The organism is Streptomyces sp. NPDC003016 (assembly GCF_053591455.1).
The window spans coordinates 168,109-225,779 of record NZ_JBSFTV010000003.1; the positions used below are offsets into that span (position 1 = coordinate 168,109).

Genomic DNA, 57,671 nt, shown 5'->3' on the forward strand with positions numbered 1-57,671 from the left:
ATCTCCAGCCGGATCATCGCGTCCTGGCCGCGCCGCGTGCGCGACCTCGGGCCGCGCTGCGACGCCGTGCCGAAGAACGCGTCCATGATGTCCGAGAAGTTCCCGAAGCCGCCCTGGCCGAAGCCGCCGGCTCCGCCGCCCGCCTGCGAGAGGGGGTCGCCGCCGAGGTCGTAGACCTGCTTCTTCTGCGGGTCCGACAACACCTCGTACGCGGCGTTGATCTCCTTGAAGCGCTCCTGCGTCTTGGGATCGGGATTCACGTCCGGGTGGAGCTCGCGCGCCAGCCGCCGGAATGCCTTCTTGATCTCGTCCTGGGACGCGTCGCGGCGTACGCCGAGTACGGCGTAGTAGTCGGTGGCCACTTACGACTCCGCCAGGATCTGTCCGACGTAACGTGCCACTGCGCGTACCGCTCCCATCGTTCCGGGGTAGTCCATGCGGGTCGGTCCGACCACGCCGAGTTTGGCGACTGCTTCGTCGCCCGAACCGTAGCCGACCGCGACGACGGACGTGGAGCTGAGCCCCTCATGGGCGTTCTCGTGCCCGATTCGTACGGTCATGCCCGAGTCCGTTGCCTCACCCAGCAGCTTGAGGAGCACGACCTGCTCCTCCAGCGCCTCCAGCACGGGCCGGATGGTGAGGGGGAAATCATGCCCGAAGCGGGTCAGATTGGCGGTGCCGCCGATCATCAGCCGCTCCTCGGTCTCCTCGACCAGGGTCTCCAGGAGAGAGGACAGGACCGTCGAAACGGTTCCCCGGTCCTCCTTGTCGAAGGATTCGGGAAGGTCCTGCACCAGCTGCGGTACGTCCGCGAAGCGGCGTCCCACGACCCGGCTGTTGAGCCGGGCCCGCAGGTCCGCCAGGGACGTCTCGCCGAAGGGGGCGGGGCAGTCGATCATGCGCTGCTCGACCCGTCCGGTGTCCGTGATGAGCACGAGCATCAGACGGGCCGGGGCCAGCGAGAGGAGTTCCACGTGCCGCACCGTCGAGCGGGTCAGCGACGGGTACTGCACGACGGCGACCTGCCGGGTCAGCTGCGCGAGCAGCCGGACCGTACGGGCCACCACGTCGTCGAGGTCGACCGCCCCGTCCATGAAGTTCTGGATGGCGCGGCGCTCGGGCGACGACAGGGGCTTGACGCCCGCGAGCTTGTCGACGAAGAGCCGGTAGCCCTTGTCCGTCGGGATGCGCCCGGCGCTCGTGTGCGGCTGGGCGATGAAGCCCTCGTCCTCCAGGACGGCCATGTCGTTGCGGACCGTGGCCGGGGAGACGCCGAGCTTGTGCCGCTCGGTGAGCGCCTTGGAGCCGACGGGCTCCTCGGTGCCCACGTAGTCCTGGACGATGGCGCGCAGCACCTCGAGTCTGCGTTCGCTGAGCATCGCGCACACCTCCAGCTGTCGGTCGTTGGCGTCTGTCTGGCACTCGCTGCGGGGGAGTGCCAGCGATCCCCCGGGCCAGTGTACGGCGGCGGGGTACACACCTAGCAAGGGCGGCCGGTCACGTTGTCCCGCGACAGCCCTGTTCAGCGGGCAGGAACCCCGGGGATGGGACTAGCGTCACGGTATGGACGTCAGTTGGGAAGAGGCAGGCTGGGAACGGCTCGCACCGGGGGTGGGACGGCGGCGCATGCCGGTCTGGGACGCGACGGTGGGCCTGGTGACCGGGGGCGACGAGGGCGGCGGCTCCGCGCTGCTGGTCGACACGGGGTCGACGCTGCGCGAGGGCGCGGAGCTCCGTGCCCAGGCGCAGCGGCTTCTGGGCCCCGGCCGGAGAGTGACGCACATCGCTCTCACCCACCCCCACTTCGACCACGTCCTGGGCACGGCGGCGTTCGCGGGAGCCGAGGTGTACGGGGCGGTCGGCGTCGACGACCTCCTGCGGCGGGACCGGGAGGCGGTGCGGGACGACGCCGTGCGGCACGGGGTCGAGCGGAGCGCGGCGGCGGAGGCGGCGGACGTCCTGGTCGCGCCGCACCACCCGGTCTGCGGCGAGTGGACGCTGGACCTGGGCGGCGGCCGCCAGGTGCTGCTGGCGAACGTCGGCCCCGGACACAGCGGTCACGATCTGGCGGTACTGGTGCCGGGCAGCCCCGAGGTCGTCTTCTGCGGCGACCTGGTGGAGGAGTCGGGCGTCCCCCAGGCCGGCCCGGACGCCCACCCGTCGCACTGGCCGGCGGCCCTGGACCGGCTGCTCGCGCTGGGCGGCGAGGGCGCGGCGTACGTGCCGGGGCACGGGGCGGTGGTGGACGCGGCGTACGTCCGCGCGCAGCGCGACGCGCTGGCGACCCGTTTCGCCGTGTCGTGACGCGGGCCGCGGCCGCCCGGCTGTCGCTATCGTCGGCTGAATGCGCAGCCGACAGTACGGGCCCGATCTCACCCCGCCGTGGAAGAAGACCGCCCCCGTCCCCGAAGTCCCCGCCGAGGCCGATCTTGTCGTGGAGGAGGTCACCACCGGTTTCTGCGGTGCGGTGATCCGGTGCGAGAAGACGGCGCAGGGGCCGGTCGTGACCCTGGAGGACCGCTTCGGGAAACACCGGGTGTTCCCGATGCAGCCGCGCGGCTTCCTCCTGGAGGGCCGCGTCGTCACCCTGGTGCGCCCCTCCTCCGCCTCCACCGCCCCGCCCCGGCCCGCCCGCACGGCGTCGGGTTCGGTGGCCGTGCCGGGGGCGCGGGCACGGGTGGCGCGGGCCGGACGGATCTACGTCGAGGGGCGCCACGACGCGGAGCTGGTCGAGCGGGTCTGGGGCGACGACCTGCGCATCGAGGGCGTGGTCGTCGAGTACCTGGAGGGCATCGACGACCTCCCGGCGATCGTCGCGGACTTCGCCCCGGCCCCGGACGCGCGGCTCGGTGTCCTGGTCGACCACCTGGTGCCGGGCTCGAAGGAGTCCCGTATCGCGGCGCAGGTCACGGACGCGGACGTGCTGGTCGTCGGTCACCCGTACATCGACGTGTGGGAGGCGGTGAAACCGTCCGCGGTGGGCATCGGGGCCTGGCCGGTGGTCCCCCGGGGCCAGGACTGGAAGACAGGTGTGTGCCGGGCGCTGGGCTGGCCGGAGAACACGGGGGCGGCGTGGCAGCGGATCCTGGCGTCGGTCCGTTCGTACCGGGATCTGGAGCCGGCCCTGCTGGGGCGGGTGGAGGAGCTGATCGACTTCGTCACGGCGCCGCCCGGCGCGTGACGGGGGTGCGGGGACGGGGGCGGGTCGCCTGCGACGCTGTTCCCCTGTCCGCCTCTTTCCGAACCGGGGGCGGGCCCTCGGTTCGGAAAGAGGCGGACAGGGGAAAGTCCCGCGCAGCGGTGCCCCCGCGTCCCGGGGTCAGTCCACCAGGTCCCGGACCACCGCGTCCGCCAGCAGCCGCCCCCGCAACGTCAGAACCGCCCGCCCCGCGGCGAACGGCCCGTCCGCCAGCAGCCCGTCCGCGAGCGCCCGCTCCGCCGCCGCCAGTCCCGCCGGGGCCAGCAGGGACAGCGGGCAGCCGTCCGCGAGCCGCAGTTCCAGCAGGATGCGCTCCACACGCCGGTCCTCCGCCGGGAGCACCTCGCGCCCGGCTCCGGGCGAGCGACCGTCCCCCAGCGCCTGCGCGTACGCGCCCGGGTGCTTGACGTTCCACCACCGCACCCCGCCCACGTGGCTGTGGGCGCCCGGACCCGCGCCCCACCAGTCCGCCCCGCGCCAGTACAGCTCGTTGTGCAGGCACCGCGCCGCGTCCGAAGTGGCCCAGTTCGAGACCTCGTACCACGCGAAGCCCGCCGCCGACAGCGCGGACTCCGTCATCAGGTACCGGTCGGCGTGCACGTCGTCGTCGGTCATCGGCACCTCGCCCCGCCGGATCCGCCGCGCGAGCTGCGTCCCCTCCTCCACGATCAGGGCGTACGCGCTCACGTGGTCGGGGCCGGCGCCGATCGCCGCGTCCAGCGACGCCTGCCAGTCCGCGTCGGACTCCCCCGGCGTGCCGTAGATCAGGTCGAGGTTCACATGCGCGAAGCCCGCCGCCCGCGCCTCCGCGACGCACGCCTCCGGCCGCCCGGGCGTGTGCGTACGGTCCAGGATCCTCAGCACGTGCTGCTTCGCGCTCTGCATCCCGAACGAGATCCGGTTGAAGCCGCCCTCCCGCAGCTCCGCCAGATACCGCGGATTCACCGACTCCGGATTCGCCTCCGTCGTGATCTCCGCGTCGTCCGCGAGCCCGAACTCGTCCCGGATCGCTCCCAGCATCCGTACGAGGTCCCCGGCCGCCAGCAGCGTCGGCGTACCCCCGCCCACGAAGACGGTCCGTACCGGCCGGGGGTCGTCGCCGAGGACCTTGCGGGCCAGGCGCACCTCCTCCACCAGGGTGTCCGCGTAGTTGTCGCGCGAGGCCAGGGCACCGCCCGAGCCGCGCAGCTCGGTCGCCGTGTAGGTGTTGAAGTCGCAGTAGCCGCAGCGGGTCGCGCAGTACGGAACGTGCAGGTAGAAGCCGAGCGGCCGCTCGGCCGCGCCGGCCAGGGCGTGCGGCGGCAGCGCCCCGTCTTCGGGCATGGGCTCACCGTCGGGCAGTACAGAAGGCATGCCCCCATTGTCACAGCTCCGGTCACATCGCCTGGAGGACGAGCAGCGCCAGGTCGTCGTCGGGTGGCGTCGGCGAGAAGTCGTGCACCTCGCGCATGATCCTTTCTGCGACCCCCTGCGCGTTCAGCCCCACGCACCGCCCCAGCGCCGCCGCCAGTCCGTCCGCGTCGTCGAACATGCGCCGCCCGGAGCGCCGCTCGGTCACTCCGTCCGTGACGCAGAGCAGGGTGTCGCCCGCTTCCAGGACGAAGGTCTCGCTCTCGTACGTGACGCCGTCGACGACCCCGAGCAGCATCTGGGAGGCGGCGGCGGGCCGTACGCTCCCGTCGGGCCGCAGGAGGAGCGGCAGCGGGTGTCCCGCGCAGGCGAGCGTGCAGCGCGCCCCGCCGCCGTCCTCGGCCGCGAACGGCACCAGCTCGCCGTACAGGAGCGAGAGGAAGCGCGGCTGCGGCGCTTCCCACAGCCCGGCCGCCGCCCCGGCACCGACCGCTCCCGCGATCCCGGCCCCGGCTGCCACGGGAGCCCCGGCGGCGGCCGCTGCCGCCGCCAGTCTGGCGGTGGCCTCCGCCGTCTCGACCGCGTCGTCGAGCAGCAGCCCGTTGAGCCGGCCGAGGACCTCGCCGACCGCCCGGCCCTCGCGTGCGAGCAGCCGCAGCCAGGGCCTGACGAGGCCGGTGACGACCGCCGCCTCGGGCCCGTTGCCCTGGACGTCTCCGAGCGAGAAGGACCAGCTGCCGCTCGCGCCGGGGAAGACGTCGTAGAAGTCGCCGCCCGCGACGCCCTGTCCGCGCGGCTCGTACACGAGGGCCTTCGTGACACCCGGGATGTCGGCCATCTGCCCCGGCAGCAGGGCCCGTTGCAGGACGCGGCTGATGGTGGCCTGCCGGGTGTACTGGCGGGCGGCGGCGACGGCGAGGGCGACCCGGCGTACGAAGTCCTCGATGAGGCCGGTCACCTCGTCCGGCATCCGGGCCACCCCCGCCCGCCCCAGCACCAGCGTCCCGAGCCCGCGTCCGCCCGCGATCAGCCGGTACGCGACCGCGGCACCGTCGCCGCCGTCGCCGCCGTCCAGGGCGGGCCACGGCACGGGCACCGGTCCGCCGCGCGCGGAGCCGGGCGCCTGGGGCGGCTCCTTCTCGACGCGCCTGCGCAGTTCCTCGATGCTGCACTCGCGCTGATGCCAGACGCGGGCGAGCCGCGGCGCGGCGCCCTCCTCCTCCAGCCACACCGCGCACCAGTCCGCGAGCCTCGGCACGAGGAGCTGCGCGGCGAGCGCCGCGATCATGTCCTCGTCGAACTGGCCCGTCAGCAGGTCGGACGCCTCGGCGAGGAAGGAGAGCGCGCCCCGGTTGATCCAGTCGCTGTCGTACTCGCGCGCCGTCCGCCCCGGTACGGGCGCCAGGATCTCGGCGGCGCGCAGCCCGCGCTGCAGCGCCTGGTCGGCGCCGTCCGCCGGACCGGACGGCAGGGCCGGGTGCACGCCCTCGACGGCGAGCCGGGCCCAGACGGTCTTGAGGCCGGTGCGGTAGGTGACGCCCCAGCACACGGAGAGGGCGGCGACGAGGTGCAGGCCGCGCCCGAACTCCTGGCCACCCGGCCCGGACGGTCCGGGCCGGGCCGCGGGGTCGTTGTGCACGACGCGGGCGGGGTGGTGGTCGGAGACCTCGACGACCAGCGCGGCGGGATCGTCGTCCGTCGCCTCCTCCAGGTGGCACACCAGCTCGACGTTGGTGCCCGCGTGGACGACCGCGTTGGTCACCAGTTCGTTGACGAGGACCACCGCGTCGTCGGCGACCCGGTCGGTGAAGCCGTCGGCGGCCGGCAGCCCGAGTCCGGTCCACTCGGCGAGCGCGGCCCGGACGAACCGCCGGGCGGCGGCCGGCGCGAGCGGGTTCCCGGGCAGGCTCGTCCAGGCGACCGAGCGCGCGTCGGGCAGGCTGCCCGGAAGGTGCGTCGAGCGGTAGGTGGTCTCCCGCTGTCTCGGAATGGACCCCACAGTGCGGCTCCCCGTCGGTTCTGTGATGACGCCCCCGGCGCCATGGAACAGAGTGACAGACCGATGCCGCCCATAAGCGCGGAGTCACCGAAGTGGCCGTACGAAAGGGCGCGCGGGCGGTGCCGTGACCGGCTCCGCCCGCGCGCCCCGCTGCCGTACCGCTGTCGGCTATGCCTCGCGCGACCCCGCGTACATCTCTTCGATCAGGTCCTTGTACTCGCGCTCCACGACCGGCCTCTTGAGCTTGAGACTCGGCGTCAGCTCGCCGTGCTCGATGTCCAGGTCGCGCGGCAGCAGACGGAACTTCTTGATCGTCTGCCAGCGCTGCAGCCCGTCGTTGAGCCGCTTCACATAGCCCTCGATCAGTTCCTCGGTCTTCCGGGAGGCGACGACTTCGGCGTACGACTTGCCCTCCATGCCGTTCTCCCCGGCCCAGCCGAGGATCGTCGGCTCGTCGAGCGCGATCAGCGCGGTGCAGAAGTTCCGGTCCGCGCCGTGCACCAGGATGTTGGAGACGAACGGGCACACCGCCTTGAACCGGCCCTCGACCTCGGCCGGCGCGATGTACTTGCCGCCCGACGTCTTGATCAGGTCCTTCTTGCGGTCCGTGATGCGCAGGTAGCCGTCCACCGAGAGCTCGCCGATGTCGCCGGTGTGGAACCAGCCGTCCGACTCCAGCACCTCGGCGGTCTTCTCCGGCAGCCCGTGGTAGCCCTGCATGATGCCGGGGCCGCGCAGCAGGATCTCGCCGTCGTCCGCGATGCGCACCTCGGTGCCGGGGAGCGGCTTGCCGACGGTGCCGGTGCGGTACGCCTCGCCCGGGTTCACGAAGGAGGCGGCGCTGGACTCGGTGAGCCCGTAGCCCTCCAGGATGTGGATCCCGGCGCCGGAGAAGAAGAAGCCGATGTCGGGCGCGAGCGCCGCCGAGCCCGAGACGCAGGCCCGCAGCCGGCCGCCGAAGGCCTCGCGGATCTTGGAGTAGACGAGCGCGTCGGCGACCTTGTGCTTGGCGGACAGGGCGAAGGGCGCGGAGGCCGTTCCCGTGCGCCGGAAGTTGTCCTGGGTGACCTTGGCGTACTCGCGGGCGACCTCCGCCGCCCACTGGAAGATCTTGTACTTCGCGCCGCCGCCGGCCCGCGCCTTGGCCGCGACGCCGTTGTAGACCTTCTCGAAGATCCGGGGCACGGCGGCCATGTACGTCGGCTGGACCACCGGCAGATTCTCGATGATCTTGTCGACCCGGCCGTCCACGGCGGTGACGTGCCCGACCGCGATCTGTCCGGAGGTCAGCACCTTGCCGAAGACGTGCGCGAGCGGCAGCCAGAGGTACTGCACGTCCGCCTGGCTGATCAGGCCGGTCGCCGGAATGGCCTTCGCCATGTACGACCAGCAGTCGTGCGGCAGCCGTACGCCCTTGGGCCGGCCCGTGGTGCCCGAGGTGTAGATCAGCGTCGCGAGCTGGTCGGCGGTGATGGCCTCGACCCGCTCGGTGACGGCCTGCGGGTGCTTCTCCAGGTGGGCCACCCCGCGCGCCTCCAGGTCGGCCAGCGTGAGCACCCATCCCTCGGGATCGTCCTCGGCCGGCTCGACGTCCTTGGCGTCGACGACGACGACGTGGGCGAGGTTCGGCAGGTCGGCCCGGCGTTCCCGCGCCTTGGCGAGCTGCGACGCGTCCTCCGCGATGAGCACCCGGCTCTCGGAGTCGGCCAGGATGTAGGCGGACTCCTCGGCGTTGGTGGACGGGTAGACCGTGGTCGTCGCGGCGCCGGCGCACATCACGCCGAGGTCGGCGAGGATCCACTCGACCCGGGTGTTGGAGGCGAGCGCGACCCGTTCCTCCGGCTGCACGCCGAGGTCGATCAGACCTGCGGCGACGGCGTACACGCGCCCGGCCGCCTGTCCCCAGCTCAGCGACTTCCAGGAGTCGGCCCCCTGCCCCGGCGCGGCCGGTACGGGGTAGCGGTAGGCCTCGGCATCGGGCGTGGCTGTTACGCGCTCAACGAAGAGGGCCGCCACCGACGGCGGCCGGTTCTCGATCAAGGTCTGTGTGTCGCTCACGACGTCCTCCGGGCCTGCGGCATGCTGCACGACTGGCTGGTGTTTAACTGGCGAGTAACCTTCGAGTGGTGATCAGAGTAAAGCGCACGGGCCCGGGGCGTAAGAGGATGCGGCGCGCGGCTTCATAACGGAACGGACCGGCCGCGCCGCCGCCGTCCACCACGCGCGAAAGCGCCCCTCCGGGGTGCGGAGGGGCGCTTTCGCGTACTGCCGGCGTGCTGGCCGCCGCTGGTGCCGCGGCTGCCGCTACTTCTTCTTGCCGCCGGAGTCGTCGCTGGACAGCACCGCGATGAAGGCCTCCTGCGGGACCTCCACGCTGCCGACCATCTTCATCCGCTTCTTGCCTTCCTTCTGCTTCTCCAGCAGCTTGCGCTTACGGGAGATGTCACCGCCGTAGCACTTGGCGAGGACGTCCTTGCGGATGGCGCGGATGGTCTCGCGGGCGATCACCCGGGAGCCGATGGCGGCCTGGATGGGGATCTCGAAGGCCTGGCGCGGGATGAGCTCGCGCAGCTTGGCGACGAGCCGCACCCCGTACGCGTACGCCGCGTCCTTGTGCGTGACGGCGGAGAAGGCGTCGACCCGGTCGCCGTGCAGCAGGATGTCGACCTTGACGAGGGACGCGGCCTGCTCGCCGGTGGGCTCGTAGTCCAGGGAGGCGTAACCGCGCGTCTTGGACTTCAGCTGGTCGAAGAAGTCGAAGACGATCTCCGCGAGCGGCAGGGTGTAACGGATCTCGACGCGGTCCTCGGAGAGGTAGTCCATGCCGAGCAGCGTGCCGCGGCGGGTCTGGCACAGCTCCATGATGGCGCCGATGAACTCGCTGGGGGCGAGGATCGTGGCCCGTACGACCGGCTCGTACACGTCCGAGATCTTGCCCTCGGGGAACTCGCTCGGGTTGGTGACCGTGTGCTCGCTGCGGTCCTCCATCACGACGCGGTAGACCACGTTGGGCGCGGTGGCGATCAGGTCGAGCCCGAACTCGCGCTCCAGGCGCTCGCGGATCACGTCGAGGTGCAGGAGGCCGAGGAAGCCGACGCGGAAGCCGAAGCCGAGCGCCGCGGAGGTCTCCGGCTCGTACACCAGGGCGGCGTCGTTGAGCTGGAGCTTGTCGAGCGCCTCGCGCAGGTCGGGGTATTCGGAGCCGTCCAGCGGATACAGGCCCGAGAAGACCATCGGCTTCGGGTCCTTGTAGCCGCCGAGGGCCTCGGTGGCGCCCTTGTGCAGGGAGGTGATCGTGTCACCGACCTTGGACTGACGGACGTCCTTCACACCGGTGATGATGTAGCCGACCTCGCCGACGCCGATGCCGTCGGACGGCGTCATCTCGGGAGAGGAGACACCGATCTCCAGCAGCTCGTGGGTCGCGTTGGTGGACATCATCCGGATGCGCTCGCGCTTGTTGAGCCCGCCGTCGATGACACGTACGTAGGTGACGACGCCGCGGTACGAGTCGTACACCGAGTCGAAGATCATCGCGCGGGCGGGCGCGTCCGCGTCGCCGACCGGGGCCGGGATGTCGCGGACGACGCGGTCCAGCAGCGCGTCCACGCCGAGGCCGGTCTTCGCGGAGACCTTCAGCACGTCCTCGGGCTGGCAGCCGATGAGGTTCGCCAGCTCCTCGGAGAACTTCTCCGGCTGGGCGGCCGGCAGGTCGATCTTGTTGAGCACCGGGACGATGGTGAGGTTGTTCTCCATCGCCAGGTAGAGGTTGGCGAGGGTCTGCGCCTCGATGCCCTGGGCGGCGTCGACGAGGAGCACCGTGCCCTCGCACGCGGCGAGCGAGCGCGAGACCTCGTACGTGAAGTCCACGTGGCCCGGGGTGTCGATCATGTTCAGGATGTGGGTCGTGCCCACGTCCGGACCCTCGTTGGGCGCCCAGGGCAGCCGGACCGCCTGGGACTTGATCGTGATGCCGCGCTCGCGCTCGATGTCCATCCGGTCGAGATACTGAGCACGCATCTGCCGCTGGTCGACCACACCGGTCAGCTGGAGCATCCGGTCGGCGAGCGTGGACTTGCCGTGGTCGATGTGCGCGATGATGCAGAAGTTGCGGATCAGCGCCGGGTCGGTACGGCTCGGCTCGGGCACGTGGGTAGGAGTCGCGGGCACGCAGGGTCTCGTCTCGGGGCGATGTTGGATCGATACGTAGCTTCCATGGTCCCACGGACGGCGGGCGGGGCTCGGTTTGGGCCGCCCGGCGGGCCGCTGGTACGCTGAGCAGCTGTGTCTCACAAGCCTCGGAGTAGCTCTCCGGTCGGCGGGGCACTCATCGAAGATCCAACGAACCTGTAGAGGCTCTTTCGTGGCGAACATCAAGTCCCAGATCAAGCGGAACAAGACGAACGAGAAGGCGCGCCTGCGCAACAAGGCCGTCAAGTCTGCGCTCAAGACGTCGATCCGCAAGGCCCGCGAGGCTGTCACCGCCGGTGACCTCGAGAAGGCCACCGTGGCCGTCCGCGAGGCTTCCCGCAAGCTCGACAAGGCAGTCTCCAAGGGAGTCATCCACAAGAACGCCGCCGCCAACAAGAAGTCGGCGCTGGCGCACAAGGTTGCCTCCCTGCAGGGCTGAGCATTCGCTTGTACGACCCTTGTATGACCCGCACGACCGCCGGTAGGGACTCAGCGGGCCCTCTCTTCCGCTCCTGATCCGGCAACCTCGCGCCGCACGCGGCCTGCGTTCGCCACGCGGGTGCGGCGCATCAAAGCTTTGACAGGCTTCAGGGCTTCTCGCGTCGGCCCCGGCCGCCCGTCCTTCCCAGGACGGGCGGCCGGGGCCTTCGTGCTGCTGTTCACGCCTTACGCCGCTGCTGTTCACGCCTTACGCCGCTGCTGTCACGCCGCTTACGCCGCTGCTGTCGCGCCGCTACCTGTGGCGGGCGGCGCGGGCGACGGTGACGACCGCCTTCTCCAGCGCGTACTCCGGATCGTCGCCGCCGCCCTTGACGCCGGCGTCGGCCTCGGCGACGGCCCGCAGCGCGAGGGCCACGCCGTCCGGCGTCCAGCCGCGCATCTGCTGCCGTACCCGGTCGATCTTCCACGGCGGCATGCCCAGCTCGCGGGCGAGGTCGGCGGGGCGGCCGCCGCGGGCGGAGGACAGCTTGCCGATGGCCCGTACGCCCTGGGCGAGGGCGCTGGTGATCAGGACGGGGGCGACTCCGGTGGACAGCGACCAGCGCAGAGCCTCCAGGGCCTCGGCCGCCCGGCCCTCCACGGCGCGGTCGGCGACCGTGAAGCTGGAGGCCTCGGCGCGGCCCGTGTAGTACCGCCCGACCACGGCCTCGTCGATGGTCCCCTCGACGTCCGCGCACAGCTGGGCGACGGCACTGGCCAGCTCGCGCAGGTCGCTGCCGATGGAGTCGACCAGGGCCTGGCCCGCCTCGGGGGTCGCGGAGCGGCCCAGCGCGCGGAATTCGGACCGTACGAACGACAGGCGCTCGGCGGCCTTGGTGGTCTTGGGGCAGGCGACCTCGCGGGCCCCTGCCTTGCGGGCGGCCTCGAGCAGCCCCTTGCCCTTGGCTCCGCCCGCGTGGAGCAGTACGAGCGTGATCTCCTCGGCGGGGGCTTCGAGGTAGGACTTCACGTCCTTGACCGTGTCGGCGGAGAGGTCCTGCGCGCCGCGCACGACGACGACCTTGCGCTCGGCGAAGAGCGAGGGGCTCGTCAGCTCGGCGAGGGTGCCGGGCTGGAGCTGGTCGGGCGTGAGGTCGCGTACGTCGGTGTCGGCGTCGGCGGCGCGGGCGGCCGCCACCACCTGCTGCACGGCGCGGTCGAGCAGCAGGTCCTCCTGCCCCACGGCGAGGGTGACGGGGGCGAGCGGGTCGTCGGTCGAATTCTTCCTGGTGGCCATCGTGGTCCAGCATCCCATGCCCCACTGACAGCCCTGCCCGTGTTGGAGAATGGGCAGGTGAGCGATGTGAGACACGTACTGGTGCTGCCCGACCGCGATGCCGCGGAGGAGGTGGCCGTGGAGGTCTGCGAGCGCTTCGGAGCCGTTGAGGAACCGCAGCTCGTACGGGACGCGCTGGCCGGCGAGGACGATGCCGAGGACGCGCAGTGGCTGGTCGTGGTGGAGGACCCGAACGGCAGGCTCGACACCGGGGGGCTGCACGCGCTGGCCGGCGAGTACGAAGGATGGCTGGAGCGCCCCTAGCCCTGCTTTCCGCTCCCCGCTCCCCGCTCTTCCCTCCCGGACTCCTTGGCGCGGTCGCCGTCAGACGCCCGGGGCGCTGTCGCTCGTTCCGCTCGGCCGGGGGACGCGGTCGAGGGTGATGCCGAAGTGGTCGCGGTAGGCGGCGAGGGCCTCGGCCTCGGTGGCGAGGGGCAGTTCGGTGCGCTCGCCGTCCACGGTCGTCACGAGCCGGTCGCCGTCTCTGCCGCCGCTGATGGTGATCCGGCCCCGGCCGTCGGCGGTGAGGCGGGAGCAGACGAGGGAGCGCGCGAAGGGGGATGCGGGCGAGGTGCGGTGCCACCAGGCGCCGGCCTCGAAGTCGGCCAGGACGCGCGGGCGCCGGTCGAGGCGGTACTGCGGCTTGCCGTCCCGCAGTACGTCGAGGTCGCCTTCGGGCGCCTCGGTGATCCGGAACGTACCGCCGGGGTCCCGCTGGTCACCGCGTCCGTCGAGTGCCAGGGGGTGGTGGCTGTGGTCGCCGAAGCCGACGTCGGCGAGCCAGGGCCCGGTGGCGTCGTCGGTCTCGACGCGCAGGGCGAGATGGTCGTACGGGATGCCGAGGACACCGTCGGCGCCGAAGACGCGGGCCTGGAGCAGGGTCACGCGGAAGCCGAGGGCGCGCAGCAGCTCGGCGAAGGCACCGTTCAGCTCGTAACAGAAACCGCCGCGGCGGGCCGTCACGACCTTGGCGAGCAGCGGCTCGGCCCGGAGCACGATGTCCTCGCGGAGGTGGACGGACAGGTTCTCGAAAGGGACGGTCCGCAGGTGCCGGACGTGAAGGTCGCGCAGGGCCCCGGCGTCGGGGCGCGCGGGGCGGGCGGCTCCGATACGGCGGAGGTAGGCGTCGGTGTCCGGGGGGTTCGTGTCCGTGCCCGTGCCCGTGTCCGTGTCCGTGTCCGTGTCCGTGACAGGCGTGGTGTGCATGGTTGAAGTCTCGCCCGGGGCGTTCCCGTACGTCATGGGCCACTGGTCCTAGGTCCGTCGGCCGAGGCGGGCGGGAGCGGGCCGTCGATAGCGTACGGAGATGACGATCACGGAACCGGCGCGCCGCCGGGAGCAGCGCAAGCAGGACGTACTGGACCGGCTGTCGCAGGACGACGATATGTGGGTGGCCACGGCGTCGGCCGGCGGTGAGCCCTGCCTCGTCCCGCTGTCCTTCGTCTGGGATCGCGGCACGCTGCTGATGTGCACCCGTCGGACGAACCCCACGGCGCGCAACCTGACCCCCGCCGGGGAGGTACGGGTCACCCTCGGGCACACCAGGGACGTGGTCCACATCGAGGGCGCTGCCGAACCGGTGGAGGGGACGGAGCTGGCGCCGGAGTCGGCCGACGCCTTCGCCGCGAAGCTGAACGGCTGGGACCCGCGCAACCGCAAGCCCTGGGTCTACTTCCGCATCACACCACGTACCGTGAAGGCATGGCGCGAGGAGAACGAGCTGGCCGAGCGCGAACTGATGCGTGAGGGCCGCTGGCTCGTCTGACGCGTGCCCTATACGGCGTCCGGGCCTGTCGGCACCGCACGCAGGCCGGGGCCCGAGCCGGTCACCGCGATCGACCCGTCGGTGTCGGTGCGCAGCACCGCGGCACCGCCGGTGCGGAGCGCGGTGAGCGTACGGGGCGAAGGGTGGCCGTACGGGTTGTCGCGACCGCAGGACACCAGGGCGAGCCGGGGGCGGACACGGGCGAGCAGGGCGGGGTCCTGGTAGGCCGAGCCGTGGTGGGCGACTTTCAGGACGTCCACCGGCGGGAGCGTCGGATGGGCCCTCAGCAGACCTTGCTGGGCAGGGGGTTCGAGGTCGCCCAGGAGGAGCAGGGTGAGGTCGCCGGAGCGGGCGAGAAGCGTGACGCTGGCGTCGTTCGGCTCTTCGGGGGCAAGGGCGGCCGGGAAGGGCTGCGGCCACAGCGTCCGCCAGGACAGCGGTCCGACCCGGCGCCGCTCTCCCGGGCCGGTGAGGAGGAGCGGCACCCCTGCGGCGGCGGCCGTCCTGCGGACGAACGCGCTCTGTTCCCGGGGCTCCTGGAGCGACGTCGTCCGGATCTCGCCCACCGACCGGCCGCGCAGCACGCCCGGCAGCCCCGCCACGTGGTCCGCGTGGAAGTGGGTGAGCAGGACGAGCGGGACGCGGGTGACACCGAGGGCGCGCAGGCAGCGGTCGACGCGCCGCGGGTCCGGTCCCGCGTCCACGACCACGGCCGTCCCTTCGCCCGCCGCCAGGACGGAGGCGTCTCCCTGTCCGATGTCGCACATCGCGAACTTCCAGCCCGGCGGCGGCCAGCCGGTGACGATTCTGGTGAGTGGCGCGGGCCGCAGGATCGCGAGCACCAGGAGCAGCGCGAGGCCCGCGCTCAGCCACGGGTGGCGCAGGACCCTGCGGGCGGCGAACACGACGACGGCGGTCACGACCGCCAGCAGCAGCCCGCCGCGCCAGCCGTCCGGCCAGTCGGCCTCCGCGCCCGGAAGCGCGGCCCCGGTGCGGGCGACGGAGGCGATCCACCCGGCCGGCCACGCGGCGCAGCGGGCCAGCAGCTCGGCCGCGGGCATCGCCACCGGAGCCACCGCCAGGGCCGCGAAGCCGAGCACCGTCGCAGGGGCCACCGCGAACTCGGCGAGCAGGTTGCAGGGGATCGCCACCAGGCTCACCCTGGCCGCCATCATCGCGACGACGGGTGCGCACACCGCCTGGGCCGCCGCGGCCGCGGCCAGCACCTCCGCGAGCCTGGGGGGCACGCCGCGCCGTTGCAACGCGGCGCTCCAGCGCGGGCCGATGGTGAGGAGCGCGCCCGTGGCCAGTACGGAGAGCAGGAATCCGTAACTGCGGGCCAGCCACGGGTCATACAGGACGAGCAGCAGGACGGCGGCTGCGAGAGCGGGGATCAGCTGCCTGCGGCGCCCCGTGCCGATGGCGAGCAGTGTGATGAGCCCGCAGGCCGCGGCCCGCAGCACGCTCGGCTCGGGCCTGCACACCACGACGAAGGCGAGCGTGAGCGCCCCGCCGAGCAGCGCGGTCGTCCGCAGGGAGATGCCGAGGCGCGGGGCGAGCCCTCCCCGTTCGGCGCGCAGGGCCTTGCCGGGCGGGCCGATCAGCAGGATCAGAACGATCGTGAGGTTGCTTCCGGACACGGCGAGGAGGTGCGTGAGGTCGGTGGCCTCGAAGGCCCCGTGCAGCTCGGGCCCCACCCTGGAGGTGTCGCCGACGACCAGCCCCGGCAGGAGCGCCCGCGCGTCCGGGGCGAGCCCTTCGGTCGCCTCGCGCAACCCGGCCCTGAGTCCACCGGCGGTGCGCTGCACGGCAGTCGGCGGGCGTACGGTCTGCGGTGACCTGCCGTCCGGCACGCGCAGCACCGCGGCGATGCGGTCACCGCCGCCCGTCGGGGGCGCGAGCCGCGCCGTGAGCCGCAGCCCGGTGGACGGCAGCAGCCGTTGCCACCGGGACGCCGGGTCCCGGGCCGGTGCGACCACCAGGACCGGCGTACGCACGGAGGCCGTCGCCCGGCCCGGGCCGGCGGCGCGGGTGACGGGGGTGACGCGGGTGATGTCGGCGTTGAGTACGACCGACCTCGGCAGCGTGTGGTCGCCGTGCACCCGGGGCCGGGTCGTGCGCGCGTCCGAGGTGACCGTCAGCTCCACCGTGACCTGCGCGTACTGGCGTGCCAGGGCCGGCACGGGGCCACGGTGGAGGTCGGCCGCGTGCAGCCCGCCCGAGGCGGCGCCTGCTGCCGCGCACAGCAGCACGGCGGCGACGGCCGTGATGCTCAGCCCGCGCCGTGCCCCGGCGCCGCGCTCCTCCCGCGACGCCCGGACCACCAGCAGCCCGGCCGCCACGACCACGCCCCCCACCGCGAACCCGGCCGCCCAGCGTCCCGAGGCCCCCACGGCCACGGCGGCCGCCACCCATGCGGCCAGCGCGGGCGGTACCAGCCGCAGATCCGCGGGCCCCTCCTGCCAGGGGTCGGACGCGCCCAGCCGGTGCCCGGACGCGGCGTGAACCGCCGGGCGTGTCACGGCCGTACGAGCGGCCGGAGGTCCGCGAACCGGCGGTCGCCGATCCCCTTCACCTCGCGAAGCTCGTCGACGGAGCGGAATCCGCCGTGCTCGGTCCGGTAGTCGATGATGTGCTGTGCCAGCACCGGTCCCACTCCGGGCAGCGTCTCCAACTGCTCGGCGGTGGCGGAGCCGAGGCCGATCGGAGCCGCTGTCCGGCCGGACGCCGAAGCACCGCCGCCGACCACCGGCCCGGCGGCCCCGGCCGGCCCGGGGACTCCCACCACCACCTGCTCGCCGTCCATGAGCAGGCGTGCACGGTTGAGTCCTACGGTGTCCGCGCCCGCCTTGACGCCACCCGCGGCCCGCAGCGCGTCGGCGACCCGCGATCCGGCCGGCAGCCGGTGGATGCCCGGCTGCCGTACTTTGCCGCTGACGTCGATGACAATGCGCCCCTCGCCGGGCACCGGCCCCGGCCCGTCGGCGGCCACCGTCGGGGGCGGCCCCGGTGACGGTTCCGGCCGCGCCGCGGCCGGTCCCTCACCCACCACCTCGGGGGGCTGCACGGGCTGTGGCCGCCCGGTCCAGAAATGCTGGGCGGCGAAGACGGCGGCCACGACAAGAACAACGGCCAGCGCGGCCAGCGTCCTGGGTTCGAGCCCGCACCGCGACTGCACCCAGACGGGCAGCCGCTCCCGCACGGCCGACCGGACCCGCCCCACCCTCATGCCCACGCCACCGGTGGCTTCGCCGTCCGGTGCCGGAGCATCCGTGCTCGCTCCGGTGGCGGGCGCGGACGGGCGCGTGGATGCGGACAGGTGGGTGGGCGCGGACAGGTGGGTGGGCGCGGACAAGTTCCGGGACGGTCGCGGGGCCGGAACATCCGTCGCCGCCGGGCCGCCGGTCTGCTGGACCAGCGGTTCCCGCCCGGGCGGTCCAAGGCCGCGGCCCCCTGGCCGCACCGGTCGCGGTGCGGGCGCCAGGAGCGCCTCCGCGCGACGGCGCAGCGCCGTGGACCGGACGGATTCAGGGACCCGGCGGCGCAGGCGGCGCCCACCGCGGCCGTGCCCGTGGCACGCCCGGATGCCGGACGACCGGGCGTCGGACGACCGGGGATCGGACGACCGGGGATCGGAGGCCGGAGCGCGGCCTGGTCCACTGGTTGCGGAGTGTGATCGGAGAGCCATGCCACGAGACGGTAGGCACATCCGCCCGACGCCGCCGATCATGGCCGATTCCCGTGGAGAACTCGCCGGTTGTGGATATCCCGGTCACCCGGCGGGGCCGCAGCCCGCGGAACCACAGCTCCGCCTCACGGGGCCACGGCTTCCCGGGGCCCAGAGGAAATGAGGGAACGTCAGTGGGGCGAGACCACGACCCCCAGCAGCCCGGGCCCCGTATGCGCGCCGATCACCGCGCCCACCTCGCTGACATGCAGCTCCGCCAGCCCGGGGAGCCGTTCGCGCAGCCGCCCCGCCAGCCGTTCGGCCCGCTCGGGGGCCGCCAGGTGGTGCACCGCGATGTCCACACTGCGCGCCTGCGCCCGTTCGGCCACGATCTCCTCCAGCCGGGCGATCGCCTTGGACGCCGTACGCACCTTCTCCAGCATCTCGATACGGCCGCCGTCCAGCTCCAGCAGCGGCTTCACGGCGAGCGCCGACCCCAGCAGCGCCTGCGCCGCGCCGATGCGGCCGCCGCGGCGCAGATAGTCCAGCGTGTCCACGTAGAAGTACGCCGACGTGCCCGCCGCACGCTTCTCCGCCGCGGCCACCGCCTCGTCCACCGTGCCACCGGCGTCGGCGGCCTCCGCCGCCGACAGCGCGCAGAAGCCCAGGGCCATCGCGACCATCCCGGTGTCCACCACCCGCACCGGCACCGGAGCATCCCGCGCGGCGAGCACGGCCGCGTCGTACGTACCGGAGAACTCGGAGGACAGGTGCAGCGACACGATCCCGGTCGCGCCGGCCTCCGCAGCCGCGCGGTAGGCCGCGGCGAAGACCTCGGGGCTCGGCCTCGACGTCGTCACGGACCGGCGTTTCTGGAGCGCCAGGGCCAGGGAGCGGGCCGAGATCTCGGTGCCCTCCTCAAAGGCCCGGTCGCCGATGACGACGGTCAGCGGCACCGCGGTGATGCCGTGCCGCTCCATCGTCTGCTGCGGCAGGTAGGCCGTTGAATCGGTGACGATCGCGACATGGCGGGACATGAGCGGGAGGTTACCCCGGCGGGGGCGCCCGGTGGCAGTCCGGCCCCGCCAATGATCCGTTCCGGTCCGTTCACGTCCGTTCCGGACCGTGGAACCGTCTCAGACGGTGCCCTCGGGGCGGGCTTCCTTCTGCCACGGGTAGGTGGTCTGCCACCGAGGGTCACGCGCCGTGATCGCCTCCGGTCCGGCAGCGGCCCGGCCCGCCGCGCCGGCCCCGTCGGCCGCCCGAGCGGCCCCGTCCGCCGCCGGGGACGTACCCGCGTCCGCCGCCGGGGACGCGTCCGCGCCCGGGGACGTGGCCCAGTGCCGCAGCGCCCCCGACTCCACCTCGATCTGCGCGCTCAGCGACGCGAGATCGTCGTCCGCGAACCGCTGTGCCCGGTCCCGCGCCGCCCACCGCAGCGAGTCCGCCGCGTGCGTCACCCGTTCCGTACGCTCACGCAGGTCCGGCAGCCGCTCCGCCACCCGCGCCTTGTCCGGCTCGCGCTCCAGCCGCCTCAGGTCGTCGTCCAGTTCGTGCCCGTGCGCGCTCAGCCGTTCGAACAGGCCGATCGACTCCGACAGCGAGGCGTCCTGGGCGGCGCCCGCCCGCAGCGCCTCCTGGGTGGCCCTCATCGACGTACGCAGAGAGAGCCTCAGCTGGGCCAGCTCCCCGGCGACGCCCATCTGCCCGAAGCTCTTCGCCCGCAGGGTGGTGTCCTCGACGCTGCGCCGCGCCTGCGTGATCGTGCGGTCCACGCCGCGCTTGGCCGCACCGACCGCCTTCACACCCACGTACACCCCCGTCGCCACGAACGCCACAAAGAGCAACACCAGGATCATGATGGCGGTGCCGGTTTCCATGAGCGCCCCTCCGTTGTCGGTCCACTCGGCCACTCGGCTTGCGTGGTCTCTCCACCGTAAACGGAACGGGCAGGCCGAGGGTTCCACCGGAACCCCCAACCTGCCCGTAGGGGAAAGCACCTACCGCCGCACTCCGCGTTACGCGGGAACGATGTTGACCAGCTTCGGCGCCCGCACGATCACCTTGCGGATGCCGGCCCCGCCCAGCGCCGCGACCACCGCCGGGTCCGCCAGCGCCAGCTTCTCCAGTTCCTCGTCACCGATCGCCGGCGAGATCTCCAGCCGCGCCTTGACCTTGCCCTTGACCTGCACCACGCACGTCACGGACTCGTCCACGACGTACGCCGGATCGGCGACCGGGAAGTCCTGGTACACCACGGAATCCGTGTGCCCCAGCTTGCGCCACAGCTCTTCCGCGATGTGCGGGGCCAGCGGCGCGATCAGCAGCACCAGCCGCTCGGCGACCGACCGCGACACCGGCCCGCCCGCCTTCGTCAGGTGGTTGTTCAGCTCGGTGACCTTGGCGATGGCGGTGTTGAAGCGCATCCCCGCCATGTCCTTGCCGACGCCGTCGATCGCCTTGTGCAGGGCGCGCAGCGTCTCCTCGTCGGGCTCGGTGTCGACGACCGTGGCCTCGCCCGTCGTCTCGTCGACGACATTGCGCCACAGCCGCTGCAGCAACCGGTACTGGCCGACCACCGCGCGCGTGTCCCACGGCCGCGACACGTCCAGCGGGCCCATCGCCATCTCGTACAGCCGCAGCGTGTCCGCGCCGTACTCGGCGGCGATCTTCTCCGGGGTGACGGCGTTCTTCAGGGACTTGCCCATCTTGCCCAGGACGCGGCTGACCTTCTCGCCCTGGTACCAGAACGCGCCGTCGCGCTCCTCGACCTCGGCCGCCGGCACCGCGATGCCGCGCGAGTCCCGGTAGACGAACGCCTGGATCATGCCCTGGTTGTAGAGCTTGTGGAACGGCTCGGACGAGGAGACGTGCCCCAGGTCGAACAGCACCTTGGACCAGAACCGCGCGTACAGCAGGTGCAGCACGGCGTGCTCGGCGCCGCCGACGTACAGGTCGACACCGCCGTGCGGCTGCCCCTCGCGCGGCCCCATCCAGTACCGCTCGATCTCGGGATCGACCAGCTTCTCGCTGTTGTGCGGGTCCAGGTAGCGCAGCTCGTACCAGCAGGAACCGGCCCAGTTGGGCATGGTGTTGGTCTCGCGCCGGTACTTCTTGGGACCGTCGCCCAGGTCCAGGGTGACGTTCACCCAGTCCTCGTTGCGCGACAGCGGCGTCTCCGGCTCGGTGTCCGCGTCGTCCGGGTCGAAGGTGCGCGGCGAGTAGTCCTCGACCTCCGGCAGCTCCAGCGGCAGCATCGACTCGGGCAGCGGGTGGGCGATGCCGTCCTCGTCGTAGACGATCGGGAAGGGCTCGCCCCAGTAGCGCTGCCGGCTGAACAGCCAGTCGCGCAGCCGGTAGTTGACGGTGCCCTCGCCGATGCCCCGCGCGGCCAGCCACTCGGTGATCCTCGCCTTGGCCTCGACGACGCCCAGCCCGTCCAGCGAGATGTCCTCGCCCGACGAGTTCACGATCTTCGCGTCGTACGAGCCGAAGGCGTCGTCCCACTGGGACGGGTCCGTGCCCCGCCCGTCCGACGGCTCGACGACGCAGCGCATCGGCAGCTCGAAGGCGCGCGCGAACGCGAAGTCGCGGGAGTCGTGCGCCGGTACGGCCATGATCGCGCCGGTGCCGTAGCCCATCAGCACGTAGTCGGCGATGAAGACGGGCACCTGCTCGCCGCTGACCGGGTTGACGGCGTACGCACCGGTGAAGACACCGGTCTTGTCCTTGGCCTCGGCCTGCCGCTCGACGTCGGACTTCGAGGCCGCCTGAGCGCGGTACGCCGCGACGGCCTCGGCCGGGGTGGCGTGGCCACCGGTCCACACGTCGTGCGTGCCCTCGGGCCAGGCGGCCGGAACGATCTTCTCGACCAGGTCGTGCTCGGGCGCCAGCACCATGTAGGTCGCGCCGAACAGCGTGTCCTGACGGGTGGTGAAGACGGTGATCGCGTCCTCGCCGGCCGGGCTGTGACATTCAACGGCGAAATCGACGCGCGCGCCCTCGCTCCGTCCGATCCAGTTGCGCTGCTGCAGCTTGATCGCCTCGGGCCAGTCCAGGCCGTCCAGGTCGTCCAGCAGGCGGTCGGAGTAGGCGGTGATGCGCATGTTCCACTGGCGCAGCTTGGCCTTGAAGACGGGGAAGTTGCCGCGCTCGGAACGGCCGTCGGCCGTGACTTCCTCGTTGGCCAGTACGGTGCCCAGGCCCGGGGCCCAGTTCACGGGCGCCTCGGAGGCGTACGCCAGGCGGTACTCGCCCAGGACGTCGGCGCGCTCGGCGGCGCTCAGCCCACTCCAGGGGCGCGCGTCCGGCGTCGTACGCTCCCCGCTCTCGAACTGCGCCACCAGCTCGGCGATGGGCCGCGCCCGGCCGGCCTCCGTGTCGTACCAGGAGTTGAAGATCTGCAGGAAGATCCACTGGGTCCACTTGTAGTAGTCCGGGTCGATCGTCGCGATGGACCGGCGCTTGTCGTGGCCCAGGCCCAGCCGGCGCAGCTGCTGCTTCATGTTGTCCATGGCCGCCTCGGTCGACACCCGGGGGTGCGTGCCGGTGGCGACCGCGTGCTGCTCGGCGGGCAGGCCGAAGGCGTCGAAGCCCAGCGTGTGCAGGACGTTGTGGCCGGTCATGCGCTGGTGGCGGGCGAAGACGTCGGTCGCGATGTAGCCGAGCGGGTGGCCGACGTGCAGTCCCGCGCCCGAGGGGTACGGGAACATGTCCATGATGAACTTCTTCGGCCTGGCGGCCAGCGCCGCGTCGCCCGCCAGGTCGCCGCTGGGATTCGGCGTCTCGTACGTGCCCTCCGCGTCCCAGAAGTCCTGCCAGCGTGCCTCGATGTCAGCGGCCATCGCGGCCGTGTAGCGGTGCGGTGCTGCCACCTCGGCAGCAGAATTCGTCTCGCTCATGATCCTCAAAGCTCCATCAATCGTCTCTGCCAGCGGCTGCGACATTCAGGCTGTGACATTCACGGACGTGCACGCTGTGACATCCAGGAATGAAAAATCCCCTCGCACAGGAGGGGACGCCGCGCCGATGCCGACCGGATCTTTCATCCGTCGGGGCTGATCAGCGCGGCTCGCCAAGCAGAAGGCGTACGGCACGCATGGCGTCAGGGTACCGCAGGGCCCGGGACGGCCGCATCGAGCATCCGTCCGGCGGACCGAACACCCCTCGCCACCGGGGTTACTCCGCGTATCGACCTTATCCGGGGCAACGTCCGAGCAAGTTTTCCCACAGCCCGCGCGCTAAACCTCCAAACGCCGTACTGCCCAGTATGGGGCGACCTAGCATGCGGCAACGGGACCACTTTGCCGAAGCATTCGGAGTCGCCCCATGAACCCTCATCCGGACCCTCTCCCGAACCATCGATCGAAATCTCGACCGGCCCCTCCCCCGGACCCCCGCCCGTCCCCCCGCCGAAAGACCCGCTCCTCCCTCCCCCTCCCCGCACTGGGCCGCCCCGCCCAAGGGGGCCTGACCGCCGCCGCGCTGATTCTCATACCCCTGCTCGCCACGGCCGGCAGCGACAGTCTGCGGGCCGCGCTCGACTTCACCACCGGCGTCCTCTCCCTGGTCTCCCTGACCGCCGCCGTCGCCTGGGGCCTGCTGGCCACCGACCGGCTGCTGCTCCGGCCGCGCCACCGCCTTCTCGCCCAGGCCGTCCACCGGGCCACCGCGGTCGCCTCCCTCGGCTTCCTGCTGCTGCACGTTTCGGTCAAGGTCTCGCTGGGGCATGTGGCGCTCCTCGGAGCCCTGGTCCCCTTCGGCCTCGGAATCAGCGGTACGGCCGGCCTCATCGGATTCGGTTCCCTCGCCGGATTCCTCATGGTCGTCGCGGCTTCGACAGGGGCGCTGCGCAGTGCGTTCGCCGCTCCGGGGCGCATCGCCGGCCGCTGGCGGGCGCTGCACATGCTCGCCTATCCGGCCTGGGGGTCGGCCCTGGTACACGGCCTGTTCGCGGGCCGGCCCGCCGCCGGCTGGGTCGTCACGATGTACGTCCTGTGCCTTGCGGCGGTCGCGACGGTTCTCTCGTTGCGCCTGCTCCCTCCGCCGCTCAAGCGGGCCGCCGCCGAGCGGATCGTGACCCTGGCCACGTCCGGGTCCCCGGCCGGGGCGACCGGCCCGGAGCCCCGTGACGCCACGCTCTCCCCACTGCCGGGCGGCGGTTCCGCACCGCCGCAGCCGCAGCACCAGCACCAGCACCAGCACCAGCACCAGCACCAGCGTCTGGCGGCCCCCGCCCCACCGCTGTACGAGGCCGGGCGCTCCCCCGACGGGCTCCGCGCGGCTCCGGACACCGGCATATCGGCGGCGTACCGCGCCGTGTCCGCCACGGCCGCCTCCGCCGCTTCGGCCCCCACCGAGCAGCTTCCCCCGGCGCAGCACCTTCCCCCGGACGAGCCCCCGGCCGAGGAGATCCCCGTCCATGCGGCGCCTCCCCCGCCCCGCTGGCCGACTCCGTCGCCCCCTCCCCCCGCACAGGCCGCCCGCCCGCCGTACGACCCGGACCGCGCGGCGTACGGCCCGGGAGCCGCCCCTGCCCCCGGCTTCCCCGGGTACGCCCCCGAGCGCCCCGCGCACACCCCCTGGACGCCCACCGGGCCGATCCCCCACCCCCGCCCCCACGGCGGCACCGAGCCCGCGCCGGGTCCGCTCTACCGGCCCGCCGCCGGAGAACCCTGGCACGCACCCGCAGGAGACCGACGTTGAACGTCCCCCTTCCCGACGTCCCCGAGGTACGCGTGGTCGGCCTTCCCCAGCTGACGGCCGGCTTCGACCTGGTCGAGCGTCTCGACCTCGGTATGCACCTGAAAGTGCACGGTCCGCTGGAGCCGATGGCCGGAGAGCGCCTGGCCGAACTCGCCGACCACATCGCGCTGCGCGGCCGCGGCGGCGCCGGCTTCCCCTTCGGCAGGAAGCTGCGGGCGGTCGCGCAGGCCTCCATCCGGCGCGGCGTGCGGCCCGTGGTCGTGATCAACGGCAGCGAGGGCGAGCCCGCCTGCCGCAAGGACACCGTCCTGCTCAACCGCGCCCCGCACCTCGCGCTCGACGGCGCCCTGCTCGCGGCCGAGGCGCTCGGCGCCCGCACCCTGATCGTCGGCGTCACCCGCAACTCGACCGAGGCCTCCGTCCGCGCCGCCTTCGCCGAACGCGGCCTGTCCGACCGGCGCGGTCAGCAGTTGCGCGCGCGGATCGTGCGTACCCCCGAGCGCATGGTCTCCGGCGAAGCCTCGTCCCTGATCCGCGCGGCGAACGGCGGCCCGGCCCTGCCGCCCGGCCGCCGCGAGCGCGCCTCCGAGACAGGGGTGGGGGGCGCTCCCACCCTGCTGTCCAACACGGAGACCTTCGCGCAGCTCGCCGTCGCCGCCCGCACCGGCGCCCGCCGCTACGCCCACACCGGTCTGGTGGACGAGCCGGGCACGGTCATGCTCACCCTTTCCGGCGCGGTCGCGCGGCCCATGGTGGTCGAGGTGCCCACCGGGGTGCCGCTGCGTTACGTCCTCCAGATGGCCGGCGCCCCGCCGCTGCCCCAGGGCGTGCTGACGGGCGGCTACCACGGCGACTGGATCGACGCGGCCGCCGCGCACGACGCCGTGATCTCCCGCGAGTCCCTCGCCTCCCTCGGCGGCGCGCTCGGCGCGGGCGCGATCCTCCCGATCGGCCCGGAGACCTGCCCGCTGGGCGAGTCGCTGCGCGTCGCGAACTGGCTGGCGGCGGAGACGGCGGGCCAGTGCGGCCCCTGCCGGCTGGGGCTGCCCGCCGCCGCCGGCGGCCTCTCCGACGTACTCAACGGCGGCGGTCAGGCCGCACTGGAGGCCCTGCGCGAAGTGACGCGGGCCGTGAAGGGCCGGGGCGCGTGCAAGCACCCCGACGGCTCGGTGCGCTTCTTCGTCTCCACCCTGAACACCTTCACCGACGACCTGGCGGCGCACGTCCTGGGCGGCGGCTGCGGCCGGGAGACGCTGGGCGTACTGCCGCTGCCGGGCCCCGGTCGCGAGGAGGAGGGCCTCCCGAGCGGCGAGAGGTTCGCGGTGGACTGGACGCTGTGCAAGGGCCACGGGCTGTGCGCCGACATCGTCCCGGAACTGATCCGGCTCGGCCCCGACGGCTACCCGACCCTCGCGGACGCGTCGGTTCCGGTGCACCTCCAGGGGCGCGCCCAGCGTGCCGTGCGCCGCTGTCCCGCGCTGGCGCTGCGCATAGAGCGGGAGGCCCCCGAACGGCCGGGGCGGCCCGCGCTGCCGGGCGGCGGCAGAAAGGCCCTGGGCGGCGGCCGGGGCTGAGCCGGCCGGCCCCCCGGAAAGAGAAGATCCCGCCCGGTCGAATCGACCGGACGGGATCTTCTTTCTGTGGAGCTAAGGAGAATTGAACTCCTGACCTCCTGCATGCCATGCAGGCGCTCTACCAACTGAGCTATAGCCCCGTGCGTTCTGCCGTTCCCCGGGTTCCCCCGGCGGCTCCGCCAACATTACCGGTCCTCCCGGCGCTCCACCAAATCCTTTGCCAGCACTCCCGTTTTGTCCCATATGCCCGATTTTGCGCTCACGCTGTGGCGAAGGAGTAGAAACGTTTGAGCGTGCAGTGCTCGTCGAGCAGCCGGCCGTAGATCGGCTCGCCCTCGAGTTCGCGGTACGTCTCGATGGGGTCGCCTTTTATGATCAGCGCCCGGGCGCATTCCTCGCACCAGTACTGGTAGTCGGCGTTGACCGGTTCCATGTCCCTGACGATGGGCGTGCCACTGCCGCACCAGTCGCATTTCCGCCTGTGTGCGCCCATCACTCAGTTCCAGCTGTGGCGGCAGGCCGTGCACACGTACGCGATACCTCCGTTGTCGCTGCCGGGCAGGGCACGGACCGCATCGAGGATGCTCGCGGGCATCGCGCTCCCCCTCCCCGTCAGACCGTCGTCCCCCTCCGGCCGTCCGATTCTGCCATGGCTCCGCAAGGGGGGCAGCGGCGTGGGCGCAGGAGGCCCGCCGCAGCACCGAAGACCGACGCGTCGGCCGGCGCAAGGGCGCATACCCACAGCGCATCGGCGTATGCATACGCCCCTGGCGCATTCAGCCGGTTCAGGAAGAGAGTGCCGAATGCCGCCACGCCGGGCAACTGGCCGAGCGGTGTGCCGGTGACGAGCAGCCCGCCCACCGCCTGCCCGGCGGCGGTCCCGGTGGCGAGCGCCGCCGAGTACGCGCCGAGCGCCTTGACCCGCGCCGCGCCCGCGCCCTGGACCAGCCGGAAGGCGATCAACTGGCCGGTGCCCGCGGCCAGTCCGCAGGCGAGGAACACCGCGGTGGAGAACGCGAGCCCGCCCAGGCAGGCGCGGCGGCGGCCGAGCTGGTCACCGAGGCTGGCGCCGGTGACCAGCAGGACGGCGTACGCGACGGCGCGTCCGACGAGGGTCATCTGCAATCCGGCGCCGGACGCGCCGAGTTCGGTGCGGACGGTCGGGGCGGCGGCGTTGACGACGAAGACGTCGAGCAGCGCCATGAACTGCGCTGCGGGCGCGACCGCGAGCAGCAGCCCCGGCCGCGCCGGCACGGCCGGCGGGCCCGGGTGACCCCGAGGGCGTCGGCATGCCACCGGGCCTGCGCCGCCGCACACCGGGCCTGCGCCGCGAGGAGGTCGCACAGCTCTCCGGGGGCGGCGTCACCTGGTGCACCTGGCTGGAGCAGGGACGCCCGGTCAACGCCTCGGCCCAGGTCCTGGACGCGGTGGCGCGTACGCTCCGGCTCGACCGGCCCGAGCGGGAGCACCTCTACCACCCGGCGGAGGCCCCCTGGTCCCCGGACCGTGAGGCGGACGTCCAGAGCGTCAGCCCGGAGATCCAGGGCACCATCGACGCCCTCTCCCCCGCCCGGCCGTCGTCTGCAACGCGCGCTACGACGTCCTGGCGGCCAACGACGCCTACCGCGGCCTCTTCGCCGTCCCGCACCTGCCCGAATTCGCCGTACGCAATGCGGTGTGGACCCTTTTCACGGCGCCCGAGCCCGACTGTCCACTGGTCTTCCGGGACGAGGAACCGCCGGGGACGGCCGCGCAGTTGCGCGGCGCGTACGGGCGGCACGTGGCGAGCCGGACTGGGGGACGTTCGCCCGCCGGCTCTGCGCGGCCGGCCCGTTCTTCGCGCGGCTGGGGAGAGCGGCGATGTCGTCCCGCCGGGCCCGCACGTGAAGGCGTTCCGGCACGAGGCGGCCGGCGGGATACGGATGACCTCGGTGTCGCCGTCCATCAACGCAATGCCGGAATGCCGGATCGTCGCCTGCACGCCCGACGACGAGGTGAGCCTGCGGCGGATGGAATCCCTCAACCGGCACAACAGAAAATCCCGGCCCCTCCTGAAGGAGGAACCGGGATCCTGATTGCGGTTGTGGAGCTAAGGAGAATTGAACTCCTGACCTCCTGCATGCCATGCAGGCGCTCTACCAACTGAGCTATAGCCCCGCTGTTCTCCGCGCTGTGCGCTGCGAACAAGAAGAACTTTAGCCTGCGACCTGCCGGAAAGCGAAATCCGTCAGTCGTCGTCGCCGAGCACCGGTTCCGGGAGCGTCCCGGCGTTGTGCTCCGTCAGCCGCCAGCCGCGGGCGCCCTCGCCCAGCACCGACCAGCAGCAGTTGGAGAGCCCGCCGAGGCCCTCCCAGTGGTACGACTCCAGACCCAGGAGCCGCCCGATGGTGGTGCGGATGGTGCCGCCGTGGCTGACCACGACGAGCGTGCCGTTGTCGGGCAGCTTGTCGGCGTACGCGAGGACGACGGGAGCCGCCCGGTCGGCGACCTCGGTCTCCAGCTCGCCGCCACCGCGCCGCACCGGCTCGCCGCGCTTCCACGCCGCGTACTGCTCGCCGAACCGCTCGATGATCTCTTCGTGCGTCAGGCCCTGCCAGGCGCCCGCGTACGTCTCGCGCAGTCCCGAGTCGTACGTCACGTCGAGGCCGGTCAGGGCCGACAGCTCGCCGGCCGTGGCCGCCGCCCGCTTCAGGTCGGACGCGATCATCGCGTCCGGTTTCAGGGAGGCGAGCAGCCTGGCGGCCCGGCGCGCCTGGGCGACGCCGGTCTCGGTCAGCTCGATGTCCGTACTGCCCTGGAAGCGGCGCTCCAGGTTCCAGGAGGTCTGGCCGTGTCGCCACAGGATGATCCTGCGGCCCCGGCTCCGCTTGCCGGTGTCGCTGGCGTTCAGCTCAGGTCTCCGTCCACTTCGCCGGCCGCACGCAGCTTCGCGTGCTCCTCGGCCAGGCCGCGGGTCTTGACGGCGTCCTCGGGCAGGGCGATCTCGGGGCAGTCCTTCCAGAGGCGCTCCAGCGCGTAGAAGACGCGCTCCTCGCTGTGCTGGACGTGGACGACGATGTCGACGTAGTCGAGAAGCACCCAGCGGGCCTCGCGGTCGCCCTCGCGGCGCACGGGCTTGGCGCCGAGCTCCTTGTTCAGTCGCTCTTCGATCTCGTCGACGATCGACTTGACCTGGCGGTCGTTGGGCGCCGAAGCGACCAGGAAGGCGTCGGTGATGGAGAGCACATCGCTGACGTCGTACGCGATGATGTCGTGCGCGAGCCGGTCTGCGGCCGCCTGAGCGGCGGCGTTGATGAGCTCGATGGAACGGTCAGTGGCGGTCACAAGCAGGCTTTCGTCGGCGGTCAGAGATACCCCCAGGGTCTCACGGACCGCCGACAGCGCCGACGGGATTACTCCGCCTGGAAATCCTGGCCCAGTACGACCGTCACGTCGGTGTTCGCGGCCGCCTTGCCCTTGCGCACCGCGCCCGCCGGCAGACCCAGCGTCTTCGCCACCTCCCGCGCCGTCGCCCTCTGCGCCGCGTCGCCATAGCTGACCTGCGACGACGCGATCACGGAGGCGGCCCTGCCGGCGTCCACGAACGCGTATCCGCCGTTGACCAGGTCGATCCTCGCGGCCTCGGTGGCGTCGGCGTTCCCCTGGGCGTTCCGGACGCCGACCCGCACGGCCGCGCCCTGCTCCGGGCTGCTGGCCGAACCGCCGAGAATGTCCTTCACCACACTCTCGGCGGCGGAGTCGCTCAGCGTGCCGTCGGGCTGGACCGGCAGCTGCGTCGTCCGGTAGTCGCCGGCCTTGGCGTGTCCGGCGAGCTTGGCGAGCGAGGCGCCCAGCTCCTTCTCCGGCAGCGAGGGATCGAGGATCTGCGCCAGCGCGCGGACGGTGACGGTCGCGGCCTGCGGGTCGTCCGAGATCTTCTTCAGTACGCCCTGCATGACCTGCCCGAAGCGCCGGAGCTGCTCGCCCTCGGCCTCGCCGGGCGCGCGGTAGGTGGCGTACGCGACGGCCATGCGGCCGCTCAGCGTCTGCCCCTTGCCCTGCCGCACGACGGGTGACGCGCCCTTCTTCGAGTCGGGTACATCGGTGTCGGTGTCGACCTCCACGGCGCCGACCAGCTCGACGAGGTTCTCCAGGTACGGGGTGTCCAGCCGCCAGGAGCCGCCGATCTCCGTCCCCAGTACGGAACCGAGCGCCTCGCGCGTACCCGCCGAACCGTCGTCGTCGACGGACTTGCCGAGCGTGGTCGTGGTGCCGTCGTCACTCGCCACGGAGAGCGAGTTGGGGAGCAGGACGGTGGTGCCCTTTTCCGTGGTGACGTTGTCCACGAGCAGCGCGGTGGAGGTGGCGCCCTGCCGGGTGTGCAGGTGCACCACGATCACGTCGCGCTTCTGCGGGCCGCCCGCCGCGGTGCCCGGCGTGTCCCCCCCGGCGGAGACGCCGGGCAGCATTCCGGCGTACCAGAGGTAGCCGACGCCGCCCGCGACCACCAGCGCCACCGCGGCGACCAGGGCGACGACGCGGTTGCGGCCGCGGCGCCTGGCCTCCTCGCGGCGCTCGGTGCGGCTCTCGGTGAACTTCAGCCAGTCGATGACGTCTTCGGAGTTCTCGTCCGGCTCCTCGACGAAGGAGAACTGCTCGGTCGCGTACTCGGGCGTGGGGCGGCGCTGCTGGGGCACGGAAGCGACCTGGGGCTCCGGTTCCGGCACATGAGCGGGATCGGGGACGGGCACGGGAGCGGTGGGCGCGGTCTGCTGCGGGATCCACTGCTGCTGAGCGGTGTCGACGTACCCGTACTGCTGCTGTTCCTGCTGCTGGGCGTACGGGTCGTACGACGGCTGCTGCGCGTACGGGTCGTAGCCGTAGCCCTGCTGCTGTTGCACGTCGTACTGCTGCGCCTGCTGCTGTGTCTGCTGCTGCGCCTGCTGGTACACCGGCTGCCCGTACGCGTCGTAGCCGATGACCTCCGGCTGCTGGGCATACGGGTCGTACGGGTCGTACGGGTACTGTCGGTCGTTCACCGGTGGCCCTCTCCCTGCTTGTCTGTGCTCCCCGTACGGCCGGGCCGACCGCTCAGCGGTGGTACAGCTCGCGCTTGTCGATGTAGCGGACCACACCGTCCGGAACGAGGTACCAGACAGGCTCGCCCGCCGCGACCCTCGCCCGGCAGTCGGACGACGAGATCGCCAGGGCCGGCACCTCCACCAGGGAGACGCCCCCCTTGGGCAGACCGTCGTCCGTCAGGTCGTGGCCGGGCCTGGTCACACCGATGAAGTGGGAGAGCGAGAACAGCTCCTCCGCGTCCCGCCAGGTGAGGATCTGGGCGAGCGCGTCGGCGCCGGTGATGAAGAAGAGGTCCGAGTCGCTGTTCAGCTCACGCAGGTCCCGCAGCGTGTCGATGGTGTAGGTCGGACCGCCGCGGTCGATGTCGATCCGGCTCACCGAGAACTGCGGGTTGGACGCGGTCGCGATGACCGTCATCAGATAGCGGTCCTCGGCCGGGGAGACCTGCTTGTGGCTCTTCTGCCACGGCTGCCCGGTCGGCACGAACACCACCTCGTCGAGGTGGAACTGGGCGGCCACCTCACTGGCGGCCACCAGGTGCCCATGGTGAATCGGATCGAACGTCCCGCCCATCACGCCGAGTCGGCGCTTGCCCGGACCGCTCGGCACTTGCTGCTCTCCCATGCGTGCAGAGCCTACTGGCCCCCTGCCGCGGCCCCGACTCAGCGGTCCCGGTTGAAGCGCGTGGTGATCCACAGCAGGAGCATGAGCGCGAGGAACGCGCCGACGCCGGTGACATAAGGGCTGAGGGACGCGTGGTTCCCGCCGTGCTCGCCGCCCTCACCGGAGGCGAGGGTCACGAGGGAGGCGGCGGTGGTGTGGAGGCTCATCTTCGGCAGGACCTATCGGGAGTCGGGAGTCGGAGGGGAGACTTCACGAACATCGTATGCGGGCGGCCCGGGCACGCTCACGCCGACTCAGTCGTTCACGCAATGTCCGGCTCCGGGAACCGGCCGAGCGCGGTGCGCGTGAGCACCTGCGCCGGGGCGGTCCGGGGGACGGGAAACACTCGTAGACAGGGGGCCATCCATGACCGACGGCAATCATGAGAACGTACCGAGCCGCAATCGCCGGCGCTTCCCGGACATCTCGTCCCGGGCGTACGAACACCCGGCGGACCGCTCGGCCCTGGTGGCCCTGCGCAAGCTCACCGGTTTCGACACGGTGTTCAAGGCACTCAGCGGACTGCTTCCCGAGCGCAGCCTGCGGCTGCTCTTCCTCTCCGACTCGGTGCGGGTGGGCGAGGCCCAGTTCGCGCATCTGCACGCGATGCTGCTGGACGCCTGTCACATCCTGGACCTCAAGAAGGTCCCTCCGATGTACGTCACGCAGGACCCGAAGCCCAATGCCATGTGCATCGGTCTCGACGAGCCGATCATCGTGGTCACCACGGGCCTGGTCGAGCTGCTCGACGAGGAGGAGATGCGGGCGGTCGTCGGCCACGAGGTGGGCCACGCCCTGTCCGGGCACTCCGTCTACCGGACGATCCTGCTGTTCCTCACGAACCTGGCGCTCAAGGTCGCCTGGATCCCGCTCGGCAACATCGCGATCATGGCGATCGTGACGGCGCTGCGCGAGTGGTTCCGCAAGTCGGAGCTGTCCGCCGACCGGGCCGGCCTGCTGGTCGGCCAGGACCTCCAGGCGTCGATGCGCGGCCTGATGAAGATCGCCGGCGGCGACCACCTGCACGAGATGAACGTGGACGCGTTCCTGGAGCAGGCCGAGGAGTACGAGGCGGGAGGCGACCTGCGCGACTCCGTGCTGAAGATCCTCAACGTCCTGCCGCGCTCGCACCCGTTCACCACGGTGCGGGCCGCCGAGCTGAAGAAGTGGGCCGAGAGCCGCGACCACCAGCGGATCATGGACGGCCACTACCCGAAGCGCGACGAGGACGGCGACACGTCCGTCACGGACTCCTTCCGCGAGTCCGCCTCCCACTACGCCGACACGGTGCGCACCAGCAAGGACCCGCTGATGAAGCTCGTGGGCGACCTCGCGGGCGGCGCGGGGGACCTGGGCGGCAAGCTGCGGGACAAGTTCGGCGGGGGCGGGGGCGGAGGCAAGGCGGGCCCGTCCGACGGCTGAGCGCCGGGTCCGGGCAGCACTCCGGGTCAGTCGTTGTCCCGGGGGCTGGGCATGGCGCTCGGCGCGAGCGTCCCGCACAGCGCCGCCGCGGCCCGGCCCGTCGCGTACGGATCGGTCCCGGCGGGCCCCCGGTCCGCGGCCCGCTCCCCGGCCGGCACGGGCCGCAGGCGGTCCGCCGCGTCGGCCGAGCATGCCTGGGGCCCGGCCTGGACGTACGAGAAGAGCAGCTCGGCCCGGTGCATCCGCAGGTCGTCGCGGTCGAAGCGGAAGTGCAGCTCGCGGCGGACGGTGAACAGCGACGCGCCGTCCACCGGCGGCAGCCCGGCAGAGTCCCCCGCCGGCCGCAGCGCGTACACGAAGAGGTGGTCGGAGGTCACTTCGAGCCGGTCCGACTCCGTCTCCTCGACGCGCAGTACGCCCTGTACGCGCACCTGCGGGGCGGCGAGCGTCACCTTCGCCGGGTCGAAGCGCACCAGCCAGCCCGTGGCCGCGTGCCTGCCGTCGGCGGCGGGGGTGTCGAAGCTGCGGTCGAACTGCGCCAGCTGGTCGGGGTCGAGCAGCATGCGCACCGGACGGACGGTGGAGCCTTTCAGTACGTCCGGGGCGAGGGACGACGCGACGAGGTAGTCCTTCGCGATGGTCAGGGCGGACAGCACCTGGCCCTCCGCGAAGTGTGCGGTGCGCCGTGCGGCCGGCAGAGTGACGCCCTCCGCGCCCGTCCGGAACTGCGCGGCCGGGCTGCGCTCGAAGAGCTCGGCGGGCGCTCCGCCCGGCACCGTGCCCTCCGGGGCCAGCGGTACCACCGACATCCGCAGCGGCCCGGCGCGCGGGGCGGGCGACGGCTGGTAGGGGTGGCGTACGCCCAGGTAGATCGCCATGGCGAAGGCGAGCGCGACCACCAGGACGAGCGCCAGCGCCTGCTTGGCCCCCGTGCCCCCGCGGCCGCCTCTGCCGTCGTCGCCGGGTGCCGCCCGGGCGGGCCGGCTGCGCACGGCCTTCTCGTGGTCGTTCATCCGCTCCTGGGCGGAGAATTCCTGGAGGCGGGCAGCCCGCACGAACGATTCGTCGAAGACGACGGACCGGTACTCGTCGTCGCCGCCCAGGGGGCCCTCGGGTGGGACTTCCGGCGGCTCTCCGCGCCCTGCCATACCTTCAGAGTAGGTCGGTGCGAGCGGAGGTAAACGCCCCGGTGCGTGCCACGTGGTGACTGGTTCCCACCCGGTCGGTGCTCGGGCCCGGCCCGTTCGGCGGCCCGTTCGGCGAAGGGGCCGTTCGCGGGCGTTCGCGCCGGTCAGGGCGTGCTGCGCGGAACCGCGGGCGCGGCCGGCGCGGAGTGCTCGGCGGAGGCCGGAGGACCGCCGGGCCGGGGGTTGTCGCTCGTCGCGGGCAGCGGTACCTGGTCGTGCCGCCCCGCCGACGCGCCCCGGTAGACCGCGGTGAAGGCGAGCGCCACCATCCCGATGCCCATCAGCAGGGCCAGCATCCACGCCACGGGCCGGTGCCAGCGCGCGTTTCCGCGGTACGGGCGCAGGGCGCCGCCGTGCCGCCCGTACGGGCCCGTGCCGTCGCCGTACTCGTCGCCGGCGTCCAACGGGCCGTACGCGCCGTCGTGGCCGTGTTCGCGGGCGCCGTACCCGGATCCGTACCCGTCGTCGTAGAGGTCCTCGTAGAGGTCGTCGTCCAGGGGGACCTTGCCGGCCCGCGCCCTGGCCGCCTCGGCCTCGGCGCGCGCCTGGGCGGCCGCCAGCAGCCGCTCGACAGCGGTCGGCTCATGGACCTCGGCGGCCCGTACGAAGTCCTCGTCGAATACCACGGAGGCGAAGTCCTCGTCCGCGCCTCCGCGGTCGTCGTCGGGCTCCCAGCCGTCCTGGAACGGCTTGCCCCCCACGTCGTCCGGCACCCGTTCAGCGTAGACCGGAACGGTCGTTTTGGGCAGAGAACGTGCGAACGAGGGGTTCGCTAACGCGTGTGACCGTCGCCCGTCACGATGTACTTCGTCGAGGTCAGCTCGGGCAGACCCATCGGACCGCGGGCGTGCAGCTTCTGCGTCGAAATCCCGATCTCGGCGCCGAAACCGAACTGACCGCCGTCCGTGAAGCGGGTGGACGCGTTCACCGCGACCGTCGTCGAGTCCACCAGCTGCGTGAAGCGGCGGGCCGCGGCCTGCGACGTCGTGACGATCGCCTCGGTGTGCCCGGAGGTCCAGCGGCGGATGTGGGTGACGGCCCCGTCCAGCGAGTCGACGACGGCGGCGGCGATGTCGTACGAGAGGTACTCGGTCTCCCAGTCGTCCTCCGTGGCGGCCACGACGGCCGCCTTGGACCCCTCGGCGTACGGGAGCACCCGCTCGTCGCCGTGGACCGTGACGCCCGCCTCGGCGAGCGCGTCCAGGGCGCGCGGCAGGAAGGCGTCGGCGATGTCCCGGTGGACGAGGAGCGTCTCGGCGGCGTTGCAGACGCTGGGCCGCTGCGCCTTGGAGTTGACGAGGATGTCGACGGCCATGTCGATGTCGGCCTCGGCGTCCACGTAGACGTGGCAGTTGCCGGTGCCCGTCTCGATGACGGGGACGGTGGACTCCTCGACGACCGTACGGATCAGGGACGCGCCGCCGCGCGGGATCAGCACGTCGACCAGCCCGCGGGCGCGCATCAGCTCCCGTACCGAGTCGCGGGACTCCCCCGGCACGAGCTGCACGGCGTCGGCGGGCAGGCCGGCCCCGGCGATCGCGTCGCGCACGACGCCGACGAGCGCGGTGTTGGAGGCGTAGGCCGACGAGGAGCCGCGCAGCAGCACCGCGTTGCCGGACTTGAGGCAGAGCGCGGCGGCGTCCACGGTCACGTTCGGCCGGGCCTCGTAGATGATCCCGACGACGCCGAGCGGCACGCGCACCTGCCGCAGGTCGATGCCGTTGGGCAGGGTGGAGCCGCGTACGACCTCGCCGACCGGGTCGGGCAGCGCGGCCACGTCCCGGACGTCGGAGGCGATGGCGGCGACCCGCTCCGGGGTCAGCGTCAGCCGGTCGATCACCGTGTCGCTCGTCCCGGCGGCGCGGGCCTTGGCGATGTCCTGGGCGTTGGCCTCGACGATCTCGTCCGTACGGGCCACCAGCGCGTCGGCGACGGCCAGCAGCGCGGCGTCCTTGGCGGAGCGCGGAAGCGGCGCGATCGCGTCGGCGGCGGCGCGGGCCCGGCGTGCGGTCGACGCGACCGGGGACCCGGCCGCGGTCGCGTCGGCGGGGCTCGTGTCGGCGAGAGGAGAGTGCGAGGTCATACCCGCAGACTAATGCGCGCTCCACGGGCAGCCACCGGGTATCCCGTTCCGCGAGACGGCTCGCGCCGAGGCCCGGACTCCCCGGCGGTGCGGCGGCCGGTCAGTACGGGTGCACACCGACCGGGGCCGCGGGCGGCGGGCCGTACCCCTCGGCGATCCGCTGGTGGTAGGTGTCCCGGTCGATGACCTCCAGGCCCACGATCTCCCACGGCGGCAGCTTCGACGTGGACCGGTGCTCGCCCCACAGACGCAGCGCGACGGCCGCGGCGTCGTGCAGGTCCCGTGCCTCTTCCCAGTAGCGGATCTCCGCGTGGTCGTTGGCGTACCTGCTGGTCAGCAGGAAGGGGTGGTCGTGGGCGAGCTGTTCGAGACCTCGTCTGACCTCCTCCAGCGGCGTCTCGGCCCCCGAGACGCTGAGGGTGATGTGCCAGAGCCTCGACGCTTCCCGGTTGCCGTGGGCCTCCCGGCCGGGGCCCGGCGCCTGGTCCGGCTCCGGTCCCGGGCCGAAGTCCGCTCCCGCCCCGACACTGGTCAGGGTTCGCCCGACCGTGCCTCGGGGCAGCGCCCCCGGACGTACTCGTCTCACCGGCGGCCTCCTCTGATGTGTCGCTGTGCCGTACCCCTGCATCCCCGCAACAAAGTTGACCAGTCCTGGGCCCGGCGCGGGGCGGTTTTCGTGAAGGTCTCTGCCACGGAGCCGGTCTTTCAGTCGTTTCAGGGGTGGAGAACGACCAGATCGTCCCTGTGTACGACTTCGCGCTCGTACGCGGGCCCGAGCTCCTTCGCCAGGTCGCGGGTGGAGCGTCCGAGCAGCTGCGGGATCTCCTTGGCGTCGTAGTTGACGAGCCCCCGGGCGACGGCCACGCCCGCCGCGTCCCGCAGCTCCACGGGGTCGCCCGCGCTGAACTCCCCCTCGACCCCGGCGATCCCGGCGGGCAGCAGCGACGTACGCCGCTCCACCACGGCCCGTACCGCCCCGTCGTCGAGGGTGAGCGCGCCCTGCGGCGTCGAGGCGTGCGCGAGCCACAGCAGCCGGTCGGCGCTGCGGCGGCCGGTGCGGTGGAAGTAGGTGCCCGTGTCGCGGCCCGCGAGGGCGTCGGCGGCGTGGCTGGCCGAGGTGAGGACGACGGGGATGCCGGCGGCCGCGGCGATACGGGCCGCCTCGACCTTGGTCACCATGCCGCCGGTGCCGACGCCGGCCTTGCCCGCGCTGCCGATGGAGACGTGCGCGATGTCGCCGGGGCCGTGCACCTCGTCGATGCGCGAGGTGCCGGGGGTGCTGGGATCGCCGTCGTAGAGCCCGTCCACGTCCGAGAGGAGCACCAGCAGGTCGGCCCGTACGAGATGGGCGACGAGGGCGGCGAGCCGGTCGTTGTCGCCGAAGCGGATCTCGTCCGTGGCGACGGTGTCGTTCTCGTTGACGACCGGGACCGCGCCCATGGTGATGAGCTGGTCCAGGGTCCGGTAGGCGTTGCGGTAGTGGGCACGGCGGCTGGTGTCGTCGGAGGTCAGCAGCACCTGGCCGACGCGCACGCCGTACCGCGCGAAGGAGGCCGTGTAGCGGGCCACGAGCAGTCCCTGGCCGACGCTGGCGGCGGCCTGCTGCCTGGCCAGGTCCTTGGGGCGGCGGGCGAGCCCCAGCGGCGCCAGCCCGGCGGCGATGGCGCCGCTCGACACCAGCACGATCTCCTTCTCGCCACCGCTGCGCGCCTTGGCGAGTACGTCGACGAGCGCGTCGACGCGGTCCGCGTCGAGACCCCCCGACGCGGTGGTCAGCGATGAGGAGCCGACCTTGACGACGATCCTGCGGGCCTCCGTGACGCCCTGCCTTGCCCCTGACACGTACAGACCCCACTCTTGCTCGCCCGGTTCTCCCCGCAATGTACGTGAGCCACTCCCGGCGGCGCCTGCGCATTCCGCCCGCTGGACCGCCGGCCGGCCGTCGTGCGGGCGGTGTCCGCGCCGTCCGGGCTCCGGGCCGGACCCTGCCTCCGGTCCGTCTCCCACCGGTTCCGGAGGGGGGCGGGACACGGACCAGAGGTCTGGTGAGCCCTCGTCAGGAGCGGGCCGGGCGGCGGCCCGCCAGCGCGCCGCGGGCCATCCTGCGCAGCTTGCGCACCACGCGCCGGGCGAAGGACGGCCTGGGGACGGCGCGCTGGGGCACGGTCCCCCTGGGCGCGGTGACCCGCACGCCGTCGACCCACTCCGAGACCGTGACCGCGAACATCTCGGCGGGTACGCCCGCCGCCTCGTCCTCGAAGTGCGGATACGCGAGGTAGGGCTTGCCCTCCGCCCCCTTGCGGATCACCTCGGGCACCTTCTTCTCCTGGAGGAACTCGAGGTGGTCCTCCAGGAGATCGGCCCGCCCCTCGGCGACGTAGTGCATCCGCAGCCGCTCGGGCACCTTCAGCCGGCGGGCCACGCCCGGCGTCCAGTACTTCTCCATGAGCGGCCGGGCGAGGTCCAGCTTGTCCTGGCGGGTGCCGGCCTCGGTCTTCAGCCAGCGGTGGTCGAACTGCGGCAGCAGCGTGATCACGAACGGCCGGATCATCAGCTCGTCGCGCTTCTCACCGGGCGGATAGAGCTCGGCGATCAGGTCCATCAGGGCCTTCGCCGAGTCGAAGCGCATCGCGTAACTGCCGCTCTGCGTGATGTGCTTGCCGTCGTCGCGGCGCACGATGTAGAGGCAGACGTAGTCGGCGATGACCGAGACCCCGGCGCTGCGCACATATGCCTCAAGGGTGAAGCGCGCGTCCTCACCGGTGTACAGCTGCTGGTCGAAGCGCAGCTTGTGCTTCTCCAGCAGTGCGCGCCGGAAGAGCTTCTCCGCGCTGAGCGTCATTTTGATGTTGGACGAGAAGACGTCCGTACGTTCGAGGGTGCGCCCGAACATCGACTTGGGCGCGCCGCGTCCGATGCCCTCGATCTTGCCCAGCACGACGTCCGTGCCGTTGCGGTCGGCCATCGCGACCATCCGCTCCAGGGCTTCCGTGCCGAGATAGTCGTCGGCGTCGAGGAAGAAGACATAGCGGCCGCGGGCCATGTCGAGACCTACGTTGCGGGGCTTGCTGGGACCACCGGAATTCTCCTGGTGGACCACGCGCGTCCTGACCTTGCTCCTGGCCGCGAACTCGTCGAGATATTCTCCGGTCCCGTCGGTCGAGCCGTCGTCGACGGCCACGATCTCCATACGGTCCGCGCCCAGCGTCTGGGCTTCGACCGATTCCAGGCAAGGGATCAGGTAGGGCATCGCCTCGTAGGCGCCGATGATCACGGTTACATCGGGAATTTCAACTGAGGCCATGCCCGTCTCATTCTCTTTCATCGACATCCAAGACCGTCGCCATATGGGTATGGGTTGTTCACCATCGTTACTTTTCCACGTGACGCCTGCCACCACACGCAGGAACGGCCCGGCAGAACGTCTCGAAAGACTCCCTGCCGGGCCGAATTCGGATCTCCGTGCGAGTGTCGCCCAGGTTCCGGGGGTCAGCCCGCCACTGTCGTGTCGAGCCCTGTGGCCTCCGGCGCGGAGTCGCTCGGGTCCGCCGCGGTGACGGCGGTCTCGACGCCGGAGCGCTGGGCCACCCCCAGGTTGCGGGCCTCGGACTTGGCCGCGAGCGCCCGTACGGCGTCGTTGAACTGCACGATGGACGCCGGTTCGTCGGGGCCCAGGAGGTACGCCTTCAGCTCGCGCCGGGCCTCTGCCAGCGGGTCGGCGCTCTCGCCGCCCGTGACGGCGGCGAGCAACTCGCCGAGCTGCCGCGCGTCGTTGGAGAGGATCACGGCGGCGCGTACGGCGGTGTTCTGCTTCTTGAACTCCTCGGCGCCCAGCTCCGCGGAGTCGGTCACCGCGTACGGCTTGCCGCTCGCGATGAAGTCCGAGACGACGCTGGAGATGTCGGAGACCATGCCGTCCGACTCGTTGAAGCAGTCGTACAGGCGCGGCTCTGCGCCGGTGACGACCCGGTGCTCCCACCACCCGAACGAGCGCCAGTACGCGGCGTTCCACTCGTCCCCGAGGATCGCCAGCTCGGCCTCGCGCGCCGGATCGGGCAGGGCGTCGCGCGAGGTCTCCGCCTCGTCCTTGGAGGTCTTCGCCTTGCCGTTGCCACCGGTTCCGAGTTCCCCGAGGCGTGCCTCGATACGGGCCAGCTCGGCCCGCGCCGCGCTCTGCTCGGCCCGGAGCGCGGACGTCTCCTCCGCCCAGCGCGGGTCGGTGGCGCGCTCGGCCGCGGCCTTCTCCACCATGGCGGTGATGCGTTCGTGGACGGCCTTGGCCTGGGGGCTGCGGGTACCGGTGAAGGGGTGCGGCTTGTAGAGCACCCGGACCGGCTCCGGGGCCTCCAGCAGGCGCCTGACGATGTTCTCGCCGGCGAGCAGGAGCGAGGTGTTGCCCGGGTTGTCGTCCCACCCCTCCCAAGTGGGGGCGTACAGCACGGTCGGGACCGGGTGCTTCGGCGTACCGCTCCAGGTCTGGATCGGGGCGAGCTGCGGGCGGCCCACCTCGACGATGTCCTCGTCGCGGACGCCGACGTCGGCGAGCGCGTAGCGGTCGCGGCCGGCCCGGCCGGCGCTCCACACCTCGTCGTACACCTTGCTGTAGGGGTTGATGCTCGCGACCTTGTCGCTGTCGCCGTGCCCGATGAAGACGTGCTTCATGGTGGGCACGCGCAGCATGTGGATGTTCTTGCCGACGTTGGCGGCGTAGAGCGCGACGCGGACCGTGGAGAGGTCCATGTTCATCAGGTGCGTGGCGCTCGGGACGCAGATGACCGGCACCGACGTCGGGGCGAGCTGGGGCACGAGGTGGCGCTCGCGCAGGACGATCAGCGGCTTGCCGTCGAGCTGCTTCATGGTGTCGAGCCACATGTTGACCTGGTACGCCGACTCCCGGGATCCGGAGAAGTACAAGACCGTGGTCGGGCGGTAGTCGCGCAGCCAGCCGTCGATGCCCTCCAGGACGGTGTCCACCGGCGGGACGCGGCGGCCGCGCCGCGTGAACGGCAGCAGCGCCGCGACGTAGGCGACCGCCAGGACCAGGGTGAGCGCGAGACCGGCGTAGCCGAAGACGTTCCGGCCGCTCCCGACCGCGGCCAGCACGCCCACCACGGCGAAGACGTCGAGGTGCAGCATCTTCTCGGCGGACCGGTTCAGCAGCCGCCTCGGCGGGGCCGCCGGGATGCGCAGCATGGAGAGGTCGATGTTGCGGGTCACCACCGGCATCCTGCGGCGCAGGCGGATCAGGGTGACGAGCGCGCCGTGCGGGGCCTGGAGTGCGTAGAACAGCAGCAGGGAGGCGATCGTCACGTAGAAGATCGTCTGCTCGGCCAGCTCCATGCGGGCCAGCAAAAGGATCAGCAGCAACTGGCGCACCAGGAAACGGATCGAAAGGCCGGCCCGGACCTTGCCCAGACGATTGATCAAATAGCTGCCACGCTGGTGCAGATGCTGGTCCGCCACGTACGTCGCGGCCACGGCGGCCGCGAAGAACCAGAGGTTCGGGATCAGTGCGGCCAGCATTATGCACGGATATCCCAGCCCCAGGACGACGGCGGCGGCCAGTTCGGATCCACTGCCCACGCGGGCCAGGCGGATGGCGGTCGAAATCACGAAGAACCTGCTCCAGAGGGGTGCTGGCTATGTACAACGTAAGCGGAATATGAAGTTCGGCTCCACGAAGTCGGGCCTCTGCATATCGCTTTACTGGCGACTACAGAGGCCCGAATCGTGAATTGTCAAGCAGTATTACACATCTTCTTGACGATTCAGGACGGCGGCCAATGCCTGTTCGAATCCCGACGCCTCGGACGCGCCACGCGTCGGGTCCACCTGCCGTACGTCGATGACGTGACCGGTGAGTTCCGAGAGCAGTACGTCCAGCGACGTGCGCGCCACGGCCTCGGAGGACAGCAGCGAGCCCGCGGGCTCGTCGCCGAACGCCTTGGTGCGCATCGGAGTCGCCGTGCGCTCCGGGTTGACGCAGTTCACGCGTACGCCGTCGGCCGCCCACTCGTCGGCGAGGGCCTGGGTGAGGTTCACCATGGCGGCCTTCGTGGAGGAGTAGAGGCTGTACTCGGCGCGGCCGCGGGTGTAGCTGCTGGAGGTGTAGAGCAGCAGCTGGCCCTTGGTCTCGGCGAGGTACTTGTGCGCGGCGCGGGCGATCTGCACGGGGGCCAGGTAGTTGACGTTCAGCGCTTCCTGGATGGTCGCGCTGTCCGTCTCGGCGAGCTTGCCGATGCGGAGCACGCCCGCCGTGTTGATCACGTAGTCGACGCGGCCGGTCTCCGCGTACGCCTTCGACAGGGCGTCGTCGACGTGCTCGGGGTTCTCGACGTGCGTGCCGGTGGTGGAGCGGCCCAGGGCGTACACCTTGGCGCCGTAGCTCTCGGCGAGAGCCGCGATGTCCGCGCCGATGCCGTACGAACCACCGAAGACGACGAGCGTCTTGCCGGCGAGGAGCTCGCGGTAGGCGGCCTCGTCGGCCTGCTGCGGGGCGGCGGTGGAGGCGAGCTGGAACAGCTTGTCGGCGATGAAGACGTCGACCGGCTGCGTCACCTTCATGTTGTACTCGTCACCCGCGACGACGTAGATCGGCACGTCCGGCAGGTACTTCAGGACCACCGAACAGTCGTCGGTGGCCTGGAAGTTCGGGTCACCGGCGGCGACCTCGTACGCCTTGCGGATCGTGGAGAGCTTGAAGGCCTGCGGGGTCTGGCCGCGGCGCAGCCGGGACCGGTCCGGGACCTCGGTGATGAACTCGCCGTCGCCGCCGTGCGTGCGCGTCACGATGATCGTGTCCGCGGACGGGATGGCGACGTCGACCGCCTCGTAGCGCTCCAGCGCGTCGACGCAGTCCTGGATCACGCGCTGTGACAGGAGGGGGCGCACCGCGTCGTGGAAGAGGACGTTGCGGTCCTCCCCCTCGGCGAGGCCCTCGCCGAGCGCGGAGATGGCGCGCTCGGTGGTCTCGTTGCGCGTCGAACCGCCCTCGATGACCTTGGTGACCTTGGTGAGGCCGGCCTTCACGACGATCTTCTCGACGTCCGGCACATAGCCCGGCGCCATGAGGACGATGATGTCGTCGATGCCCTCCGCCTGCTCGAAGATCGCCAGCGTGTGCTCGATGACCGCCTTGCCCGCGATCTTCAGCAACTGCTTGGGGATCGACAGGCCCACGCGCTGACCGGTACCACCGGCGAGCACGACTGCTGTGGTTCGGGGCTTGGCTATGGGCTGCACGGACACAGACGACCTACCTTGCGTGGACTGGAAGACCACACGATGGTTGCACTCTCCGTGACCGCCTCGCAAGGTGGACGCCCCCCTACCGACACCTGTACGAAACCTTTTCCGGCCCCCAACCACCGTACGGACATAGGCACTTGTGTCCGTACGGCGACCGGGGGCCGGTGCGGGTGGCGTCCGGGGGTCCACTCCCGGGGGTGAGCGATGCCACAGGGGCGGCCGCCGGGCCGGACTCCTCCCGCCGGCCCCGTCGGCGCTTCCCTCGGAAGGGGTTGCTCCCCTCGGAAGGGGCCGGACTAGAAGGGGTTGAACTCGTCGTACTCGCGCTGGGGGTCGTCGCGCTGGGCCTCGCGGTCCCGGCGGCGCGTCGCCGCCGGTCGCGGGGCGTCCAGGCGGTGGTCCTCGCCACGGCGGCCGAGCATCTCCGCGCCCGCCATCACCGTCGGCTCCCAGTCGAAGACGACCGCGTTCTCCTCGGGGCCGATCGCGACCGCGTCGCCCGCGCGGGCACCGGCCTTCATCAGCTTCTCCTCGACGCCGAGACGGCTGAGGCGGTCCGCGAGGTAACCCACGGCCTCGTCGTTGCTGAAGTCGGTCTGGCGCACCCAGCGCTCCGGCTTCTCGCCGCGCACGCGGTAGACGCCGTCCTCCTCGGTGATCGTGAAGCCCGCGTCGTCGACCGCCTTCGGACGGATGACGACCCGGGTCGACTCCTCCTTCGGCTTTGCGGCGCGCGCCTTGGAGACCACCTCGGCCAGCGCGAAGGACAGCTCCTTGAGGCCGATGTGCGCGACCGCCGACACCTCGTGGACGCTGTATCCGCGCGCCTCCAGGTCCGGGCGGATCATCTCCGCCAGCTCCTTGCCGTCCGGGATGTCGATCTTGTTGAGGACGACGACGCGCGGCCGGTCGCCCAGACCGCCGTACTGCGCCAGCTCCTCCTCGATCACGTCGAGATCGGTCAGCGGGTCACGGTCGGACTCCAGCGTCGCCGTGTCCAGTACGTGCACGAGCACCGAGCAGCGCTCGACGTGGCGCAGGAACTCCAGACCCAGACCGCGGCCCTGGCTCGCGCCGGGGATGAGGCCCGGGACGTCGGCGATCGTGTAGACGGTCGAGCCCGCCGTGACGACACCGAGGTTGGGGACGAGCGTGGTGAACGGGTAGTCCGCGATCTTCGGCTTGGCCGCGCTCAGCACCGAGATCAGCGAGGACTTGCCGGCGCTCGGGTAGCCGACCAGCGCCACGTCGGCGACGGTCTTGAGCTCCAGGACGATGTCGCCGCCCTTGCCCGGCTCGCCGAGCAGCGCGAAGCCCGGCGCCTTGCGGCGGGCCGAGGCCAGCGCCGCGTTGCCGAGGCCGCCGCGGCCGCCCTCACCGGCGACGTACGTCGTGCCGTGGCCGACCATGTCGGCCAGTACGTTGCCGTCCTTGTCGAGGACGACGGTGCCGTCGGGAACGGGCAGGATCAGGTCCTGGCCGTCCTTGCCGGAACGGTTGTCGCCCGCGCCGGGCTGGCCGTTGGTGGCCTTGCGGTGGGGGCTGTGGTGATAGTCCAGCAGGGTGGTCACGGACTGGTCGACGACGAGGGTGACGTCGCCGCCACGCCCGCCGTTGCCGCCGTCCGGGCCGCCCAGCGGCTTGAACTTCTCACGGTGTACGGAGGCGCAGCCGTGGCCTCCGTTACCCGCGGCGACATGCAGTTCGACGCGGTCCACGAAGGTGGTCATGGGTGGGTCCTCCAGTACATGCGGAAATGTCTACATACGTAACGCGCCGAGGGCGGCCGCGCTTCCCCGGTACCCGGGAAAGAGCGTCCGCCCTCGGAAAGTGCTGTGCGTACCGCTCGACGAAAGCCGGAATTACTCGGCGATCGGAACGATGTTCACAACCTTGCGGCCACGGTGCGTGCCGAACTCGACCGCACCGGCGGCGAGTGCGAACAGCGTGTCGTCGCCACCACGGCCGACGCTCGTGCCCGGGTGGAAGTGGGTGCCGCGCTGGCGGACCAGGATCTCACCGGCGTTGACGGTCTGACCGCCGAAGCGCTTCACGCCGAGCCGCTGGGCATTGGAATCGCGACCGTTCCGAGTGGACGATGCGCCCTTCTTGTGTGCCATGTCTCAGTCCCTTTACTTCGCAGCCGTGGGGATACCGGTGACCTTGATCGCCGTGTACTGCTGGCGGTGACCCTGGCGACGGCGGTAGCCGGTCTTGTTCTTGTACCGAAGGATGTCGATCTTGGCACCCTTGTGGTGGTCCACGACCTCGGCGGTGACCTTGATGCCGGCCAGGACCCACGGGTCGCTGGTGACGGAGTCGCCGTCGACCACGAGCAGGGTCGAGAGCTCGACCGTGTCGCCAACCTTGGCCGTGGGAATCTTGTCAACCTCAACGATGTCGTCGACAGCAACCTTGTGCTGGCGACCACCGCTGCGCACGATGGCGTACACGCTGATCTCTCTTTCGCTCGGGACGGGACCCCTGATGCCAGCCGTTCGCACGGGCCGTGGGGCCCGCGGCACATCCGAATGGAGGAGCGGCCTCTAACGGAACCCCGGGGGGTGCCGGAAGGGAGATGCTCAGGAGATGGCGTGCATAAAAACACGCCGACGGTCAAGAGTACGGGCCCCCGCAGGGAGGGTCAAACCGGGGTCCCGGGCGTCACCGCCCCGCCGCGATCTCCAGCATCCGGTCGACCACCCGGGCGGAGGCGCGGCCGTCCGAGGGCTCGCAGAAGTCCTTCACGAACCGCGCGTACTTCTCCCTGTACCGCGCCGACACCGAGTCGATGTTCCGGATCGCGTCGACCAGGTCCTCCGAGGTCTTGAGCAGCGGGCCGGGCGCGCGCTCGGCGAAGTCGAAGTAGAAGCCGCGCAGCGTGTCGCGGTAGTGCTCCAGGTCGTACGTGAAGAACAGCATCGGGCGGCCCGAGTGCGCGAAGTCGAAGAGCACCGAGGAGTAGTCCGTGATCAGCACGTCGGCGATCAGGTAGAGGTCGGCGATGTCCGGGTACGCCGCCACGTCGTGGACGAAGCCCTGCCCGGCGCCCGGGATGCTGTCCAGGACCTTGTTGTGCTTGCGGTACAGGAAGACGTGGTCCTCGCCGAGCGCCGCCTCGGCGGCGGTCAGGTCGACCTGCTGGTCGAGCTTGAACCGCTTGCCGTCGTAGCGCTGGTCGTCACGCCACGTCGGCGCGTACAGCACGATCTTCTTGCCCTCGGGGATGCCCAGCTGTTCGCGCACCCGCGCGGCCGTCTTCTCCCGGTCCGGTGCGTGGAAGACGTCGTTGCGCGGGTAACCGGACTCCAGCACCTCGCACTTGAGCTGGAAGGCGTGGGTCATGATCGGGGTCGTGAAGGCGTTCGGCGACACGAAGAGGCTGAACTGCCGCGAGCGCTGCGGCAGGCTCGCGATGTACGCGAGGTTCGCCTTGGGCGTGCCCAGCAGGTCGGCGCCGATGCGCTTGAGCGGCGTACCGTGCCACGTCTGTACGACGACCTGGCCCTCGCGCCGCGTGAACCAGTCGTTGATGCCGACGTTGGTCACGACGTACCGGCTGCGGGCCAGCGCCTCGTACCACTCCTCGCTGCCCCAGGCGACGCCGCGGACCCCGGCCGGCAGGACCGCCTGCTGGTCGGCGACGACGGCGATGTGCTCGAGGTCCGTCCCGCGGCTCGCGAACTCCTGGTACACGGCCCGGGGCGAGTCCGAGAACTGCTTGCCGCCGAAGCTGTTGTAGAGGACGGCCTCGCGCAGCGGAAGCCGCTGCTGCGCCGGGTAGCAGGTCTCCCTGAGCTGCCGCTGCCGGTAGCCGCCGCGGACCTGCGGGCTCAGCGCCGAACCGGAGTTCAGGAAGAACCGGTCGAAGAAGCGGCGGTCCACGGTGTACCTGCGGTGCTGTCCCTTGTGGGCCATCGGCAGCGTGCCGACGAGGTCGGGGCGGAGCGTCACCGGGATGTCGTCGGCGTGGTCCCACTCGGCCGCGGCGCGGAAGGTGAAGTACCAGCGCCCGCCGCGCAGCGGAAGCGTCCCTCCGTACGTCGCCATCGCGTCCGGCGTGACGAGCGCGGAGAACCGGCCGTCGGCGACCTCGACCGGCAGCACCTTCTCCTCGTGCCGGGTCCCGTGCCGGAGGACGAGCCGCAGCGGCTCCTCCGGGCCGAGGTACGTGCCCTGGAGGGAGAGCTCTCCCTGCGCCGTCCAGCGCATCCGGTCGACGACCGGCTGGACGACCCTGGTCTGGAGGAAGAAGGTACCCGCCCCGTCCGTGTGGGCGGCCACCTCCCGGCCGCCGGACAGCTGGTACGTACCGGTCCGCAGGCTCTGGGCGACCGTGGCGCGGCGGGAGGTGCCGTCCGCGAACACGATGCTGACGCGGGAGTTCTGCACCTTCTTGGGCCGCACCCCGTCGACGGGCAGGTCCGCGAAGGGGACGTACGCCGCGCTCCTGGACCAGCCGTCGCCGTAACGTCCCTCCCGGCTCTCCAGGGGGTACCGGGCGGCCGTCCTGGAGCCGGGGTGGTCGACCCGGAGCTCCACGGGGGCCCTGCCCTCCGTGGTCTTCGGGCAGGAGCGCACCGTCACCTCCACGCCGTCCCGTACGGCCTCGTGCGCCTCGATCTCGGCCGGCACCACGTCCACGGTGAGCCGGAAGCAGTCCTCCTCGAAGCCCGCGACGACCCGCACACCGCTCTCGACGACCCGGGCCTGGCTGTGCCCGCCGCGGCCCGCGTCGTTCTTGTACACCCGCCCGACGGAGAGACCGCCGGGCCTCGGTATGCCGATGCCCAGGAACCAGGTGCCGGACTGCCAGCGACCGCGGGAACGCAGCCGCCTCGGGTCGATCATGATCTCGAAGCCCGACCAGTCGTACGAGTGCAGAGCGCCCGGCGCCGATCTGGTCGCCTTCGGCTCCAGGACGGTCCTCGGCTTGAGCGGGACGCTGCCGCCACCGCCCTCCCTGCGCAGCCCGGCGATACGGACGGAACGCTTTCCCGTCGCCGCCGGGGCATTGGGCACGTACGCGTAGCCACGCAGCACCAGACGGCCGTCCCGCCACTCCATGTCGGTCAGCCTGCTGCGCACCGGCAGCTCACTGCGCCTGAGGTTCTTCACCAGGGGCGGCAGCGCGCCCAGCTCCACCCCCGGCAGTTCGACGCGGGCCCGCCTGAGGCCCTTGACCTGGTAGACACCCGGGTTCTCGCGGTCGTACCGCAGGACCTCGACCAGCTCGTCCGCACGTCCCCCGGCGGCCAGTTGCCACTGGATGCGGCCGATCGGGGGCAGCTTCGCCACCTTCTTCGGACCGGCCTGCGCCACGAACTCCTTCGCCGCGGCGAGGAATTCGGCACGGTCTTCCTCCGAGGCCTCCGGAAAGTACTTCATGCTCCGGTTCAACTGCTCGGGGACTATGCCGGTGCCTGCGGGGGTGGACGCCATGGGTGACGGGCCTTTCAAGAAAAACCGGAGATGAACTCCAGGGAAAGAGATCTCCTCCAAGACTCTCCGGGGTCCCCGAAGGTTGCATGGACCTCCTGGACACACAGGCGTCGCGTACGTCACTCCAGGGGGCGGGCAGCAGTGTGGGCCGTCCCGGACGGTGAATGTCCGGGACGGCCCACAGAGCTGTCACTGCATGAGGTACTGCCCGAAGGTCAGTCCTCGGCCGGGGTGGAGACCGCCGACTGCGACGGCTGCTCCGCCGCCGCGGTCTTCTTCGAAGCCGACGCCTTCTTGGCCGTCGTCTTCTTGGCCGCGGTCTTCTTGGCGGCCGTCTTCTTGGCGGCGGTCGCCTTCTTCGCGGGGGCCTTCTTCGCGGCGGCCTTGCGCGTCGCCTTCTTGGCCGGAGCCTCGGCGGGCTCGGGCTCGGTGGCCGGCTCGGCGGCGGCGCTCTTGTCCGTCACCGGCGTCTCGACGACCAGCACGGCCGCCTCCTCCGCGCCCTTGGGCGATCCCGCCGGCGCGGACGCCTTGCGGGTCGCACGACGGCGCGCACGCGGCGGAGCCGCCGCTGCCGGCTCCTCGACCGCGGGCTGCTCGGCCGGGGACCCGGCCACCGGCTCCGCGGCCTTCGGCTCCTCGGCCGCGGGGGCCGGGGTGACGACCTGGACCGCCTCGGCCGCCGGCGCGTCGGCACTCTTGGGCGCACCGGCCGGAGCCGTCGCCTTGCGGGACGCACGACGGCGCGTACGGGCCGGGGCGGCCTCCTGCGCCACGGGCTCGGGCGCGGCCTCGATCACCGGCTCGGGCTCCACCACGGCCTCGGGCTCCGGAGCGGGCTCCGGCTCGGGGACGTACACCGGCTCCGCCGCCTTCGGCGCACCGGCCGGAGCCGTCGCCTTGCGCGTCGCACGACGCCGCGTACGGGCCGGGGCGGCCTCCTGCGCCACGGGCTCGGGCGCGGCCTCGATCACCGGCTCGGGCTCGGGCTCCACCACGGCCTCGGGCTCCGGAGCAGGCTCCGGCTCGGGGACGTACACCGGCTCCGCCGCCTTCGGCGCACCGGCCGGAGCCGTCGCCTTGCGGGAGGCGCGACGGCGGCTGCGGCCACGGCCGGCGGCCGCCTCGGCCTCCGCGGGGCTGCTGTACAGCTCCTCGTCCGGCACGAACTCCGGCTCGGGGAGCGCCGTCGGCGCGGCGACCTCGGCGGCGAGCTCGGCCTCGGTCTCGGTCTCGACCTCGGTCTCCGGCAGCTCCGCGTGCTCGTGATCGAGCTCCGCACCACCGCGGCCGCGCTTCTTGGAACGCTTGCCGCCACCACCGTTGCCGGCGGCGGCCGGCTGCTCCATGTGCACGATCACTCCGCGCCCGTTGCAGTGGACGCAGGTCTCGGAGAAGGACTCCAGCAGACCCTGGCCCACCCGCTTGCGCGTCATCTGGACCAGGCCGAGCGAGGTGACCTCGGCGACCTGGTGCTTCGTACGGTCGCGTCCCAGGCACTCCAGCAGGCGCCGCAGCACCAGGTCGCGGTTGGACTCCAGGACCATGTCGATGAAGTCGATGACGACGATGCCGCCCAGGTCGCGCAGGCGCAGCTGACGGACGATCTCCTCGGCCGCCTCCAGGTTGTTCCTGGTGACGGTCTCCTCGAGGTTGCCGCCCTGACCGGTGAACTTGCCGGTGTTGACGTCGACGACGATCATCGCCTCGGTCTTGTCGATGACCAGCGAACCGCCGCTCGGCAGGTAGACCTTGCGGTCCAGCGCCTTCATCAGCTGCTCGTCGATCCGGTACGTCGCGAAGACGTCGACCTCCGACGTCCAGCGCGACAGCCGGTCCGCCAGGTCCGGGGCGACGTGCGAGACGTAACCGTGGATGGTCTGCCACGCGTCGTCACCGCTGACGATGACCTTCGAGAAGTCCTCGTTGAAGATGTCGCGCACGACGCGGACGGTCATGTCCGGCTCGCCGTAGAGCAGGGTCGGACCGCTGGTCGCGCCGCTGCTCTTCGACTTCTTGACGATGTCTTCCCACTGCTGCTGCAGACGCTCGACGTCGCGGCGCAGCTCGTCCTCGCTCGCGCCCTCGGCGGCGGTGCGCACGATGACGCCCGCGTCCTCGGGGACGATCTTCTTGAGGATGGTCTTCAGACGCGAGCGCTCGGTGTCGGGCAGCTTGCGGCTGATGCCGGTCATCGAGCCCTCGGGCACGTAGACCAGGTAGCGGCCGGGCAGCGAGACCTGGCTGGTGAGGCGGGCGCCCTTGTGGCCGATCGGGTCCTTCGTGACCTGCACGAGGACCGACTGGCCGGACTTGAGGGCGGACTCGATGCGGCGGGGGCCGTGGCCCATGCCCAGCGCGTCGAAGTTCACCTCGCCCGCGTACAGGACGGCGTTGCGGCCCTTGCCGATGTCGACGAAGGCGGCCTCCATCGACGGCAGCACGTTCTGGACCTTGCCCAGGTAGACGTTGCCGACGTACGAGGTCGACTGCTCCTTGTTGACGTAGTGCTCGACGAGGATGTTGTCCTCGAGCACACCGATCTGGGTGCGGTCGCCGTGCTGACGGACGACCATCACGCGCTCGACGGCCTCGCGGCGCGCCAGGAACTCGGCCTCGGTGATGATCGGGACGCGACGGCGGCCCTGCTCCCGGCCCTCGCGGCGACGCTGCTTCTTCGCCTCCATACGGGTCGAGCCCTTGATGGACTGGACCTCGTCGAAGCCGGTGCCCGGCTCGCGCTCCGCTTCCTTCTTGCGCGGCTCACGGACCTTGACGACCGTACGCTCCGGGTCGTCGACGCCGTTGGCCTCGGCCTCCGGGCCCGCGTCACCGCTGCGGCGGCGACGGCGGCGACGACGACGGCTGGAGGCGGAACCCGCGCCCGACTGGTCGGCTTCGTCCTCGTCGGCCTCGTCGGCGTCCTCGTCGGTGTCCTCGTCGGACGCGTCCGGCTCCTCGGACTCGTCCGCGTCGACGGGCTCGCCCCGGCGACGGCGACGGCCACCGCGGCGACGGCGGCGCGCCCTGCGGTCCTCGGCCTCGTCGGAGTCGTCGTGCGCGGTGTCCTCCTCGTCCCGCTCCTCCTCGACGAGCTCGGCGGGCTCCTCCGGGGCGGGCGCGGTCTCCACGACACGCTCGACGCGCTCCGCGCGCTCGTCCTCGGCGGGCTCACCGCGGCGGCGGCGACGGCGGCCCCGCTGCGGGGCGGCCTGCGGCGCGGGAGGCGTCTCGACGACCGTCTCCAGCTCCTCCTCGTCCTCTTCCACGTCCTCGATGAAGTCCGGCTCCGTCATCCGGGCGGCAGCGGCAGCCGCGGCCGTCTCGGGGGTCTGGAACATCGGCTCGGTGAAGACCGGCGCCTGGAACACGGCGACAGCGGGACGCGAGACCCGGCGGCGCGAACGCGACGGCTCCTCGGCCGCGGGCTTCGGCGCGGCGGCCTCCGCCTTCGGCGCGGCGCCCTCGGCGGCAGCGGCCTCGTCGGCGGCCTTGCGGCCACCACGACGGCGCGGCGTGCGCCCACGCGGCGCCTCTTCGGCCTCGGCCGCCACGGGCTCCGCCGGGGCGGGCTCCTCGGCGGGGGCCTCTTCGGCCTTCGGCTCGGTCTCCGGCTCGGTCTTCGGCGCACCGGCGGGCGCGGTCGCCTTACGGGTCGCCCGGCGACGGCCACGCCCACGCGGCGCCTCGTCGGCGGCCTCGTCGGCGGCAGGAACGGCAGGGGCGGCAGCGGCAGGAGCCGCGGGCGCCTCCACAGCGGCCTCGGGCGCCTCGGCCTCGACCGGGGCCTCCGCCCCGGCGCTCTTCGGGGCACCGGCGGGAGCCGTCGCCTTGCGGGTGGCACGGCGGCGCGTACGGGCCGGCGGCGCGGCCTCGGCACTCTCCGCGGGCTGTACGGGCTGTACGGGCTCGGCCTGCGCGACGGGCTCGGACGCGGCGGCGGCCTCGACCTCGGCGGCAGCCGTGTCCGCGCTCTTCGGCGCACCGGCGGGAGCCGTCGCCTTGCGGGTGGCACGGCGGCGCGTACGGGCCGGCGGCGCGGCCTCGTCCACGACGGCGGGCTCCTCGGCGGCAGCCGCGGGTGCCTCCTCCGCCTCGGCGGGCTTCGGGGCACCGGCGGGCGCGGTCGCCTTGCGGGTGGCACGGCGGCGCGTACGGGCCGGCGGCGCGGCCTCGGCGCTCTCCGCCGCGGACTGTACGGACTCTGTGCTCTCTGCGGGCTCGCTCACGGCGCCCTCTCCGGCCGGTATGGCCGGAGCCGCGGCCTCTACGGTTTCGGCGGTCACTACGGCCTTCGCGCCCCCGGCCGGGGGACCGGCAGGGCGCGAGGCCGCGCGGCGCCGGCGGCGCGGCGGCAGCGTGCCGCTGGGCGAGTGGTTGTCGTCGGTCTCCCCGGCGGTACGCGCGGTACCTGCCGAGGGCTCGGTGGAATCGTTCGGCTCGAGCATGCGGGCGGTTCTCCCGTCACGCTCCCGGGCGCCACGCCTGATTCCGGTCCGGTCCGGTCCACGCGATGAGCGCGGTACCGCCGTCCGGGGCGCGGGCGCCGCACGGGAGCTGTTGTCTAGCTCGCCGGTTCCGTACGCGGTATGCGTACGGCCTGGCGAAAGTCTTCTGGTCAGTGCGCGGCCCGACCCAGGTGGCTCCCGAGTGCCAGGGCTGCGCTGCAACGACCGCCCTACGCGGAACCTGCACCTTCCGGCGCCGTCGCGGCGGTCAGTCCGGCGGCCTTGGGTGGGGCGGCCGTGACTGCCTCGCGGTCGGGCGCGAGCGGGTCGGTCACCGTGCCGGACTCCTCGTCGAAGAGCCCCTGCGCCAGCCTGGTCACCGCTGCGGGGACCGGCGGCGCCAGGTCGGCCACAGCTCGGAGACCGGACAGGACGTCGTCGGGTCGTACGGCGGGTGTCGCATGCCGAACAACCAGCCGCAGTATCGCACAGGGCCCGTCCCCCGGCCTATCGGACGGCGGACAAACTGCCTGCAGATCCACGACGGCACTGCGTGCGTCGAAGGACCGCATGCCGTTCTTGGTACGGCGCTGGACCTCGACGCTCCCGGCCGCGAGGAAGGACCCGACGGCCTTCTCCGCGTCTTCGGGAGCGACACCGTCGAGGCGCATCTCCCACACGGATGCCTGCAGCCGGTCGGCGAGACCCGACGTACGCGCCTCGACCGCGTCCGTGATGTCGAGCCCGTCCGGCAGCGACTCGTCGAGCAGCTCGCGCAGCTCGTCCACGTCGCGCGCGGCGGTCAGTGCGATCTCCAGGTACTCGGCCTCGCTGCCCGTGCCGGTGGGTGCGGCATTGGCGTACGAGACCTTCGGGTGCGGGGTGAAGCCGGCCGAGTACGCCATGGGTACGTCGGCACGGCGCAGCGCCCGCTCGAAAGCGCGCTGGAAGTCACGGTGGCTGGTGAACCGGAGGCGGCCGCGCTTGGTGTAGCGCAGTCGGATGCGCTGCACCGCCGGTGCGGGCGGCGGGCCTTCGGGCTGTCGCTTGCCCAGTGGTTCTTCTCCTCGTGCGGGGCGGCGCGCTGTCCGCGCGTCACCCTCCGGCGTGGGGGTCCGTCCCCTCGCGTCCCGGCGGCCGGCTCATCCCCGCTCGGCCGGGTTTCCGCCAAGCAGGGAGGTCTCGGACGCGGGTGCCGCGCTGGGGGCAGTCGTCTTACTACCCAGAGTACGCGCAGGAGCCCGCACCGGTTCCACGGCCTCGGCCGGGTGCCCGGCCGGCCAGGTGTCCGCGGGTCCTCCGACGAGCGCGCGCCACGCGTCGCGCCGCGCCTGGCGCACCGTCTCCCGCGCGCTGCGCAGCGCCTCGCGCGCCGCCCGGCCCGCTTCGACGGCCGCCCGCCGCACCGGCGCCCAGAGGGTGTCGCGCACCCAGTGCCCCACCGGCGCGCACACGCTGAGCCACACCCAGCGCACCGGCCGCCCCACCAGGTTCCACCCGAGCCACTTCAGCGCGCGCCCCACGGCCCGGGAGATGTACCCGGCGATGCGCCAGGCGTGCCCGAACGCGGCGGCGGTCTCGCGCCCGACGGGGACCAGCACCGCGCGCCACAGCCACGCGACGGGCGCGACCAGGACGGTCATCACGCACCAGGCCACCGCGCGCCAGAGGCCGGCGGCCAGCCAGACGACGCCCCGGGCCAGCGGCACGAGAACGTACTCCCACAGCGCCACCGACTCGAGCACCACCCTGCCCAGCCAGGAGAGCCCGCGTCCGGCCGGCGTGAGGACGTGCGTGTACAGCCACACCAGCGGCACCACGGCGAGCATCCGGGCCGCCCACGCCACCGCCGTGCCCACGGCGCGCGCGGCGGCAGCGACCGCATGCCCCACCGTGCGCCCCAGCCAGGCCAGTCCACGCCCGGCCGGGGCCAGCACCCGGCGGTACAGCCACACCGCCGGCACGACGATCCCGTACCGGACGACGGGCACCACGACGTACTTCCACAGCAGCACCCACGGCATGATCAACACGGCGTGGGCGACGTACCCGAGCGCCTTCGCGACGGGGGCGAGGACGTTCCCGTACAGCCACACCAGCGGTGCGGCGACCAGCAGCCGGAAGACCGCGGCGAGCGCGCGGCCGACCGCCTTCCCGCAGACGGCGAGCAGGTCCCACACCATCCGCACCGGGACGACCAGGACCAGCACGACGACGCGCACCGGGATCCTGATGGCGGCAGTCAGACAGCCCTCCGCCCGTGGTGCCTCGCGCCGGGGCGCGGGCGGCTGCGGCTGCTTCTCGAAGTCCATGCCCATGAAGACGCCTCAGCCCGCCGTCCGGATCCAGAATCGGGGCATGCCTTCGCGCTCGTCCTCGAAGACGCCGCCGTTCGCCTCGATGACCTTCCGCGAGCCGGTGTTGTCGCGGTCACACGTCAGCGGAACGGACTCCAGGCCGTGTTCGCGGGCTCACCTGGTTACTTGACGACCGTCAGCGGCAGGAGCTTCTTGCCCGTCGGGCCGATCTGGATCTGCGTGTCCATCTGCGGACAGACGCCGCAGTCGAAGCACGGGGTCCAGCGGCAGTCCTCGACCTCGGTCTCGTCGAGCGCGTCCTGCCAGTCCTCCCAGAGCCAGTCCTTGTCGAGACCGGAGTCCAGGTGGTCCCAGGGCAGGACCTCCTCGTACGTACGCTCACGCGTCGTGTACCAGTCGACGTCCACGCCGAAGCCGGGCAGCGTCTTCGCCGCGGCGTCCATCCAGCGGTCGTACGAGAAGTACTCGCGCCAGCCGTCGAAGCGGCCGCCGCCCTCGTAGACGGCCCGGATGACGGAGCCGATGCGCCGGTCGCCGCGCGAGAGGAGGCCCTCGACGATGCCGGGCTTGCCGTCGTGGTAGCGGAAGCCGATGGAACGGCCGTACTTCTTGTCGCCGCGGATCTTGTCGCGCAGCTTCTCCAGGCGGGCGTCCGTCTCCTCGGCGGAGAGCTGCGGCGCCCACTGGAAGGGGGTGTGCGGCTTGGGCACGAACCCGCCGATGGAGACGGTGCAGCGGATGTCGTTCTGGCCGGAGACCTTGCGGCCCTCGGCGATGACCTTGACGGCCATGTCGCCGATCTGGAGGACGTCCTCGTCGGTCTCGGTGGGCAGGCCGCACATGAAGTACAGCTTCACCTGGCGCCAGCCGTTGCCGTACGCCGTCGAGACCGTCCGGATCAGGTCCTCTTCGGAGACCATCTTGTTGATGACCTTGCGGATGCGCTCCGAGCCGCCCTCGGGGGCGAAGGTCAGGCCGGACCGGCGGCCGTTCCTGGTCAGCTCGTTGGCGAGGTCGATGTTGAACGCGTCCACGCGGGTCGACGGCAGCGACAGACCGATCTTGTCTTCCTCGTACCGGTCGGCGAGGCCCTTGGCGACGTCAGCGATCTCGGTGTGGTCCGCGGAGGAGAGGGAGAGCAGGCCCACCTCTTCGAAACCGGTCGCCTTGAGGCCCTTCTCCACCATGTCGCCGATGCCGGTGATGCTTCGCTCCCGCACGGGGCGCGTGATCATGCCGGCCTGGCAGAAACGGCAGCCGCGGGTGCAGCCGCGGAAGATCTCGACGGACATCCGCTCGTGGACGGTCTCGGCGAGGGGTACGAGGGGCTGCTTGGGGTACGGCCACTCGTCGAGGTCCATGACGGTGTGCTTGGACACGCGCCACGGCACGCCGGAGCGGTTGGGGACGACGCGGGCGATACGGCCGTCGGGCAGGTACTCGACGTCGTAGAAGCGCGGGACGTACACGCCGCCGGTCCTGCTCAGCCGCAGCAGCACCTCGTCCCGCCCGCCGGGCCGGCCCTCGGCCTTCCAGGCGCGGATGATCTCGGTGATCTCCAGGACGGCCTGCTCGCCGTCGCCGATCACCGCG

45 protein-coding genes, 2 tRNA genes and 2 pseudogenes (2 of these 49 only partly in view) are annotated in these 57,671 nt (G+C 72.1%); 11 read left to right on the plus strand and 38 right to left on the minus strand.

Features of this window, described 5'->3' with window-relative positions; genetic code table 11:
• Positions 1-362 carry the 5' portion of a molecular chaperone DnaJ gene (gene dnaJ, locus ACWDZ4_RS03655; RefSeq protein ID WP_451506814.1) on the minus strand. 772 nt of this gene lie to the left of the window's left edge, so only the first 362 of its 1,134 coding nucleotides appear in the window; the start codon lies at positions 360-362; the stop codon falls past the left edge of the window.
• On the minus strand, positions 363-1,379 hold the full coding sequence (gene hrcA / locus ACWDZ4_RS03660) for a heat-inducible transcriptional repressor HrcA (RefSeq protein WP_451506815.1): 1,017 nt from the start codon (positions 1,377-1,379) through the stop codon (positions 363-365).
• A gap of 184 nt (positions 1,380-1,563) precedes the next feature.
• On the opposite strand from hrcA, the gene ACWDZ4_RS03665 reads away from it, so the two are divergent.
• Complete coding sequence (locus tag ACWDZ4_RS03665; RefSeq protein ID WP_451506816.1) at positions 1,564-2,304, plus strand: MBL fold metallo-hydrolase; 741 nt, start codon at positions 1,564-1,566, stop codon at positions 2,302-2,304.
• A 40-nt stretch (positions 2,305-2,344) separates the two neighbouring features.
• Positions 2,345-3,181: a DUF3097 domain-containing protein gene (locus ACWDZ4_RS03670; RefSeq protein WP_451506817.1), complete on the plus strand. Its 837-nt coding sequence runs from the start codon at positions 2,345-2,347 to the stop codon at positions 3,179-3,181.
• A 138-nt stretch (positions 3,182-3,319) separates the two neighbouring features.
• Here ACWDZ4_RS03670 and hemW read toward each other — a convergent pair whose 3' ends face one another.
• From hemW to lepA, 4 genes are all read right to left on the minus strand, one after another.
• The gene (gene hemW, locus ACWDZ4_RS03675) at positions 3,320-4,552 is read right to left on the minus strand and encodes a radical SAM family heme chaperone HemW (protein ID WP_451506818.1); all 1,233 of its coding nucleotides are present in this window, start codon (positions 4,550-4,552) and stop codon (positions 3,320-3,322) included.
• Between the two features lie 22 nt (positions 4,553-4,574).
• The gene (locus ACWDZ4_RS03680) at positions 4,575-6,548 is read right to left on the minus strand and encodes a SpoIIE family protein phosphatase (RefSeq protein ID WP_451506819.1); all 1,974 of its coding nucleotides are present in this window, start codon (positions 6,546-6,548) and stop codon (positions 4,575-4,577) included.
• 168 nt (positions 6,549-6,716) lie between these two features.
• Positions 6,717-8,606, minus strand: a complete 1,890-nt coding sequence (locus tag ACWDZ4_RS03685) for an AMP-dependent synthetase/ligase (RefSeq protein ID WP_451506820.1) — start codon at positions 8,604-8,606, stop codon at positions 6,717-6,719.
• Positions 8,607-8,852: 246 nt separating this feature from the next.
• Positions 8,853-10,718, minus strand: a complete 1,866-nt coding sequence (lepA, locus tag ACWDZ4_RS03690; RefSeq protein ID WP_451506821.1) for a translation elongation factor 4 — start codon at positions 10,716-10,718, stop codon at positions 8,853-8,855.
• 193 nt (positions 10,719-10,911) lie between these two features.
• Between lepA and rpsT the strand changes: the two genes are divergently transcribed.
• Entirely contained in the window at positions 10,912-11,178 is a 267-nt protein-coding gene (gene rpsT, locus ACWDZ4_RS03695; protein ID WP_093800898.1) for a 30S ribosomal protein S20, read from the plus strand.
• Between the two features lie 294 nt (positions 11,179-11,472).
• Here the strand turns inward: rpsT and holA are convergent, their stop codons facing one another.
• Positions 11,473-12,456, minus strand: a complete 984-nt coding sequence (holA, locus tag ACWDZ4_RS03700; protein ID WP_451506822.1) for a DNA polymerase III subunit delta — start codon at positions 12,454-12,456, stop codon at positions 11,473-11,475.
• Positions 12,457-12,513: 57 nt separating this feature from the next.
• On the opposite strand from holA, the gene ACWDZ4_RS03705 reads away from it, so the two are divergent.
• Entirely contained in the window at positions 12,514-12,759 is a 246-nt protein-coding gene (locus ACWDZ4_RS03705) for a hypothetical protein (protein ID WP_451506823.1), read from the plus strand.
• 60 nt (positions 12,760-12,819) lie between these two features.
• Here the strand turns inward: ACWDZ4_RS03705 and ACWDZ4_RS03710 are convergent, their stop codons facing one another.
• Complete coding sequence (locus tag ACWDZ4_RS03710; protein ID WP_451506824.1) at positions 12,820-13,701, minus strand: arylamine N-acetyltransferase family protein; 882 nt, start codon at positions 13,699-13,701, stop codon at positions 12,820-12,822.
• Positions 13,702-13,801: 100 nt separating this feature from the next.
• On the opposite strand from ACWDZ4_RS03710, the gene ACWDZ4_RS03715 reads away from it, so the two are divergent.
• Entirely contained in the window at positions 13,802-14,260 is a 459-nt protein-coding gene (locus ACWDZ4_RS03715) for a pyridoxamine 5'-phosphate oxidase family protein (RefSeq protein WP_451506825.1), read from the plus strand.
• A gap of 8 nt (positions 14,261-14,268) precedes the next feature.
• Here the strand turns inward: ACWDZ4_RS03715 and ACWDZ4_RS03720 are convergent, their stop codons facing one another.
• The 5 genes from ACWDZ4_RS03720 to leuS form a co-directional block, all read right to left on the minus strand.
• A complete protein-coding gene (locus ACWDZ4_RS03720; RefSeq protein ID WP_451506826.1) occupies positions 14,269-16,782 on the minus strand; it encodes a ComEC/Rec2 family competence protein in 2,514 nt (837 codons plus the stop codon).
• On the minus strand, positions 16,779-17,615 hold the full coding sequence (locus ACWDZ4_RS03725; protein ID WP_451506827.1) for a helix-hairpin-helix domain-containing protein: 837 nt from the start codon (positions 17,613-17,615) through the stop codon (positions 16,779-16,781). The genes ACWDZ4_RS03720 and ACWDZ4_RS03725 overlap by 4 nt, the downstream gene beginning before the upstream one ends.
• A gap of 503 nt (positions 17,616-18,118) precedes the next feature.
• Complete coding sequence (locus tag ACWDZ4_RS03730; protein WP_451506828.1) at positions 18,119-18,964, minus strand: DegV family protein; 846 nt, start codon at positions 18,962-18,964, stop codon at positions 18,119-18,121.
• 99 nt (positions 18,965-19,063) lie between these two features.
• A complete protein-coding gene (locus ACWDZ4_RS03735) occupies positions 19,064-19,807 on the minus strand; it encodes a hypothetical protein (RefSeq protein ID WP_451506829.1) in 744 nt (247 codons plus the stop codon).
• Between the two features lie 138 nt (positions 19,808-19,945).
• On the minus strand, positions 19,946-22,828 hold the full coding sequence (leuS, locus tag ACWDZ4_RS03740; protein WP_451506830.1) for a leucine--tRNA ligase: 2,883 nt from the start codon (positions 22,826-22,828) through the stop codon (positions 19,946-19,948).
• Positions 22,829-23,255: 427 nt separating this feature from the next.
• Here leuS and ACWDZ4_RS03745 point away from each other — a divergent pair, with 427 nt between their 5' ends.
• Together ACWDZ4_RS03745 and ACWDZ4_RS03750 are read left to right on the plus strand one after the other, a co-directional pair.
• Positions 23,256-24,632: a hypothetical protein gene (locus ACWDZ4_RS03745; RefSeq protein WP_451506831.1), complete on the plus strand. Its 1,377-nt coding sequence runs from the start codon at positions 23,256-23,258 to the stop codon at positions 24,630-24,632.
• Positions 24,629-26,206 (plus strand): NADH-ubiquinone oxidoreductase-F iron-sulfur binding region domain-containing protein, encoded by a 1,578-nt coding sequence (locus ACWDZ4_RS03750; RefSeq protein ID WP_451506832.1) that lies wholly within the window; start codon positions 24,629-24,631, stop codon positions 26,204-26,206. The genes ACWDZ4_RS03745 and ACWDZ4_RS03750 overlap by 4 nt, the downstream gene beginning before the upstream one ends.
• Before the next feature lie 67 nt (positions 26,207-26,273).
• On the opposite strand, the gene ACWDZ4_RS03755 is transcribed toward ACWDZ4_RS03750, so the two are convergent.
• From ACWDZ4_RS03755 to ACWDZ4_RS03765, 3 genes are all read right to left on the minus strand, one after another.
• A tRNA-Ala gene (locus ACWDZ4_RS03755) sits at positions 26,274-26,346 on the minus strand.
• Positions 26,347-26,465: 119 nt separating this feature from the next.
• The gene (locus ACWDZ4_RS03760; RefSeq protein ID WP_028813478.1) at positions 26,466-26,699 is read right to left on the minus strand and encodes a hypothetical protein; all 234 of its coding nucleotides are present in this window, start codon (positions 26,697-26,699) and stop codon (positions 26,466-26,468) included.
• Between the two features lie 119 nt (positions 26,700-26,818).
• Positions 26,819-27,409, minus strand: coding sequence for an MFS transporter (locus ACWDZ4_RS03765; RefSeq protein ID WP_451506892.1), 591 nt, complete (start codon positions 27,407-27,409; stop codon positions 26,819-26,821).
• Between the two features lie 86 nt (positions 27,410-27,495).
• Between ACWDZ4_RS03765 and ACWDZ4_RS03770 the strand changes: the two are divergent.
• From ACWDZ4_RS03770 to ACWDZ4_RS03780, 3 genes and pseudogenes are all read left to right on the plus strand, one after another.
• A pseudogene (locus tag ACWDZ4_RS03770) lies at positions 27,496-27,618 on the plus strand (transcriptional regulator); the annotation flags it as partial.
• Between the two features lie 191 nt (positions 27,619-27,809).
• Positions 27,810-27,935 (plus strand): annotated as a pseudogene (locus ACWDZ4_RS03775) (transcriptional regulator); the annotation flags it as partial.
• Between the two features lie 154 nt (positions 27,936-28,089).
• Positions 28,090-28,281 carry a hypothetical protein gene (locus tag ACWDZ4_RS03780; protein ID WP_451506895.1) on the plus strand — a complete coding sequence of 64 codons (192 nt, stop codon included), beginning with the start codon at positions 28,090-28,092 and terminating at the stop codon, positions 28,279-28,281.
• Between the two features lie 9 nt (positions 28,282-28,290).
• Here the strand turns inward: ACWDZ4_RS03780 and ACWDZ4_RS03785 are convergent.
• The 6 genes from ACWDZ4_RS03785 to ACWDZ4_RS03810 form a co-directional block, all read right to left on the minus strand.
• A tRNA-Ala gene (locus ACWDZ4_RS03785) sits at positions 28,291-28,363 on the minus strand.
• A 70-nt stretch (positions 28,364-28,433) separates the two neighbouring features.
• Positions 28,434-29,096 carry a histidine phosphatase family protein gene (locus tag ACWDZ4_RS03790; RefSeq protein ID WP_451506893.1) on the minus strand — a complete coding sequence of 221 codons (663 nt, stop codon included), beginning with the start codon at positions 29,094-29,096 and terminating at the stop codon, positions 28,434-28,436.
• On the minus strand, positions 29,093-29,530 hold the full coding sequence (gene rsfS / locus ACWDZ4_RS03795; protein ID WP_138901570.1) for a ribosome silencing factor: 438 nt from the start codon (positions 29,528-29,530) through the stop codon (positions 29,093-29,095). Before rsfS ends, ACWDZ4_RS03790 begins: the two co-directional genes overlap by 4 nt.
• 68 nt (positions 29,531-29,598) lie before the next feature.
• Complete coding sequence (locus tag ACWDZ4_RS03800; RefSeq protein ID WP_451506833.1) at positions 29,599-31,224, minus strand: LCP family protein; 1,626 nt, start codon at positions 31,222-31,224, stop codon at positions 29,599-29,601.
• A 52-nt stretch (positions 31,225-31,276) separates the two neighbouring features.
• Entirely contained in the window at positions 31,277-31,891 is a 615-nt protein-coding gene (nadD, locus tag ACWDZ4_RS03805) for a nicotinate-nucleotide adenylyltransferase (RefSeq protein ID WP_451506834.1), read from the minus strand.
• A gap of 38 nt (positions 31,892-31,929) precedes the next feature.
• The gene (locus tag ACWDZ4_RS03810; protein ID WP_344497482.1) at positions 31,930-32,097 is read right to left on the minus strand and encodes a hypothetical protein; all 168 of its coding nucleotides are present in this window, start codon (positions 32,095-32,097) and stop codon (positions 31,930-31,932) included.
• 199 nt (positions 32,098-32,296) lie between these two features.
• On the opposite strand from ACWDZ4_RS03810, the gene ACWDZ4_RS03815 reads away from it, so the two are divergent.
• On the plus strand, positions 32,297-33,352 hold the full coding sequence (locus tag ACWDZ4_RS03815; protein ID WP_451506835.1) for a M48 family metallopeptidase: 1,056 nt from the start codon (positions 32,297-32,299) through the stop codon (positions 33,350-33,352).
• Between the two features lie 26 nt (positions 33,353-33,378).
• On the opposite strand, the gene ACWDZ4_RS03820 is transcribed toward ACWDZ4_RS03815, so the two are convergent.
• From ACWDZ4_RS03820 to ACWDZ4_RS03895, 16 genes are all read right to left on the minus strand, one after another.
• Positions 33,379-34,500 (minus strand): SCO2583 family membrane protein, encoded by a 1,122-nt coding sequence (locus tag ACWDZ4_RS03820; protein ID WP_451506836.1) that lies wholly within the window; start codon positions 34,498-34,500, stop codon positions 33,379-33,381.
• A gap of 143 nt (positions 34,501-34,643) precedes the next feature.
• Positions 34,644-35,252: an SCO2584 family spore wall biosynthesis protein gene (locus ACWDZ4_RS03825; protein WP_451506837.1), complete on the minus strand. Its 609-nt coding sequence runs from the start codon at positions 35,250-35,252 to the stop codon at positions 34,644-34,646.
• 59 nt (positions 35,253-35,311) lie between these two features.
• Positions 35,312-36,622, minus strand: coding sequence for a glutamate-5-semialdehyde dehydrogenase (locus ACWDZ4_RS03830; protein WP_451506838.1), 1,311 nt, complete (start codon positions 36,620-36,622; stop codon positions 35,312-35,314).
• A gap of 100 nt (positions 36,623-36,722) precedes the next feature.
• On the minus strand, positions 36,723-37,208 hold the full coding sequence (locus ACWDZ4_RS03835; RefSeq protein ID WP_451506839.1) for a hypothetical protein: 486 nt from the start codon (positions 37,206-37,208) through the stop codon (positions 36,723-36,725).
• Positions 37,209-37,336: 128 nt separating this feature from the next.
• Positions 37,337-38,464: a glutamate 5-kinase gene (gene proB, locus ACWDZ4_RS03840; RefSeq protein ID WP_451506840.1), complete on the minus strand. Its 1,128-nt coding sequence runs from the start codon at positions 38,462-38,464 to the stop codon at positions 37,337-37,339.
• Between the two features lie 214 nt (positions 38,465-38,678).
• Positions 38,679-39,926, minus strand: coding sequence for a glycosyltransferase family 2 protein (locus tag ACWDZ4_RS03845; RefSeq protein WP_451506841.1), 1,248 nt, complete (start codon positions 39,924-39,926; stop codon positions 38,679-38,681).
• 185 nt (positions 39,927-40,111) lie between these two features.
• The gene (locus ACWDZ4_RS03850) at positions 40,112-42,235 is read right to left on the minus strand and encodes a hypothetical protein (protein WP_451506842.1); all 2,124 of its coding nucleotides are present in this window, start codon (positions 42,233-42,235) and stop codon (positions 40,112-40,114) included.
• 135 nt (positions 42,236-42,370) lie between these two features.
• Complete coding sequence (locus tag ACWDZ4_RS03855; protein ID WP_451506843.1) at positions 42,371-43,870, minus strand: SDR family NAD(P)-dependent oxidoreductase; 1,500 nt, start codon at positions 43,868-43,870, stop codon at positions 42,371-42,373.
• A gap of 296 nt (positions 43,871-44,166) precedes the next feature.
• Complete coding sequence (gene obgE, locus ACWDZ4_RS03860) at positions 44,167-45,600, minus strand: GTPase ObgE (protein ID WP_451506844.1); 1,434 nt, start codon at positions 45,598-45,600, stop codon at positions 44,167-44,169.
• A 132-nt stretch (positions 45,601-45,732) separates the two neighbouring features.
• Positions 45,733-45,990: a 50S ribosomal protein L27 gene (gene rpmA, locus ACWDZ4_RS03865; protein ID WP_344497493.1), complete on the minus strand. Its 258-nt coding sequence runs from the start codon at positions 45,988-45,990 to the stop codon at positions 45,733-45,735.
• Between the two features lie 12 nt (positions 45,991-46,002).
• Entirely contained in the window at positions 46,003-46,323 is a 321-nt protein-coding gene (gene rplU, locus ACWDZ4_RS03870) for a 50S ribosomal protein L21 (protein ID WP_028813461.1), read from the minus strand.
• Between the two features lie 211 nt (positions 46,324-46,534).
• Positions 46,535-49,312 (minus strand): CDP-glycerol glycerophosphotransferase family protein, encoded by a 2,778-nt coding sequence (locus ACWDZ4_RS03875; RefSeq protein WP_451506845.1) that lies wholly within the window; start codon positions 49,310-49,312, stop codon positions 46,535-46,537.
• Between the two features lie 215 nt (positions 49,313-49,527).
• Entirely contained in the window at positions 49,528-53,760 is a 4,233-nt protein-coding gene (locus tag ACWDZ4_RS03880; protein ID WP_451506846.1) for an Rne/Rng family ribonuclease, read from the minus strand.
• A 230-nt stretch (positions 53,761-53,990) separates the two neighbouring features.
• Positions 53,991-54,773: a TIGR03936 family radical SAM-associated protein gene (locus tag ACWDZ4_RS03885; RefSeq protein WP_451506847.1), complete on the minus strand. Its 783-nt coding sequence runs from the start codon at positions 54,771-54,773 to the stop codon at positions 53,991-53,993.
• Between the two features lie 129 nt (positions 54,774-54,902).
• Entirely contained in the window at positions 54,903-56,072 is a 1,170-nt protein-coding gene (locus tag ACWDZ4_RS03890; RefSeq protein WP_451506848.1) for a hypothetical protein, read from the minus strand.
• A gap of 167 nt (positions 56,073-56,239) precedes the next feature.
• Positions 56,240-57,671, minus strand: the 3' portion of a protein-coding gene (locus tag ACWDZ4_RS03895; protein WP_450263457.1) for a TIGR03960 family B12-binding radical SAM protein. It continues 494 nt past the right edge of the window; 1,432 of the gene's 1,926 nt are visible here — the last part of the coding sequence; its start codon lies off the right edge, out of view; the stop codon is at positions 56,240-56,242.

Bases quoted from the DNA above. Each gene is read 5' to 3' on its own strand.
- hrcA (WP_451506815.1), bottom strand. From the start codon at position 1,379: ATGCTCAGCGAACGCAGACTCGAGGTGCTGCGCGCCATCGTCCAGGAC.
- ACWDZ4_RS03665 (WP_451506816.1), top strand. From the start codon at position 1,564: ATGGACGTCAGTTGGGAAGAGGCAGGCTGGGAACGGCTCGCACCGGGG.
- ACWDZ4_RS03670 (WP_451506817.1), top strand. From the start codon at position 2,345: ATGCGCAGCCGACAGTACGGGCCCGATCTCACCCCGCCGTGGAAGAAG.
- hemW (WP_451506818.1), bottom strand. From the start codon at position 4,552: ATGCCTTCTGTACTGCCCGACGGTGAGCCCATGCCCGAAGACGGGGCG.
- holA (WP_451506822.1), bottom strand. From the start codon at position 12,456: ATGGCCACCAGGAAGAATTCGACCGACGACCCGCTCGCCCCCGTCACC.
- ACWDZ4_RS03710 (WP_451506824.1), bottom strand. From the start codon at position 13,701: ATGCACACCACGCCTGTCACGGACACGGACACGGACACGGACACGGGC.
- ACWDZ4_RS03715 (WP_451506825.1), top strand. From the start codon at position 13,802: ATGACGATCACGGAACCGGCGCGCCGCCGGGAGCAGCGCAAGCAGGAC.
- ACWDZ4_RS03730 (WP_451506828.1), bottom strand. From the start codon at position 18,964: ATGTCCCGCCATGTCGCGATCGTCACCGATTCAACGGCCTACCTGCCG.
- ACWDZ4_RS03735 (WP_451506829.1), bottom strand. From the start codon at position 19,807: ATGGAAACCGGCACCGCCATCATGATCCTGGTGTTGCTCTTTGTGGCG.
- leuS (WP_451506830.1), bottom strand. From the start codon at position 22,828: ATGAGCGAGACGAATTCTGCTGCCGAGGTGGCAGCACCGCACCGCTAC.
- ACWDZ4_RS03745 (WP_451506831.1), top strand. From the start codon at position 23,256: ATGAACCCTCATCCGGACCCTCTCCCGAACCATCGATCGAAATCTCGA.
- ACWDZ4_RS03760 (WP_028813478.1), bottom strand. From the start codon at position 26,699: ATGGGCGCACACAGGCGGAAATGCGACTGGTGCGGCAGTGGCACGCCC.
- ACWDZ4_RS03765 (WP_451506892.1), bottom strand. From the start codon at position 27,409: ATGGCGCTGCTCGACGTCTTCGTCGTCAACGCCGCCGCCCCGACCGTC.
- nadD (WP_451506834.1), bottom strand. From the start codon at position 31,891: ATGGGAGAGCAGCAAGTGCCGAGCGGTCCGGGCAAGCGCCGACTCGGC.
- ACWDZ4_RS03810 (WP_344497482.1), bottom strand. From the start codon at position 32,097: ATGAGCCTCCACACCACCGCCGCCTCCCTCGTGACCCTCGCCTCCGGT.
- ACWDZ4_RS03815 (WP_451506835.1), top strand. From the start codon at position 32,297: ATGACCGACGGCAATCATGAGAACGTACCGAGCCGCAATCGCCGGCGC.
- ACWDZ4_RS03820 (WP_451506836.1), bottom strand. From the start codon at position 34,500: ATGGCAGGGCGCGGAGAGCCGCCGGAAGTCCCACCCGAGGGCCCCCTG.
- ACWDZ4_RS03830 (WP_451506838.1), bottom strand. From the start codon at position 36,622: ATGACCTCGCACTCTCCTCTCGCCGACACGAGCCCCGCCGACGCGACC.
- ACWDZ4_RS03845 (WP_451506841.1), bottom strand. From the start codon at position 39,926: ATGGCCTCAGTTGAAATTCCCGATGTAACCGTGATCATCGGCGCCTAC.
- obgE (WP_451506844.1), bottom strand. From the start codon at position 45,600: ATGACCACCTTCGTGGACCGCGTCGAACTGCATGTCGCCGCGGGTAAC.
- rpmA (WP_344497493.1), bottom strand. From the start codon at position 45,990: ATGGCACACAAGAAGGGCGCATCGTCCACTCGGAACGGTCGCGATTCC.
- ACWDZ4_RS03875 (WP_451506845.1), bottom strand. From the start codon at position 49,312: ATGGCGTCCACCCCCGCAGGCACCGGCATAGTCCCCGAGCAGTTGAAC.
- ACWDZ4_RS03880 (WP_451506846.1), bottom strand. From the start codon at position 53,760: ATGCTCGAGCCGAACGATTCCACCGAGCCCTCGGCAGGTACCGCGCGT.
- ACWDZ4_RS03890 (WP_451506848.1), bottom strand. From the start codon at position 56,072: ATGGACTTCGAGAAGCAGCCGCAGCCGCCCGCGCCCCGGCGCGAGGCA.